This window comes from Streptomyces sp. S3(2020) (assembly GCF_013044505.1).
GTDB lineage: Bacteria > Actinomycetota > Actinomycetes > Streptomycetales > Streptomycetaceae > Streptomyces.
In genome coordinates, this window is the sequence record NZ_JABERD010000076.1 from 1 (window position 1) to 42,990 (window position 42,990).

At 68.4% G+C, this 42,990-nt stretch carries 55 protein-coding genes; 50 read left to right on the forward strand and 5 right to left on the reverse strand.

The window, feature by feature from the left end; translation table 11 throughout:
• Positions 1-153: 153 nt before the first annotated feature.
• The 3 genes from HLK59_RS23835 to HLK59_RS23845 are packed head-to-tail and all read left to right on the forward strand — an operon-like array spanning position 154 to position 1,378.
• Entirely contained in the window at positions 154-369 is a 216-nt protein-coding gene (locus HLK59_RS23835; protein WP_171143544.1) for a hypothetical protein, read from the forward strand.
• A 23-nt stretch (positions 370-392) separates the two neighbouring features.
• Positions 393-1,049, forward strand: coding sequence for a hypothetical protein (locus tag HLK59_RS23840; RefSeq protein WP_171143545.1), 657 nt, complete (start codon positions 393-395; stop codon positions 1,047-1,049).
• A 44-nt stretch (positions 1,050-1,093) separates the two neighbouring features.
• Entirely contained in the window at positions 1,094-1,378 is a 285-nt protein-coding gene (locus tag HLK59_RS23845; protein WP_171143546.1) for a hypothetical protein, read from the forward strand.
• A gap of 37 nt (positions 1,379-1,415) precedes the next feature.
• On the opposite strand, the gene HLK59_RS23850 is transcribed toward HLK59_RS23845, so the two are convergent.
• Both HLK59_RS23850 and HLK59_RS23855 read right to left on the reverse strand, forming a co-directional pair.
• Positions 1,416-2,846, reverse strand: a complete 1,431-nt coding sequence (locus HLK59_RS23850; RefSeq protein WP_171143547.1) for a HAMP domain-containing sensor histidine kinase — start codon at positions 2,844-2,846, stop codon at positions 1,416-1,418.
• Positions 2,843-3,511 (reverse strand): response regulator transcription factor, encoded by a 669-nt coding sequence (locus HLK59_RS23855; protein ID WP_171143548.1) that lies wholly within the window; start codon positions 3,509-3,511, stop codon positions 2,843-2,845. Before HLK59_RS23855 ends, HLK59_RS23850 begins: the two co-directional genes overlap by 4 nt.
• A 120-nt stretch (positions 3,512-3,631) precedes the next feature.
• On the opposite strand from HLK59_RS23855, the gene HLK59_RS23860 reads away from it, so the two are divergent.
• The 41 genes from HLK59_RS23860 (at position 3,632) to HLK59_RS24060 (ending at position 34,361) form a co-directional block, all read left to right on the forward strand.
• Positions 3,632-4,297, forward strand: a complete 666-nt coding sequence (locus tag HLK59_RS23860) for a PepSY domain-containing protein (RefSeq protein ID WP_171143549.1) — start codon at positions 3,632-3,634, stop codon at positions 4,295-4,297.
• A 324-nt stretch (positions 4,298-4,621) separates the two neighbouring features.
• The gene (locus HLK59_RS23865; protein WP_171143550.1) at positions 4,622-5,344 is read left to right on the forward strand and encodes a Crp/Fnr family transcriptional regulator; all 723 of its coding nucleotides are present in this window, start codon (positions 4,622-4,624) and stop codon (positions 5,342-5,344) included.
• A 95-nt stretch (positions 5,345-5,439) separates the two neighbouring features.
• A complete protein-coding gene (locus HLK59_RS23870; protein WP_171143551.1) occupies positions 5,440-6,213 on the forward strand; it encodes a hypothetical protein in 774 nt (257 codons plus the stop codon).
• Positions 6,210-8,459 (forward strand): hypothetical protein, encoded by a 2,250-nt coding sequence (locus HLK59_RS23875; protein ID WP_171143552.1) that lies wholly within the window; start codon positions 6,210-6,212, stop codon positions 8,457-8,459. The genes HLK59_RS23870 and HLK59_RS23875 overlap by 4 nt, the downstream gene beginning before the upstream one ends.
• Entirely contained in the window at positions 8,456-9,703 is a 1,248-nt protein-coding gene (locus tag HLK59_RS23880; RefSeq protein ID WP_171143553.1) for a hypothetical protein, read from the forward strand. The genes HLK59_RS23875 and HLK59_RS23880 overlap by 4 nt, the downstream gene beginning before the upstream one ends.
• A 466-nt stretch (positions 9,704-10,169) precedes the next feature.
• Positions 10,170-10,478: a 30S ribosomal protein S10 gene (gene rpsJ / locus HLK59_RS23885; protein ID WP_003948644.1), complete on the forward strand. Its 309-nt coding sequence runs from the start codon at positions 10,170-10,172 to the stop codon at positions 10,476-10,478.
• Positions 10,479-10,495: 17 nt separating this feature from the next.
• A complete protein-coding gene (gene rplC / locus HLK59_RS23890) occupies positions 10,496-11,140 on the forward strand; it encodes a 50S ribosomal protein L3 (protein WP_020135811.1) in 645 nt (214 codons plus the stop codon).
• Between the two features lie 7 nt (positions 11,141-11,147).
• Entirely contained in the window at positions 11,148-11,804 is a 657-nt protein-coding gene (gene rplD, locus HLK59_RS23895; protein WP_171143554.1) for a 50S ribosomal protein L4, read from the forward strand.
• Positions 11,804-12,223, forward strand: a complete 420-nt coding sequence (gene rplW / locus HLK59_RS23900; protein ID WP_171143555.1) for a 50S ribosomal protein L23 — start codon at positions 11,804-11,806, stop codon at positions 12,221-12,223. The genes rplD and rplW overlap by 1 nt, the downstream gene beginning before the upstream one ends.
• Positions 12,224-12,261: 38 nt before the next feature.
• The gene (rplB, locus tag HLK59_RS23905) at positions 12,262-13,098 is read left to right on the forward strand and encodes a 50S ribosomal protein L2 (RefSeq protein ID WP_171143556.1); all 837 of its coding nucleotides are present in this window, start codon (positions 12,262-12,264) and stop codon (positions 13,096-13,098) included.
• Between the two features lie 12 nt (positions 13,099-13,110).
• Positions 13,111-13,392 (forward strand): 30S ribosomal protein S19, encoded by a 282-nt coding sequence (gene rpsS / locus HLK59_RS23910; RefSeq protein WP_003992359.1) that lies wholly within the window; start codon positions 13,111-13,113, stop codon positions 13,390-13,392.
• 44 nt (positions 13,393-13,436) lie between these two features.
• The gene (gene rplV / locus HLK59_RS23915; RefSeq protein ID WP_003974262.1) at positions 13,437-13,784 is read left to right on the forward strand and encodes a 50S ribosomal protein L22; all 348 of its coding nucleotides are present in this window, start codon (positions 13,437-13,439) and stop codon (positions 13,782-13,784) included.
• The gene (gene rpsC, locus HLK59_RS23920; protein WP_171143557.1) at positions 13,784-14,620 is read left to right on the forward strand and encodes a 30S ribosomal protein S3; all 837 of its coding nucleotides are present in this window, start codon (positions 13,784-13,786) and stop codon (positions 14,618-14,620) included. Before rplV ends, rpsC begins: the two co-directional genes overlap by 1 nt.
• 5 nt (positions 14,621-14,625) lie before the next feature.
• Complete coding sequence (gene rplP / locus HLK59_RS23925) at positions 14,626-15,045, forward strand: 50S ribosomal protein L16 (RefSeq protein WP_004927269.1); 420 nt, start codon at positions 14,626-14,628, stop codon at positions 15,043-15,045.
• Positions 15,045-15,269: a 50S ribosomal protein L29 gene (gene rpmC / locus HLK59_RS23930; protein ID WP_003998824.1), complete on the forward strand. Its 225-nt coding sequence runs from the start codon at positions 15,045-15,047 to the stop codon at positions 15,267-15,269. The genes rplP and rpmC overlap by 1 nt, the downstream gene beginning before the upstream one ends.
• Positions 15,269-15,556 (forward strand): 30S ribosomal protein S17, encoded by a 288-nt coding sequence (gene rpsQ / locus HLK59_RS23935; RefSeq protein ID WP_007384073.1) that lies wholly within the window; start codon positions 15,269-15,271, stop codon positions 15,554-15,556. Before rpmC ends, rpsQ begins: the two co-directional genes overlap by 1 nt.
• A 98-nt stretch (positions 15,557-15,654) precedes the next feature.
• Positions 15,655-16,023, forward strand: a complete 369-nt coding sequence (gene rplN / locus HLK59_RS23940) for a 50S ribosomal protein L14 (protein ID WP_003992364.1) — start codon at positions 15,655-15,657, stop codon at positions 16,021-16,023.
• Between the two features lie 2 nt (positions 16,024-16,025).
• Positions 16,026-16,349 carry a 50S ribosomal protein L24 gene (gene rplX / locus HLK59_RS23945; RefSeq protein WP_107904101.1) on the forward strand — a complete coding sequence of 108 codons (324 nt, stop codon included), beginning with the start codon at positions 16,026-16,028 and terminating at the stop codon, positions 16,347-16,349.
• Positions 16,349-16,906 (forward strand): 50S ribosomal protein L5, encoded by a 558-nt coding sequence (gene rplE, locus HLK59_RS23950; RefSeq protein ID WP_030619154.1) that lies wholly within the window; start codon positions 16,349-16,351, stop codon positions 16,904-16,906. The genes rplX and rplE overlap by 1 nt, the downstream gene beginning before the upstream one ends.
• Positions 16,907-16,911: 5 nt before the next feature.
• Positions 16,912-17,097 (forward strand): type Z 30S ribosomal protein S14, encoded by a 186-nt coding sequence (locus tag HLK59_RS23955; protein ID WP_003956452.1) that lies wholly within the window; start codon positions 16,912-16,914, stop codon positions 17,095-17,097.
• A gap of 214 nt (positions 17,098-17,311) precedes the next feature.
• Positions 17,312-17,710 (forward strand): 30S ribosomal protein S8, encoded by a 399-nt coding sequence (gene rpsH / locus HLK59_RS23960; protein WP_013001411.1) that lies wholly within the window; start codon positions 17,312-17,314, stop codon positions 17,708-17,710.
• Positions 17,711-17,734: 24 nt separating this feature from the next.
• Entirely contained in the window at positions 17,735-18,274 is a 540-nt protein-coding gene (gene rplF / locus HLK59_RS23965; protein WP_171143558.1) for a 50S ribosomal protein L6, read from the forward strand.
• 3 nt (positions 18,275-18,277) lie between these two features.
• Positions 18,278-18,661, forward strand: coding sequence for a 50S ribosomal protein L18 (rplR, locus tag HLK59_RS23970; protein WP_046263520.1), 384 nt, complete (start codon positions 18,278-18,280; stop codon positions 18,659-18,661).
• Positions 18,662-18,701: 40 nt separating this feature from the next.
• Positions 18,702-19,310, forward strand: coding sequence for a 30S ribosomal protein S5 (gene rpsE, locus HLK59_RS23975; protein WP_010354225.1), 609 nt, complete (start codon positions 18,702-18,704; stop codon positions 19,308-19,310).
• On the forward strand, positions 19,310-19,492 hold the full coding sequence (gene rpmD / locus HLK59_RS23980; protein ID WP_005481207.1) for a 50S ribosomal protein L30: 183 nt from the start codon (positions 19,310-19,312) through the stop codon (positions 19,490-19,492). Before rpsE ends, rpmD begins: the two co-directional genes overlap by 1 nt.
• A gap of 2 nt (positions 19,493-19,494) precedes the next feature.
• Positions 19,495-19,950: a 50S ribosomal protein L15 gene (gene rplO, locus HLK59_RS23985; RefSeq protein WP_003974249.1), complete on the forward strand. Its 456-nt coding sequence runs from the start codon at positions 19,495-19,497 to the stop codon at positions 19,948-19,950.
• Positions 19,951-20,194: 244 nt separating this feature from the next.
• Positions 20,195-21,508 carry a preprotein translocase subunit SecY gene (gene secY / locus HLK59_RS23990; protein WP_171143559.1) on the forward strand — a complete coding sequence of 438 codons (1,314 nt, stop codon included), beginning with the start codon at positions 20,195-20,197 and terminating at the stop codon, positions 21,506-21,508.
• Complete coding sequence (locus HLK59_RS23995) at positions 21,508-22,170, forward strand: adenylate kinase (protein ID WP_171143560.1); 663 nt, start codon at positions 21,508-21,510, stop codon at positions 22,168-22,170. The genes secY and HLK59_RS23995 overlap by 1 nt, the downstream gene beginning before the upstream one ends.
• A 97-nt stretch (positions 22,171-22,267) precedes the next feature.
• Positions 22,268-23,104, forward strand: a complete 837-nt coding sequence (map, locus tag HLK59_RS24000; protein WP_171143561.1) for a type I methionyl aminopeptidase — start codon at positions 22,268-22,270, stop codon at positions 23,102-23,104.
• Between the two features lie 200 nt (positions 23,105-23,304).
• Positions 23,305-23,526: a translation initiation factor IF-1 gene (gene infA, locus HLK59_RS24005; protein WP_003948620.1), complete on the forward strand. Its 222-nt coding sequence runs from the start codon at positions 23,305-23,307 to the stop codon at positions 23,524-23,526.
• A gap of 59 nt (positions 23,527-23,585) precedes the next feature.
• Entirely contained in the window at positions 23,586-23,699 is a 114-nt protein-coding gene (gene rpmJ / locus HLK59_RS24010; RefSeq protein WP_003998809.1) for a 50S ribosomal protein L36, read from the forward strand.
• Between the two features lie 192 nt (positions 23,700-23,891).
• The gene (gene rpsM, locus HLK59_RS24015) at positions 23,892-24,272 is read left to right on the forward strand and encodes a 30S ribosomal protein S13 (protein WP_171143562.1); all 381 of its coding nucleotides are present in this window, start codon (positions 23,892-23,894) and stop codon (positions 24,270-24,272) included.
• Between the two features lie 70 nt (positions 24,273-24,342).
• Complete coding sequence (gene rpsK, locus HLK59_RS24020) at positions 24,343-24,747, forward strand: 30S ribosomal protein S11 (protein WP_003956432.1); 405 nt, start codon at positions 24,343-24,345, stop codon at positions 24,745-24,747.
• A gap of 172 nt (positions 24,748-24,919) precedes the next feature.
• Positions 24,920-25,942 (forward strand): DNA-directed RNA polymerase subunit alpha, encoded by a 1,023-nt coding sequence (locus HLK59_RS24025; protein WP_171143563.1) that lies wholly within the window; start codon positions 24,920-24,922, stop codon positions 25,940-25,942.
• A 117-nt stretch (positions 25,943-26,059) separates the two neighbouring features.
• Positions 26,060-26,572 (forward strand): 50S ribosomal protein L17, encoded by a 513-nt coding sequence (gene rplQ / locus HLK59_RS24030; RefSeq protein ID WP_171143564.1) that lies wholly within the window; start codon positions 26,060-26,062, stop codon positions 26,570-26,572.
• A gap of 124 nt (positions 26,573-26,696) precedes the next feature.
• Positions 26,697-27,560: a tRNA pseudouridine(38-40) synthase TruA gene (gene truA / locus HLK59_RS24035; RefSeq protein WP_171143565.1), complete on the forward strand. Its 864-nt coding sequence runs from the start codon at positions 26,697-26,699 to the stop codon at positions 27,558-27,560.
• A 383-nt stretch (positions 27,561-27,943) separates the two neighbouring features.
• Positions 27,944-29,359 (forward strand): glycosyltransferase family 2 protein, encoded by a 1,416-nt coding sequence (locus HLK59_RS24040; RefSeq protein WP_171143577.1) that lies wholly within the window; start codon positions 27,944-27,946, stop codon positions 29,357-29,359.
• On the forward strand, positions 29,359-30,372 hold the full coding sequence (locus tag HLK59_RS24045; protein WP_171143566.1) for a glycosyl hydrolase: 1,014 nt from the start codon (positions 29,359-29,361) through the stop codon (positions 30,370-30,372). Before HLK59_RS24040 ends, HLK59_RS24045 begins: the two co-directional genes overlap by 1 nt.
• Complete coding sequence (locus HLK59_RS24050) at positions 30,372-32,198, forward strand: glycosyltransferase family 39 protein (protein WP_171143567.1); 1,827 nt, start codon at positions 30,372-30,374, stop codon at positions 32,196-32,198. Before HLK59_RS24045 ends, HLK59_RS24050 begins: the two co-directional genes overlap by 1 nt.
• Positions 32,199-32,254: 56 nt before the next feature.
• On the forward strand, positions 32,255-33,571 hold the full coding sequence (locus HLK59_RS24055) for a UDP-glucose/GDP-mannose dehydrogenase family protein (RefSeq protein ID WP_171143568.1): 1,317 nt from the start codon (positions 32,255-32,257) through the stop codon (positions 33,569-33,571).
• A gap of 19 nt (positions 33,572-33,590) precedes the next feature.
• Positions 33,591-34,361, forward strand: coding sequence for a polyprenol monophosphomannose synthase (locus tag HLK59_RS24060; protein WP_171143569.1), 771 nt, complete (start codon positions 33,591-33,593; stop codon positions 34,359-34,361).
• A 49-nt stretch (positions 34,362-34,410) separates the two neighbouring features.
• Here the strand turns inward: HLK59_RS24060 and HLK59_RS24065 are convergent, their stop codons facing one another.
• Positions 34,411-35,289 (reverse strand): hypothetical protein, encoded by an 879-nt coding sequence (locus tag HLK59_RS24065; RefSeq protein ID WP_171143570.1) that lies wholly within the window; start codon positions 35,287-35,289, stop codon positions 34,411-34,413.
• A 261-nt stretch (positions 35,290-35,550) separates the two neighbouring features.
• Between HLK59_RS24065 and rplM the strand changes: the two genes are divergently transcribed.
• The 3 genes from rplM to glmM all read left to right on the forward strand — a co-directional run bounded on the left by rplM (position 35,551) and on the right by glmM (position 38,102).
• Positions 35,551-35,994, forward strand: coding sequence for a 50S ribosomal protein L13 (rplM, locus tag HLK59_RS24070; protein ID WP_045559465.1), 444 nt, complete (start codon positions 35,551-35,553; stop codon positions 35,992-35,994).
• Positions 35,995-36,035: 41 nt separating this feature from the next.
• Positions 36,036-36,563 carry a 30S ribosomal protein S9 gene (gene rpsI / locus HLK59_RS24075; RefSeq protein ID WP_171143571.1) on the forward strand — a complete coding sequence of 176 codons (528 nt, stop codon included), beginning with the start codon at positions 36,036-36,038 and terminating at the stop codon, positions 36,561-36,563.
• A 180-nt stretch (positions 36,564-36,743) separates the two neighbouring features.
• Positions 36,744-38,102, forward strand: coding sequence for a phosphoglucosamine mutase (gene glmM, locus HLK59_RS24080; protein ID WP_171143572.1), 1,359 nt, complete (start codon positions 36,744-36,746; stop codon positions 38,100-38,102).
• 106 nt (positions 38,103-38,208) lie between these two features.
• Here the strand turns inward: glmM and HLK59_RS24085 are convergent, their stop codons facing one another.
• Positions 38,209-39,129: a DUF389 domain-containing protein gene (locus HLK59_RS24085; RefSeq protein ID WP_171143573.1), complete on the reverse strand. Its 921-nt coding sequence runs from the start codon at positions 39,127-39,129 to the stop codon at positions 38,209-38,211.
• A 26-nt stretch (positions 39,130-39,155) separates the two neighbouring features.
• On the reverse strand, positions 39,156-40,124 hold the full coding sequence (gene coaA / locus HLK59_RS24090) for a type I pantothenate kinase (RefSeq protein ID WP_171143574.1): 969 nt from the start codon (positions 40,122-40,124) through the stop codon (positions 39,156-39,158).
• A 189-nt stretch (positions 40,125-40,313) separates the two neighbouring features.
• Here coaA and glmS point away from each other — a divergent pair, with 189 nt between their 5' ends.
• The 3 genes from glmS to HLK59_RS24105 all read left to right on the forward strand — a co-directional run.
• Positions 40,314-42,161: a glutamine--fructose-6-phosphate transaminase (isomerizing) gene (glmS, locus tag HLK59_RS24095; protein ID WP_171143575.1), complete on the forward strand. Its 1,848-nt coding sequence runs from the start codon at positions 40,314-40,316 to the stop codon at positions 42,159-42,161.
• Between the two features lie 38 nt (positions 42,162-42,199).
• Complete coding sequence (locus tag HLK59_RS24100; protein WP_171143576.1) at positions 42,200-42,571, forward strand: holo-ACP synthase; 372 nt, start codon at positions 42,200-42,202, stop codon at positions 42,569-42,571.
• Between the two features lie 102 nt (positions 42,572-42,673).
• Positions 42,674-42,990 (forward strand): NAD(P)H-hydrate epimerase (locus HLK59_RS24105; protein ID WP_277349522.1); only part of this gene is annotated, 317 nt, incomplete at its 3' end.

Consider the following 42,990-nt stretch of genomic DNA (forward strand, 5'->3'; position numbering starts at 1 on the left):
AGATGGGTATAAGAGCCAGGTTCGTGGCGGGGCGGTGCCTGGTGGTGGGGGAGTTGGCGGTCGAGTCGGACCCGAGGTGGGGTGCGTACCGTACGAGTCGCTCACCGTTGTGGATCCGGGCTGGCCCGGAGGGGAGAGGGAAGGACTCGCTCGATGATCCTGACGATCAACGTGGCGGTTCTGCTGGCCGTCGTCATCGTCCTGCGGCTGCGTCGGCGCACCGAGGCCCGGAGCCGGGCCGACGAGAGACTGACCGTGGCGCTCGTGCTGGTATTCGGGGTGCTCGTCGCCCCGACGGCGTTCGGCCGGGGGATCCTGGACGTCGTGGGGCAGGTGGTGGACGGGGCCTCGGGGGTGGGGGAGCCGTGAGCCGGTCCGCCTAGGGTGGCCGCATGGAACGCGCGCGATGGATCTTCGGACCGCTCGGCGGAGTCGTGCTGGCCGGGGCCGTGAACGCCACCGGAACATGGGAGCTCGCCGAGGTCTCGATGGGGGAGTTCCTGGCGCGGCGGCGCGACGATGTCCAGCGGCTCATGGACGGGATCCGGTCGGTCTGCCGGTTCGACGACGAGGCCATGGCCATCGCCGACGAGCTGGGCTGGTTCCGGGACTACGAGGTCGCCGCGGCGTATCTGGCGCTGTACTCCGGGAACCTCGCGGCCGACCCGGAGTTCCTGGACCGGCTCGACGAGCCGCCCGTCGTCCGGCGGATGTGCCGGATGGCGGTGGATCTCCAGCTGACGGAGTTCCTGGGCGCCCTGATCGGCGTCGCCGCCCGGGTGGAGGCAGAGGAAGAGGCCGGCCCGGGCGCGGAACGGATCGTCGACGTACTCGCGCTCGCGTGCGACCTCGCGGACGCGACGGGCACCACCACCCCGGCGCAGGTCTTCCGGATGTGGCGGGTCGCGCAGCTGCCGGGGATCCTCGACCGGCGGTCACCCACGCCGGCGTACCTGAAGGCCGGGTTCCGGGCGTACGACGAGGCGCTGGAGGCGTTGCTCGTCGGGGACGCGTGGCGCGACACCGTGCGGCGGACCGCCGGGGCCTGAACTTCCGACCTCTACGAAGTGCGAGGCGTTGTGCGCACCGGGGGATGGGGCTGGTCTACCGGGTGCGCCACCTGGGGTGGGACGTCGGACTGGCGCTGAAGGTGCCGCGTACGGAGTTCGTGGCGTCACTTGAGACGGTGGGTGACTTCGCGGCCGGGGGGCGAGGGAAGACCTGGGTCGGCCTCGGGCTGTACCCGCACACCGTGCGCTGCGGCTATCACCGACGGGACATGGCGCTGGTCGTACGGCGGCAACGACACGACCGGCGCGACGAAGAGCGGCGGGGACCACGTCGACGTCCGCTGACGGAGGCTTCTGGCCGTGCCTGATCGACTACGTCGTCTTCGGCGCGTCGGTCGACCGGATCTAGAGGCCCTGTCGGGGTAGCCGGAGTTCGAAGAGGGCACCCTCTCCAGGGGCGTCGCCGACCGTCAGGGTGCCTCCGTGGCGGGTCGCGATGTCCCTGGCGATCGCCAGACCCAGGCCCGCACCGCCGTCGTCCCTCGCGCGGGACTCGTCGAGGCGGACGAAGCGTTCGAAGATGCGTTCGCGGTCGGCGGGCGGAACGCCGGCGCCGTCGTCGGTGACCTGGAGGACCGCCCAGTCGGGGGTCGTGCGCAGGGTGACCGCGACGCGGTCGTCGGCGTGGCGGGCGGCGTTGTCCAGAAGGTTGCCGAGGACACGGTGGATCTGGTTGCGCGAGCCGCGCAGTTCCACCGAGCCGACGCTCTCCAGCACCACCCCCTCCCGGGAGGCCACCTCGTCCCGGACGACCGTCGCCAGGTCGAAGCGGGCGTCCGGCGGCGGGCGCTCCCCCGCGTCCAGCCGGGCCAGCAGCAGCAGGTCGGCGGCGAGGCTCTGCAACCGTACGGTGTCCTCGACCGCGCCCTCCAGATCCAGCAACTCGGGGTGCGCGGCGGCCACTTCGAGCTGGGTGCGCAGGGAGGCGATCGGGCTGCGCAGCTCGTGCGAGGCGTCCGCGACGAACGCGCGCTGCCGCTCCACCGAGGTCTCCAGCGCGGCCAGGGTCTCGTTCGTGGTCCGCGCCAACCGGGCGATCTCGTCGTGCGTGTCCGGCTCGGGTACGCGCCGGGAGAGGTCCTCGGAGGCGGTGATGGCGGCCATCTCGGAGCGGATGCCCTCGACGGGACGCAGGGCGCGCCCGGTGACGACGTACGTCACCCCGCTGACGGTCAGCAGCAGCAGCGGCAGCCCGATGAGCATCGTCGTCAGCGCGGTGCCGACGGCGTCCTCCTCGGTGGCGAGCGGGGCGCCCGCGTAGACGGTGAGCGGCACACCGCCCGGGGTGACCACGTCGACCCCGGCGAACCGGTAGTCCGCCGTCTCCCCCTCGACGGTCGCGCTGCCCTCGCCGTACCAGGTCTCGTCGGCGACCTGACCGGCGCGGAGCTTCCCCTCGTCCTCCGCCTCGCGGTCGCCCTCCGCCGAGTCGTCGGCGTCGTCGTTGGTCTCGGAGTTCAGCCGGTCCGAGGCGACGGAGGTGATGTCCATGCCCTCCACGTCCTCGCCGACCGCGACGGGCTTCTCCTGCCGGTCCAGGACCTCCACCGGGTTCTCGTCGCCGTCCGGCAGCACGAGCTTGTCGTACGCGAACCCGTTCGCCAGCGCCGAGGCCGCGTTGCGGGCCACCGAGTCGGCCTCCGCGTCCGCCTTGTCGATGAGGGAGAACCGCAGCGAGAGCAGCACGGCGGCGCCCGCGGCCACCAGGGCGACGGCCACGACGACGGTCGCGGCGAGGGTCGCGCGGGCCCGCACCGAGCCGAGTCGGCGCCTCACGGGCGGACCTCCAGCCGGTAACCGGCCCCGCGCACGGTCTTGATGAGCGTGGGGCCGAGCTTGCGGCGCAGGGTGCTGATGTAGACCTCGACGATGTTCGGGTCGCCGTCGTAGGCGAAGTCCCAGACGTGCTCCAGGATGTCGGCCTTCGAGACGACCTCACCGGCCCGCTGGACGAGCTGTTCCAGGACGGAGAACTCCTTGGTGGTGAGGGTGATCTCGTCCTCGGCGAGGAAGACCCGCCGGGCGGCGGTGTCGACCTTCAGCTCGCCGACCTCGTGCACGGGCGAGGCACCGCCGGCCGGGCCGCGCCGCCGCAGCAGCGCCTTCACCCGGGCGACCAGGACGACATAGCTGAACGGCTTGGTCAGATAGTCGTCGGCGCCCGTGTCGAGGCCCTCGGCCTCGTCGTACTCGCCGTCCTTGGCGGTCAGCATCAGGATCGGCACGTCGTGGCCCGCGGCGCGCAGGGCGGCGCAGACGCGGTAGCCGTTCATGCCGGGCAGCATGATGTCCAGGATCACGAGGTCGTACGACCCCTCGCTCGCCCGGTGCAGTCCCTCGGTGCCGTCGTGGACGACGTCCACGGCATAGCCCTCGGCGGTCAGCCCCTTGGCCAGCGACACCGCGAGCCGCTTCTCATCTTCCACGATCAACAGACGCATGCGTCGAGCTTGGCAAACCGAACCTGAAGCGGTCTTCAGGGGGCTTCAGGTCGGCTTCAGCGTCGCTCGGCCAGATTGGTCCACGTCGAAAGCGACAGCATCCGTCACTGGAGGAACCCCATGAAGCGCAACATCGTCATCGCCACCATCGCGGCCGTCGCCCTGATCGGCGGCGGCACCGTGACCGCCATCGCGGTCTCGGGTGATGACGAGGCGCCGGCGAAGAAGAGCGTGTCGGTGTCGAACGACGCCGATGACACGGCCCAGGACACGGCGGAGGACCAGGCCGCCCGTGACACCGACCAGGACGCCCAGGACAAGGCCGAGAACGCGGCCGAGGCGAAGGCCGGCCAGGTCACGGCCGCCGAGGCGATCACCACCGCGCTGAAGGCCAAGTCCGGTACGGCCGTCTCCGCCGACCTCGACGACGAGGGCACGAACCTGGTGTGGGACGTCGACGTGCTGACCGCCGGCGACAAGTGGTTCAGCGTCCAGGTCGACCCCGCCACCGGCAAGGTCCTCGGCACCTACGCCGACCGGGACGACGACGGTGACGACGCCGCCGAGACCGCGCAGATCCGGGCCGCTCTCCAGGGCAGCTCCGTGACCGCCGTGGAGGCCGCGGAGGCCGCCGCCGCCAAGGGCACGGTGACCTCGGTCGACCTCGACGAGGAGAGCGCGGACAAGGCCTGGGAGGTCGACACCACCGCCGCCGACGGCACCGGCAGCGACTGGAGGGTGAACCCGATCTCCGGCAAGCTCACGGCCGACCGCTCGAACGACTGACCCCCTCCCCGAGACCACCTCTCCCCCCACACGCACAGGTAGGGGCACCCGGCACCGGGTGCCCCTACCTGTGCGTGTGGGACAACCGGACGCTGACGTTGTCCGGTGCTGTTTGGTGCTGTGCGGGAGGTCCGGAACATCGGTTCATCTCGGCACGGGTGGCCCGTAAGGCCGTGTTCGTGGAGCCGACAGGCAGACGGACGCCCGCTTGTTCCTGCTCGTTCGCGGGGTCGCGGAATGCCCGGCCGCGATAGGGCCAGACGGCTGAAAAAACGGTGATGCAGGAGCTACGCTGTGTGACGTGCGGAGCTGGTGGGGGGCCACATGGGGCTGTTCGGAGAACGCCAGGCGTTTCTGGAGAAGCTGGGCGAAGCCGATCGCCAGTCACTGCTGAGCCTGGGCCTCCCGCGCGTCTACCAGCCCCAGGAGGAACTCCTCGGTGAAGGCGCGTCCAACACGTTCGTCCTCGTCATCCTGAGCGGCTGGTGCACGGTGTGGCGGGCGACGGAACGCGGGCGTCACATTCTCGCCCTGCGCCAGGCCGGAGAGCTGGTCGGTGAGATGTCGGCTCTGGACGGACGTCCCCGCAGCGCCACCGTGAGCGCGCTGGACACAGTGCGGGCGCTCGCCGTGCCGGGCGGCCGATTCCGGCACTTCATGGCGGCCCGCCCCTTCGTGACCGGCCTGGTGATGACGCAGCTCAGCGAACGGCTGCGCAGCGCGGACGGCCAGCGCAGCTCCCTGGCCTCGGCCACCGTCCTCGAACGGCTCGCCGCCTGTCTCGTGGAGCTGGCAGACCGCACGGGCCGTGAGGAGAGCGGCGCCGTGGTCATCCGGCTTCCCCTGTCCCAGCACGAGATCGCCGCCGCGATCGGCGCGACCCGCGAGGCGGTGGCCAAAGCGCTGCGGCTGCTCCGTGAGCAGGGACTGGTCCACACCGCACCGAAGGTCATCTCCGTCGCCGACCTGGAGCCCCTGCGGCTGCTCGGCGGCACCCGCGCCGCTCCCGGCGCGGGGAACACCGCCGCACGGCGGCCGGGTGTGTAAACGGCTACAGCGCGGCTCGTGGTCCGACGGGAGAGTGACGGCAGACGGCCGGTACCGGATGTGAAGACGCCCGGCGAGAGACAGGGGAGCGGAGCATGCACGGCGGGACACAGTACGGATTCATCATCAACCTGGACACCCAGGGTTCGGGTACGACCCCCGACCCGGATCGCCCGGCCCTGCGGGAGCGGATCTACCAGGTGGTCGAGGACGCCTTCGGCAAGGCGGACGTCGCCGACGCCCGGCTTGCCCAGGAGGACCGCGGTGACGGCATCCTCGCCGTGGTGGAGCCGCGCCGCCCCGGATCGATCGTCGGCGAGTGGGCCGAGTACCTCCACCAGAACCTGCGCCAGGTCAACCGGGAGCTGGGCCGGCCACTGCGGCTGCGCGCCGGGCTCGACGTGGGCCCGTTCACCCCCGACGGTCACGGCTTCTCCGGCGCCGCGGTCGATCTGGCCTGCCGGATCGGCAACTGCGAGGAGGCCAAGTCCGTGCTCGCCGCCGTGCCGGACGCACCGCTGCTGGTGGCCGTCACCGACCGGCTCTACCAGGACGTCGTCAAGCACGGCGGGCGGTGGATCGATCCGACGCACTACCGCCAGTACCGGGTACGGCTGAAGGAAGGGGAGCAGCAGCCGTGGTTCACGGTTCCGGGCCTCGGGGCGCCGCCGCCCGCCGCCGGGCGCGCCGGGGCGGCTCCGGCGAAGGAGGACCCCGGGCCGCCGGCGGCCCGAAGAGGGGACGAGTCCGCCGGCTTCCACTTCGGGGACGTCACCGCCAGTGACTCCGCACAGGTGCTCCAGGGCCGGTTCGGGGACATCACCTTCGATCACAGCCGTGGCGGTAACGGCTCCGGAGGAAGGTCATGAGCAGCGTCGACACGGACGCCTCGCAGGCCCAGGCGGACCACGGACAAGGGCACGCGCAGGACGGGGACCCGGAGGGTGGCCAGGGGCGGCCCGGCAGGCCGCAGGGGCAACGCGACGACGGCAGCCCGGCGGCGGCAGGCCCGGCGGAGGACGAGATCCTGGGCGGCTCCGACACGGACCCGTCGGCCAAGGAGGGCGGACGGGCCACCGCGGGGCCGGGCGCCGCGCACTTCGCCCGGGAGACCCGGTCGGTCTTCCTTCGGGACGCCAGCACATACGTCGGCGGCACCATCAACTCGGTCAACTTCCGGTTCGGTGACACCACCCGTGCGTCGCTGCTCGCGGGACCGCTGCCCGACGACGAACTGCGGCGGTTACGGCGGCGGTTCACCCCTCCGCCGAACTACGACGACTGCAAGCTGCAGCTGAGCGAGGACCGTCTGCTGGTGCTCTGCGGGCAGCCCGGCAGCGGGCGGATGTACGCCGCCCTGTCGTTGCTCGACGACCTGAGCCGGGGCCGGGTGTCCCGTCTCGACCCCGGAACGGACCTCACCGGCCTGGACTCCGACGACGAGGGCGGCCGCATCGCCGAGGGCCACGGCTACGCGCTGGAACCGGCCGAAGGCCGGCTCCCCGAACTGCACCTGGACCGGCTCTGCCGCCTGCTGGCCGATCGTGGCGCCTACGCGGTCCTGCTGTCCGTGCCCGAACCGGGCGCCCGCGGAGCGGGACAGGCCCGCTACCACCGCACGCATACGTCGGCCGCCGAGGACGCCGTGCTCGACGGCCATCTGGCCGGGGAACTCGACGGCGGGCCGTCCGGTGCCCGGGAGGCGGCCCGGCGGCTGGCGCGCAGCGGCCGGGTGCGGGACGCGCTGGGCCTGGAGGTGCTGCTGCCCGCCGAGGCGGCCCGGCTCGCCGGCCTCGTCGCACGGTGTGTCACCGGAGAGCTGACCGAGGAGGAGTTGCTGGCGGAGTGCCGCGGTTTCGCCGCCGAGCAGGTGCGCGAGTGGTTCGCCGGCAGTCCTGCCGCCGAGACGCTGCCCGCGCTGCGGGACGCGGCGTTCCGGGTCTCGCTCGCGGTGTTCGGCGGCAGTTCGTTCAACGTCGCCGCCGAAGCCGCGGAACTGCTGGCCTGGGAACTGGCGGTGACCGTCGACCCCGAGCAGGTGCCCGGGAGGCCCGTGCTCAGCGACGGACTGGAAGCCCGGCTCGCCCTGGGCCGCGCCACGACGAAACTGCGCAGGCAGCCGGTGGTGGCGGGCGCGGACATCCCGGTGCGCACCGTGAACTTCCTCGGCACCGCCCTGGCGCCGGCCGTGCTCGCGCATCTGTGGGAGCACCACCACAACATGCGTGGCCCGGTGCTGCGCTGGCTGGACTCGCTCGGCCAGGACCGGCGCGAGGACGTGTGGACCAGGGCCGCGGTGGCGGCGGGCGAACTGTGCCGGCTGGACTGCGCCCACACCCTCCAGGAGCTGCTCGTCCCGATGGCCGAGGCCGACCACGCCCGCCGGGGCCTGTTCGTCGCCACCGCCCTGCAGGGCGTGTTGGAGGACCCGGAGGTCGGAGCGGCCCTGCGCTCCCTGGTCAAGAAGTGGAGCACCAGTGACCAGGCGAATCTTCGGTGGACGGCCGCCGCCGTGCTCAGCCGGGGAACCGCGACCAGGACCGTGGGGGAGGCGCTGAACAGGCTCGGCCGGATCGGCACCTGGAAGGACGGGCGACTGCGGACCGTCGCCGCGGAGAGCGTCGCCCACCTGGCGGGATTCACCACCGACCGTGAGCCGCTGGCCAGGATCAGGGCCTGGCTCGGCGACAGCAGGCGCCCCCACCAGAACCTCGGCCTTGCCAGCACCCTGCTCCTGGCCGAACTGGTCGTGGAGGACGTCTGGAACCCCGCCGGGGAACTCGGCGGACGCGAACAGTGGCCGCTGGCCCTGGCGGTCTGCGCGACGCGTCCGCAGCTGGCCGCCGAGGTCGCCGGGCTGCTGTGGACCGCACTCAACACCGATCGCTCCTACCGGATCGCGCTCGCCATCCTGGCCAGGTGGCTGCGCAAGTGCCAGGGCAAGGACTGGGAGGCCGACGTCATGCGCTTCCTGCCGTTGCTGGTGCTGACCGAGGACGATCGACAGCGGATGCTCTCGCTGATCAAGGAACTGTCCCAGGACCCCGACGAACCGTTGGAACCGGAGCACGCTCACCGCCTGCTGCAGGCGGCCCAGGCAGGAGGAGCCCGATGAGCCAGAACGCCCACCAGGGGCCGGGCAACGAGCCCGGTTCGGCCGCCATGGAACTGCCGGACGACCTGCGAGGCCCGTTCCTGCGCGAATTCGTCCCGGACGGTCCGTACCAGCACGTCGGACTGCAGCGTGCCGCCGTGGTGCACTACCGCAACGGCGGCCACAGCATCATCACCGCGCAGCGCGCCGAGCACACGGACAGACCCCGGTTCGGCAAGCAGCCCGTGTCGGTCTGCCTGATCGCCCGCGGACGCCACCAGGCGTCCTTCGAGATGCAGTTGCCCAGCCGCGGTGATCAGGGCAGCTTCACCTGCTCGGTGGACGTCCACTGGGAGGTCGAGGACTTCTTCCTGGCGGCGGAGAAGCGGGTGGTGGACGTCGAGAAGATGCTGCGGGCCCCGCTGCTGGCACGGTTGCGGGTGCTGACCCGGCGCTACGGCCTCGACGCCGCCCAGCACTGCGACGAGGCGATCCAGGCGGAGCTGGCGAGCGGGAGCTGGGCGCCCTTCGGCGCCGACCTCGGTCTGAGCACCGTGGTCTATGTGCGCATCGACCTGGGCCGGGCCGCCACGGACCACCGCAAGGCCCTGCTGGACGTGCAGCACACCGCGATCGTGCAGTCGGCGAAGGACCAGGCGGACGCGGCACGCGTGCAGGCCAACCTGTCGACGGCGCGTGAGCTCATCGCCGCCGGGGAGGCCGGTCAGTACGCGTATCTGCTCGCGCAGGATCCGACCCGGGCCGAGGAGGTCCTGCGGGAGCTCCAGGGCCAGGCGCGGGAGCAGCGGCAGGGGGCGCTGGAGTACCTGTCGCGGCTGATCGACCAGGGCGTGGTGCAGCGCCATCAGGTCGAGGGGCAGGTGCAACGGCTCATCGACTACGCCAGAGCGACCAGCGGGACACTGTTCGACAGCGGCCTGCCGCAGCCCCCGACGGCGCTTCCGACGTCGCCCGGTGTCGGCGATCCGGCTCCGGGGCAGCAGACCGACACGACCTGGTACCCGACGGCGTCGGTCCTGCCGCCGCAGCCTCCGGTGCCGCCCTACCAGCCGCCGCAGGACGTGCCACCGGTTCCTCCCGCGCGGTCCGCGCCCCCGGTGCCGCCCGCCCCGCCCGCGGCGGCGGGCACGCCGGCGCAGGACGACCCGCAGCCGGCCGCTGTCGACGGGAAGGTCAACTACGTCCGGCAGGGGCGGCGCCGGTCGCGGCCGGGATCCGACGGCACTGCCGGGGGCAACGGCTGACCTGGACGCAGCCAGGTCACGCTCGGGAGGCGGCTGTCCACGGACGTCTTCGCGTGTACCCGTTGGTGACCTGGGGTACAGTCATCCGCTTCGATTGGCCAGCCCCATGCCCCATATGGCAGACTGTCCGAGTTGCTCGGTCGAGTGTTGATGCTGCGCGCCTCCCGCCGGGAGGACCGAAAGCGAGTCCCACAGTACTCGTCGCCCTAACTGCCGTAAGGCAGCGCTGGGGCGGACGTACGGGAATCTTTCGGGAAGCAAGGTACGGCACAGACCAGGCACCCGGTGGGCCTTCCGCCCCCGGCTTGCGGTTCCGGAAGGGCCGTGCTCCCAGACAAGGGATGCTCGAACAAGGGGCATCTGTGTCAGTCAGAGCGCGACACACCCGACCGCGTGGGTCGGAGAGCGGAAGACAGGAACACCGGGTTCCAGAGCGTTAAACGAGACAAAGGACTACTGAGTAGCCATGGCGGGACAGAAGATCCGCATCCGGCTCAAGGCCTACGACCACGAGGTCATCGACTCCTCGGCGAAGAAGATCGTCGAGACGGTGACTCGCACTGGTGCGTCGGTCGCGGGCCCGGTGCCGCTGCCCACTGAGAAGAACGTGTACTGCGTCATCAAGTCGCCGCACAAGTACAAGGACTCGCGCGAGCACTTCGAGATGCGCACGCACAAGCGCCTGATCGACATTCTCGACCCGACGCCCAAGACCGTTGACTCTCTGATGCGACTCGACCTTCCGGCCGGTGTCGACATCGAGATCAAGCTCTAGGGATCGGTGATCTGAGAATGGCTAAGCAGATCAAGGGCATCCTGGGCGAGAAGCTCGGCATGACGCAGGTGTGGGACGAGAACAACCGCGTTGTTCCGGTCACCGTCGTCAAGGCCGGCCCCAACGTCGTCACCCAGGTCCGCACGAACGACGTCGACGGCTACGAGTCCGTCCAGATCGCGTTCGGCGAGATCGACCCGCGCAAGGTGAACAAGCCCCTCAAGGGCCACTTCGCCAAGGCCGACGTCACTCCCCGCCGCCACCTCGTCGAGATCCGTACCGCTGACGCCAGCGAGTACACCCTCGGCCAGGAGATCACCGCTGAGGTGTTCGAGGCCGGCATCAAGGTCGACGTGACCGGCAAGAGCAAGGGCAAGGGCTTCGCCGGTGTCATGAAGCGTCACAACTTCAAGGGCCTCGGCGCCGGACACGGCACCCAGCGCAAGCACCGCTCTCCCGGTTCCATCGGTGGCTGCGCCACCCCGGGCCGCGTGTTCAAGGGCCTCCGCATGGCGGGTCGTATGGGCAACGAGCGGGTCACCACCCAGAACCTGACCGTCCACGCCGTTGACGCGGAGAAGGGTCTGCTGCTCATCAAGGGCGCTGTCCCCGGTCCGAACGGCGGCCTCGTCCTGGTCCGCACCGCGGCCAAGGGGGCCTGAGGTACCGATGAGCACTGTTGACATCCTTTCGCCTGCCGGCGAGAAGACCGGAAGCGTCGAACTCCCCGCGGAGATCTTCGGCGTGGAGAAGGTCAGCATCCCGCTGATCCACCAGGTCGTCGTTGCGCAGAACGCGGCTGCCCGTCAGGGCACGCACAAGACCAAGACCCGCGGCGAGGTTCGCGGTGGCGGTAAGAAGCCTTACCGTCAGAAGGGCACCGGCCGCGCACGCCAGGGCTCGACCCGCGCGCCGCAGTTCGCCGGCGGTGGCGTCGTCCACGGCCCGCAGCCGCGTGACTACTCGCAGCGGACCCCGAAGAAGATGAAGGCTGCCGCTCTGCGTCACGCCCTCACCGACCGGGCCCGCAACAACCGCATCCACGTCGTCACCGGCGTGATCGAGGGCGAGGCTCCTTCCACGAAGGCCGCTCGAACGCTGTTCGGCAAGATCTCGGAGCGCAAGAACCTGCTCCTGGTCGTCGACCGCGCCGACGAGGCCGCGTGGCTGTCCGCCCGCAACCTGCCCCAGGTCCACATCCTGGAGCCGGGCCAGCTGAACACGTACGACGTGATCGTCTCGGACGACGTGGTCTTCACCCAGGCCGCTCTCGAGTCCTTCGTCGCCGGCCCGAAGGCCAACGACACCGAAGGGAGCGAGGCCTGATGGCTACGCGTCACCCGAGCATTGCCCCCAAGGCTGCCAAGGCCGCCAAGGCCGCGCGCGTCGCCAAGGCGCGTCGCCACGAGGCCGAGGGCAAGAACACCGTCATCACCGCGCCCAGCAAGGCGTTCACGGACCCCCGTGACGTGCTGCTGAAGCCGGTCGTGTCGGAGAAGAGCTACGCGCTCCTCGACGAGAACAAGTACACGTTCATCGTCGCGCCCGGCGCCAACAAGACCCAGATCAAGCAGGCCGTCCAGGCGGTCTTCTCGGTCAAGGTCACCGGGGTCAACACGATCAACCGCATCGGCAAGCGCAAGCGCACCAAGACCGGTTTCGGTCAGCGTGCCGGCACGAAGCGCGCGATCGTGACCCTTGCCGAGGGCGACCGTATCGACATCTTCGGCGGTCCGACCGCGTAAGCGGGTCGGATCGTCCGATATCGGACGAGGACTGAAAAATGGGAATCCGCAAGTACAAGCCGACTACGCCGGGCCGTCGTGGCTCCAGCGTCGCCGACTTCGTCGAGGTCACGCGGTCCACGCCGGAGAAGTCGCTGGTCCGCCCGCTGCACAGCAAGGGCGGCCGTAACAACGCCGGTCGTGTGACCGTTCGCCACCAGGGTGGCGGACACAAGCGCGCCTACCGTGTCATCGACTTCCGTCGCCATGACAAGGACGGCGTGCCGGCGAAGGTCGCGCACATCGAGTACGACCCCAACCGCACCGCGCGCATCGCGCTGCTGCACTACGCGGACGGCGAGAAGCGCTACATCCTCGCCCCGCGCAACCTGCAGCAGGGTGACCGCGTCGAGAACGGTCCCGGGGCCGACATCAAGCCGGGCAACAACCTGGCGCTCCGCAACATCCCGGTCGGTACCACGATCCACGCGATCGAGCTCCGTCCCGGTGGCGGCGCCAAGTTCGCCCGCTCCGCCGGTACCTCCGTGCAGCTGCTCGCGAAGGAGGGCTCGATGGCCCACCTCCGCATGCCTTCCGGTGAGATCCGTCTGGTCGACCAGCGCTGCCGCGCCACGGTCGGCGAGGTCGGCAACGCCGAGCAGAGCAACATCAACTGGGGTAAGGCCGGCCGTAAGCGCTGGCTGGGCGTTCGCCCGACCGTCCGCGGTGTGGCGATGAACCCGGTCGACCACCCGCACGGTGGTGGTGAGGGCAAGACCTCCGGTGGTCGCCACCCGGTCTCCCCGTGGGGTCAGAAGGAGGGTCGTACTCGTTCGCCGAAGAAGGCTTCGAACAAGTACATCGTCCGCCGCCGCAAGACGAACAAGAAGCGCTAGGAGCGGGTTTAGATGCCGCGCAGTCTCAAGAAGGGGCCCTTCGTCGACGACCACCTGATCAAGAAGGTGGACGCCCAGAACGAAGCAGGCACCAAGAACGTCATCAAGACCTGGTCCCGTCGCTCCATGATCGTGCCGGCCATGCTCGGCCACACGCTCGCGGTGCACAACGGCAAGACCCACATCCCGGTGTTCGTCACCGAGTCGATGGTCGGTCACAAGCTCGGCGAGTTCTCGCCGACTCGTACCTTCCGGGGTCACGTCAAGGACGACCGGAAGTCGAAGCGCCGCTAGTAGCGGATCGCATTCAGACACGTAAGTAACTGAGAGGGACAACCATGGAAGCCAGGGCCCAGGCGCGGTACATCCGCGTTACGCCCATGAAGGCCCGCCGCGTGGTGGACCTTATCCGTGGCATGGATGCCACGGAGGCTCAGGCTGTTCTGCGATTCGCTCCGCAGGCAGCCTCCGTGCCGGTCGGCAAGGTGCTCGACAGCGCCATTGCCAACGCCGCGCACAACTACGACCACACCGACGCCGACAGCCTCTTCATCTCCGAGGCGTACGTCGACGAGGGCCCGACCCTGAAGCGGTTCCGTCCGCGCGCCCAGGGCCGTGCCTACCGGATCCGCAAGCGGACCAGCCACATCACCGTGGTCGTCAGCAGCAAGGAAGGAACCCGGTAATGGGCCAGAAGGTTAACCCGCATGGGTTCCGGCTCGGTGTCACCACGGACTTCAAGTCCCGGTGGTACGCCGACAAGCTGTACAAGGACTACGTCAAGGAAGACGTCGCCATCCGTCGGATGATGACGTCCGGTATGGAGCGCGCCGGCATCTCGAAGGTGGAGATCGAGCGCACCCGTGACCGTGTCCGCGTGGACATCCACACCGCGCGTCCGGGCATCGTCATCGGCCGCCGTGGCGCCGAGGCCGACCGCATCCGCGGTGACCTCGAGAAGCTCACGGGCAAGCAGGTCCAGCTGAACATCCTCGAGGTCAAGAACCCCGAGACGGACGCTCAGCTGGTTGCTCAGGCCGTCGCCGAGCAGCTCTCCTCCCGCGTCTCCTTCCGTCGGGCCATGCGTAAGAGCATGCAGTCCGCCATGAAGGCCGGCGCCAAGGGCATCAAGATCCAGTGCGGTGGCCGCCTCGGCGGCGCCGAGATGTCCCGCTCGGAGTTCTACCGCGAGGGCCGTGTGCCCCTGCACACGCTCCGCGCGAACGTGGACTACGGCTTCTTCGAGGCCAAGACGACCTTCGGCCGCATCGGTGTGAAGGTCTGGATCTACAAGGGCGATGTCAAGAACATCGCCGAGGTCCGCGCCGAGAACGCCGCAGCCCGCGCCGGCAACCGCCCGGCCCGTGGTGGCGGCGGCGCCGACCGCCCGGCCCGTGGTGGCCGTGGTGGCGAGCGTGGCGGTCGCGGTCGTAAGCCGCAGCAGGCTCCCGCCGCCGAGGCCCCCAAGGCCGAGGCTCCGGCGGCTGCCGCTCCGGCTGAGAGCACCGGAACGGAGGCCTGACCGACATGCTGATCCCCCGTAGGGTCAAGCACCGCAAGCAGCACCACCCGAAGCGCCGTGGTCAGGCCAAGGGCGGTACGACGGTCGCGTTCGGCGAGTACGGCATTCAGGCCCTCACGCCGGCGTACGTGACCAACCGCCAGATCGAGGCGGCCCGTATCGCGATGACCCGCCACATCAAGCGTGGCGGCAAGGTCTGGATCAACATCTACCCGGACCGCCCGCTCACGAAGAAGCCTGCCGAGACCCGCATGGGTTCCGGTAAGGGTTCTCCGGAGTGGTGGATCGCGAACGTGCACCCGGGCCGGGTCATGTTCGAGCTGTCCTACCCCAACGAGAAGATCGCCCGTGAGGCCCTGACTCGCGCAGCCCACAAGCTGCCGATGAAGTGCCGGATCGTCAAGCGCGAGGCAGGTGAAGCGTGATGTCGGCCGGTACCAAGGCGTCCGAGCTGCGCGAACTGGGTGACGAGGAGCTTCTGGCGAAGCTTCGCGAAGCCAAGGAAGAGCTGTTCAACCTCCGCTTCCAGGCGGCGACGGGTCAGCTCGAGAACCACGGTCGGCTCAAGGCCGTCCGTAAGGACATCGCGCGGATCTACACCCTGATGCGTGAGCGCGAGCTGGGCATCGAGACGGTGGAGAGCGCCTGATGAGTGAGAGCAACGTGACTGAGCAGACTGCAGAGGCCCGCGGCTTCCGCAAGACCCGTGAGGGTCTCGTCGTCAGCGACAAGATGGACAAGACCGTCGTCGTCGCCGTCGAGGACCGCGTCAAGCACGCGCTGTACGGCAAGGTCATCCGCCGTACGAACAAGCTCAAGGCGCACGACGAGCAGAACGCCGCGGGTGTCGGCGACCGTGTCCTCCTCGCGGAGACCCGGCCGCTGTCCGCCACGAAGCGGTGGCGCGTCGTCGAGATCCTCGAGAAGGCCAAGTAATTTCCTGCGGGGATCATCCCGCAGGACAGTTCCGCCAGGCTCCGGGAGCCGCTCGCTGAGCGGCTCCCGGGGAACCGGCAGACAAACAGGAGATAGACGTGATCCAGCAGGAGTCGCGACTGCGTGTCGCCGACAACACTGGTGCGAAGGAAATCCTTTGCATCCGTGTGCTCGGTGGCTCCGGTCGCCGCTACGCGGGCATCGGTGACGTCATCGTCGCCACCGTCAAGGACGCGATCCCCGGCGGCAACGTGAAGAAGGGTGACGTCATCAAGGCGGTCATCGTTCGCACCGTCAAGGAGCGCCGCCGTCCCGACGGCTCGTACATCCGCTTCGACGAGAACGCCGCTGTCATTCTCAAGAACGACGGCGACCCTCGTGGCACCCGTATCTTCGGCCCGGTGGGCCGGGAGCTGCGCGAGAAGAAGTTCATGAAGATCATCTCGCTCGCGCCGGAGGTGCTGTAAGCATGAAGATCAAGAAGGGCGACCTGGTTCAGGTCATCACCGGTAAGGACAAGGGCAAGCAGGGCAAGGTCATCGCGGCCTACCCCCGCGAGGACCGCGTCCTGGTCGAGGGTGTCAACCGGGTCAAGAAGCACACCAAGGCCGGCCCCACCGCCAAGGGTTCGCAGGCCGGTGGCATCGTCACGACCGAGGCGCCCGTCCACGTCTCCAACGTCCAGCTGGTCGTTGAGAAGGACGGCAACAAGGTCGTCACGCGTGTCGGTTACCGCTTCGACGACGAGGGCAACAAGATCCGCGTTGCCAAGCGGACGGGTGAGGACATCTGATGGCTACCACCACCACTCCGCGTCTCAAGACGAAGTACCGCGAGGAGATCGCGGGCAAGCTGCGTGAGGAGTTCTCCTACGAGAACGTCATGCAGATCCCCGGCCTCGTCAAGATCGTGGTCAACATGGGTGTGGGCGACGCCGCCCGCGACTCCAAGCTGATCGACGGCGCGATTCGCGACCTCACCACGATCACCGGTCAGAAGCCGGCCGTCACCAAGGCCCGCAAGTCCATCGCGCAGTTCAAGCTGCGTGAGGGTCAGCCGATCGGTGCCCACGTCACGCTCCGTGGCGACCGCATGTGGGAGTTCCTGGACCGCACCCTGTCGCTCGCGCTGCCGCGCATCCGCGACTTCCGTGGTCTGTCCCCCAAGCAGTTCGACGGCCGTGGCAACTACACCTTCGGTCTCACGGAGCAGGTCATGTTCCACGAGATCGACCAGGACAAGATCGACCGTACCCGGGGTATGGACATCACCGTGGTGACCACGGCGACCAACGACGCTGAGGGCCGCGCCCTCCTTCGTCACCTCGGCTTCCCCTTCAAGGAGGCGTGAGCGAGATGGCGAAGAAGGCTCTGATTGCCAAGGCTGCTCGCAAGCCCAAGTTCGGTGTGCGCGCGTACACCCGCTGCCAGCGCTGCGGCCGTCCGCACTCCGTGTACCGCAAGTTCGGCCTGTGCCGCGTGTGCCTTCGTGAGATGGCTCACCGTGGCGAGCTGCCGGGCGTGACCAAGAGCTCCTGGTAGTCCCCGCTTTTAGGGACTCCAAGGGCTCTCGGTAAGCACTGGGCGTGTCAGGCGCCCTCCTCTCCATGGCTTAGGCTAGGAGGGTTGGGCGCCTGACAGTCGCCTTTACGACTTACTACGCCGTAGGTCCACCGCACCGCACCCGCCTCGTCTCGGATCGAGGAGAGGGATGGCGCACCAGGAAACCCCGGCGAGAGAGGCCGAAGGCCAATTCATGACCATGACTGATCCGATCGCAGACATGCTTACGCGTCTGCGGAACGCGAACTCGGCATACCACGACTCCGTGACGATGCCGGCGTCCAAGATCAAGTCTCACATCGCGGAGATCCTCCAGCAGGAGGGCTTCATCACGGGCTGGAAGGTCGAGGACGCCGAGGTCGGCAAGAACCTCGTCCTCGAGCTGAAGTTCGGCCCGAACCGTGAGCGCTCCATCGCGGGCATCAAGCGGATCTCCAAGCCCGGTCTCCGGGTTTACGCGAAGTCCACCTCCCTGCCCAAGGTGCTGGGTGGCCTCGGCGTGGCGATCATCTCCACGTCGCACGGGCTCCTCACCGACAAGCAGGCCGGCAAGAAGGGCGTAGGCGGAGAAGTCCTCGCCTACGTCTGGTAGCGGAAGGGAACGGAGGAAACAGCTATGTCGCGTATTGGCAAGCTCCCCATCACGGTTCCCGCCGGCGTGGACGTCACCATCGACGGCCGCACGGTCTCGGTCAAGGGCCCCAAGGGCACGCTGACCCACACCGTCGCATCGCCGATCGACATCGCCAAGGGTGAGGACGGCGTTCTGAACGTCACCCGCCCCAACGACGAGCGTCAGAACAAGGCCCTGCACGGCCTGTCCCGCACGCTGGTGGCGAACATGATCACCGGCGTGACCACGGGTTACGTGAAGAAGCTCGAAATCAGCGGTGTCGGTTACCGCGTCGCGGCCAAGGGCTCGAACCTCGAGTTCGCGCTCGGCTACAGCCACTCGATCACTGTCGAGGCCCCCGAGGGCATCACCTTCAAGGTGGAGAACCCGACCCGTTTCTCGGTCGAGGGCATCGACAAGCAGAAGGTCGGCGAGGTTGCGGCCAACATCCGCAAGCTGCGCAAGCCCGACCCGTACAAGGCCAAGGGCGTCAAGTACGAGGGCGAAGTCATTCGCCGCAAGGTCGGAAAGGCGGGTAAGTAAGCCATGGCATACGGACAGAAGATCCTCAAGGGCGATGCTTACAAGCGCGCCGCGATCAAGCGTCGCCACATCCGGATCCGTAAGCACATCTCGGGTACGGCTGAGCGTCCGCGTCTCGTTGTGACGCGCTCGAACCGCCACATCGTGGCCCAGGTCATCGACGACATCAAGGGTCACACCCTGGCGTCGGCGTCGACCCTGGACACCTCGATCCGCGGTGCCGAGGGCGACAAGTCCGCGCAGGCCAAGTCGGTCGGCGCCCTGGTCGCCGAGCGCGCCAAGGCCGCCGGTGTCGAGGCTGTCGTATTCGACCGTGGTGGCAACCAGTACGCCGGGCGCATCGCCGCCCTGGCGGACGCCGCCCGCGAAGCCGGACTCAAGTTCTGAGCCGCTTCCGTAGCTAGCGGAAACAGAGAGAGGTAATCCAATGGCTGGACCCCAGCGCCGTGGAAGCGGTGCCGGTGGCGGCGAGCGGCGGGACCGGAAGGGCCGTGACGGCGGCGCTGCTGCCGCCGAGAAGACCGCGTACGTTGAGCGCGTAGTCGCGATCAACCGCGTCGCCAAGGTTGTCAAGGGTGGTCGTCGCTTCAGCTTCACCGCGCTGGTCGTGGTGGGCGACGGTGACGGCACCGTGGGTGTCGGTTACGGCAAGGCCAAGGAGGTGCCGGCCGCGATCGCCAAGGGTGTTGAAGAGGCCAAGAAGCACTTCTTCAAGGTCCCCCGTATCCAGGGCACCATCCCGCACCCGATCACGGGCGAGAAGGCCGCGGGCGTCGTCCTGCTCAAGCCTGCTTCCCCCGGTACCGGCGTTATCGCCGGTGGCCCGGTGCGTGCAGTGCTCGAGTGCGCCGGCGTTCACGACATCCTGTCGAAGTCGCTCGGTTCGTCGAACGCGATCAACATCGTGCACGCGACCGTGGAGGCCCTCAAGGGCCTGCAGCGTCCCGAGGAGATCGCGGCTCGCCGTGGTCTGCCCCTTGAGGACGTCGCTCCCGCGGCTCTGCTGCGTGCGCGTGCCGGGGCCGGTGCTGCGTAATGGCACAGCTCAAGATCACGCAGACGAAGTCGTACATCGGCAGCAAGCAGAACCACCGTGACACCCTGCGCTCCCTTGGTCTCAAGGGCATCAACACGCAGGTCGTCAAGGAGGATCGTCCCGAGTTCCGCGGCATGGTGCACACCGTCCGCCACCTCGTGACGGTCGAGGAGGTCGACTGATCATGGCGGAGAACAACCCGCTCAAGATCCACAACCTCCGTCCCGCCCCGGGCGCCAAGACCGCCAAGACCCGTGTGGGTCGTGGTGAGGCGTCGAAGGGTAAGACGGCCGGTCGTGGTACCAAGGGCACGAAGGCCCGTTACCAGGTTCCGGAGCGCTTCGAGGGTGGGCAGATGCCCCTCCACATGCGTCTTCCGAAGCTGAAGGGCTTCAAGAACCCGTTCAAGACCGAGTTCCAGGTCGTGAACCTCGACAAGCTGGCCGCGCTCTACCCCGAGGGTGGCGAGGTCACGGTCGAGGGTCTGGTGGCCAAGGGTGCCGTTCGCAAGAACAGCCTCGTCAAGGTCCTCGGCCAGGGTGAGATCTCCGTGGCGCTGCAGGTGACGGTCGACGCCGTCTCCGGCTCCGCCAAGGAGAAGATCACCGCGGCCGGCGGCACCGTCACCGAGCTCGTCTGAACACCTCAGGCGTCTCGATGACTTGAGCGATCCCGACCGGGGATACCCCACAAATGGGGTATCCCCGGTTGGTCGTTCCTAGGGTGGCAGTCTCGCCGGTAAGGTGGCCTGCACTGCCAACTTTCACAGGGTGCTGCACCTGGGGCACCCTGAGCGGCAGTTGGCCGTTACGTATTCGTCTGTATCCGTCGAACCTCAAGACCGTCACCCTTGACGCAGTAGCGCGGGGGTCGCAGGAGGCACCGTGCTCACCGCGTTCGCCCGGGCGTTCAAGACGCCCGACCTGCGCAAGAAGCTGCTCTTCACGCTGGCCATCATCGTGGTGTACCGAGTCGGTACGCATATCCCGATCCCCGGCGTCGACTACAAGTCCGTTCAGCAGTGCGTCGACGAGGCGTCCGCGAACCAGGGCCTCTTCGGTCTGGTCAACATGTTCAGTGGTGGCGCGCTGCTGCAGATCACCATCTTCGCGCTCGGGATCATGCCGTACATCACGGCGAGCATCATCCTTCAGCTGCTGACCGTGGTCATCCCGCGCCTGGAAGCCCTCAAGAAGGAGGGTCAGGCCGGTACCGCGAAGATCACGCAGTACACCCGGTACCTGACCGTGGCGCTCGCCATCCTTCAGGGCACCGGCCTCGTCGCCACCGCCCGCAGCGGCGCCCTGTTCTCCGGCTGCACCGCCGCGTCGTCCATCGTCCCGGACCGCTCGATCTTCACCACGATCGTCATGGTCATCACCATGACCGCCGGTACGGCCGTCGTGATGTGGCTCGGTGAGCTCATCACCGACCGCGGCATCGGCAACGGCATGTCGATCCTGATGTTCATCTCGATCGCCGCCACCTTCCCGTCGGCCCTGTGGGCCATCAAGAAGCAGGGCACCCTGGCGGACGGCTGGATCGAGTTCGGCACCGTCGTCGCGGTCGGCCTGGTCATGGTCGGTCTGGTGGTCTTCGTCGAGCAGGCTCAGCGCCGAATCCCCGTTCAGTACGCGAAGCGGATGATCGGCCGCCGCGCCTACGGCGGTACGTCCACGTACATCCCGCTGAAGGTGAACCAGGCGGGTGTGATTCCCGTCATCTTCGCGTCGTCGCTGCTGTACATCCCGGCTCTCATCGCGCAGTTCTCGAGCAGCAACTCCGGCTGGAAAACCTGGGTCGAGCAGAATCTGACCAAGGGCGACCACCCGATTTACATCACCATGTACTTCCTGCTGATCGTTTTCTTCGCCTTCTTCTACGTCGCGATCTCCTTCAACCCCGAGGAAGTCGCCGACAACATGAAGAAGTATGGTGGCTTCATCCCGGGCATCCGGGCTGGCCGACCGACCGCTGAGTACCTCTCCTACGTACTCAACCGGATCACCTGGCCGGGTTCGCTGTACTTGGGTCTGATCGCTCTCGTCCCGACGATGGCGTTGGTTGGTTTCGGGGCAAACCAGAACTTCCCGTTCGGCGGGACCAGCATCCTGATCATCGTGGGTGTGGGTCTTGAGACGGTGAAGCAGATCGAGAGCCAGCTCCAGCAGCGCAATTACGAAGGGTTCCTCCGCTGATGCGAATCGTCCTCGTCGGGCCGCCTGGCGCCGGAAAGGGAACGCAGGCCACCCGCCTCGCCGAGAAACTGCGTGTCCCGCACATCTCCACGGGCGACCTGTTCCGCGCCAACATCAGCCAGCAGACGGACCTTGGCAAACTCGCGAAGTCCTACATGGACGCCGGCAACCTCGTCCCCGACGAGGTCACCATCGCGATGGCGAAGGACCGCATGGAACAGCCGGACGCCGTGAACGGCTTCCTGCTGGACGGCTTCCCGCGGAACGTCTCGCAGGCCGAGGCGCTGGACGAGCTGCTCACCACCGAGGGCATCAAGCTGGACGCGGTGCTGGACCTGGAGGCCCCCGAGGAGGAGGTCGTCAAGCGGATCGCCGGTCGGCGCATCTGCCGTAACGACTCCTCGCACGTCTTCCACGTGACGTACAAGAAGCCGGCCAAGGAAGACGTCTGTGACGTCTGCGGCGGCGAGCTGTACCAGCGGGACGACGACTCCGAGGCCACCGTCCGCACCCGGCTCGAGGTCTACCACACGCAGACCGAGCCGATCATCGACTACTACAAGTCGCAGGGCCTGGTCGTCACGATCGAGGCCATGGGTCCGGTGGACGAGGTCACCACTCGTGCGCTGGCCGGACTGAAGCGTGAGGGCGACGACCAGTAGTCGTCGACCTGGTACGGCCGTGGAGTCCCGAGGGACTGCACGGCCGTACTGTTGTGTAGGTAACCGAACCAGCGAGTGACGGAGAGCGCAGGCCCCCATGGTGCAGATCAAGACCCCCGAGCAGATCGCCAAGATGCGTGAGGCGGGGCTGGTCGTCGCCGCCATCCACGCGGCCACGCGGGAAGCGGCCGTGCCCGGGGCGTCCACGAAGGACCTGGACGAGGTCGCGCGCAAGGTGCTCGCCGAGCACGGGGCGAAGTCGAACTTCCTGGGGTACGGCGGCTTCCCGGCGACGATCTGCACCTCCGTGAACGAGGTCGTGGTCCACGGCATCCCGTCCGACGACGTGGTCCTCGCGGACGGCGACATCATCTCCATCGACTGCGGCGCGATCGTCGACGGCTGGCACGGTGACGCGGCCTACACGGCCTTCGTGGGCTCCGGTCACGCTCCGGAGCTGCTTGAGCTGTCGCGGGTGACGGAAGAGTCCATGTGGGCCGGTATCGCCGCGATGAAGCCGGGCAACCGGCTGGTGGACGTGTCCAAGGCCATCGAGACGTACATCCGCCGGCAGCCGAAGGCCGGCGGCGGACGGTACGGGATCATCGAGGACTACGGCGGCCATGGCATCGGTACCGAGATGCACATGGACCCGCATCTGCTGAACTACGTCGACCGGCGTCGGGGCAAGGGGCCGAAGCTGGTGCCCGGGTTCTGCCTCGCGATCGAGCCGATGGTGTCGCTGGGGACGCCGCGGACGGAGGTCCTGTCGGACGACTGGACCGTCATCACGACGGACGGTACGTGGTCCTCTCACTGGGAGCACTCCGTCGCGTTGACCGTGGACGGTCCGCTGGTGCTGACGGCTCCCGACGGGGGTAAGGCGAAGCTGGCGGAGTACGGCGTGACCGCCGCTCCTGATCCGCTCGCCTAGGTCATGTCGTATGTCGTGTGCGGCCGTGTGGGGGCGCGTCTCTGCCCCGGCGTGCTTAAAGATCTCTCTCTTCGGGCATTCTTCCTCGATTCGTCTTTCCGGGTGCACTGACGTAGACTGACTCGTCGGCTCTCGTGCACCCGCATGCCTGCATGCGCTCGTACAGAGTCGATCAAGGTAGTCGATTCGAAGGGCGAAGCGTGGCCAAGAAGCAAGGTGCCATCGAGATCGAGGGCACTGTCGTCGAGTCTCTGCCGAACGCCATGTTCAAGGTCGAGCTCCAGAACGGCCACCAGGTCCTGGCACACATCAGCGGCAAGATGCGTATGCACTACATCCGTATCCTCCCTGACGACCGGGTCGTGGTGGAGTTGTCTCCTTACGACCTGACGCGTGGCCGGATCGTCTACCGCTACAAGTAGATCTTGCCCGCATCCCGTCTCCGGACGGGGTGGTGGCACTGACCCGGAGAACCTCACCAATGAAGGTCAAGCCGAGCGTCAAGAAGATCTGCGACAAGTGCAGGGTGATCCGCCGTCACGGTCGGGTCATGGTCATCTGCGAGAACCCGCGCCACAAGCAGCGCCAGGGCTGACGCACGACCTATCCCTCTGCATCGACATCGCAGAGATTCGCGCGACGCGAGCTGAATTTGTTCATACGCGGAACCCAGGCACCACGGTGCCTGACACCCCCGGTTCGGAGGCCGGGGACCCAGTTCGTACCTGGTACGGCGGCTGGGAACCGGTTCTGTGGAAGACCTCCGAAGATCACCAGGAGCCATTGAATGGCACGCGTTTCCGGTGTTGACATCCCGCGCGAAAAGCGCGTGGAGGTCGCCCTGACCTACGTGTTCGGTATCGGCCGCACGCTCTCCCAGCTGACGCTGGCCGAGACCGGCGTCGACCCGAACACCCGCGTTCGCGACCTCTCCGAGGAGCAGCTCGTCGCGATTCGTGAGTACGTCGACAACAACATCAAGACCGAGGGTGACCTCCGTCGCGAGATCCAGGCCGACATCCGCCGCAAGGTCGAGATCGGTTGCTACCAGGGTCTCCGTCACCGTCGTGGTCTGCCCGTCCGCGGTCAGCGCACCAGCACGAACGCTCGTACCCGCAAGGGCCCGCGTCGCGCCATCGCCGGCAAGAAGAAGCCGGGCAAGAAGTAGTCCACAGCGGACAACGCTTCATCAGCGGTCTTCGCTGTAGGACCGACCACCTCCCCGTAGGAGTTACTAGATGCCCCCCAAGGGTCGTCAGGGCGCTGCCAAGAAGGTGCGCCGCAAGGAAAAGAAGAACGTCGCTCACGGGCACGCCCACATCAAGAGCACGTTCAACAACACGATCGTCTCGATCACGGACCCGTCGGGCAACGTGATCTCCTGGGCCTCCGCCGGCCACGTCGGCTTCAAGGGCTCGCGCAAGTCCACCCCCTTCGCCGCGCAGATGGCCGCCGAGTCGGCCGCCCGCCGCGCGCAGGAGCACGGCATGCGCAAGGTTGACGTGTTCGTCAAGGGCCCGGGTTCGGGTCGTGAGACGGCCATCCGTTCGCTTCAGGCGACCGGTCTTGAGGTCGGCTCCATCCAGGACGTCACGCCCACCCCGCACAACGGCTGCCGTCCGCCGAAGCGTCGCCGCGTCTGACGTCGGTGCCTTAAGGGCTTGCTGTGCTTCCGGGCTTGTTGGCCGGGGGCGTGGGGGTTGTCCCCCACATGTAAACAGCCGGGCGGTACGACCTCTTCGGTCGTATCGCCCGTACCCTTGTTCCACATCAGGGCGTCAAATAGCGGGCGCCCCTGACAGAAGGATCCGCAACATGCTGATCGCTCAGCGTCCGTCTCTGACCGAAGAGGTCGTGGACGAGTTCCGTTCCCGGTTCGTGATCGAGCCGCTGGAGCCGGGCTTCGGCTACACCCTCGGTAACTCTCTTCGCCGTACCCTCCTGTCGTCGATCCCCGGCGCTGCTGTCACCAGCATCCGTATCGACGGCGTCCTGCACGAGTTCACCACCGTGCCGGGCGTCAAGGAGGACGTCACCGACCTGATCCTCAACATCAAGCAGCTGGTCGTCTCCTCGGAGCACGACGAGCCGGTCGTGATGTACCTGCGCAAGCAGGGTCCGGGTCTGGTCACCGCAGCCGACATCGCGCCCCCGGCCGGTGTCGAGGTGCACAACCCCGACCTGGTCCTGGCCACGCTGAACGGCAAGGGCAAGCTGGAGATGGAGCTGACCGTCGAGCGCGGTCGCGGCTATGTCTCCGCGTCGCAGAACAAGCAGGTGGGTCAGGAGATCGGGCGTATTCCGGTCGACTCGATCTACTCGCCGGTTCTGAAGGTCACGTACAAGGTCGAGGCGACCCGTGTCGAGCAGCGGACCGACTTCGACAAGCTGATCGTCGACGTCGAGACGAAGCAGGCCATGCGTCCCCGTGACGCCATGGCGTCGGCCGGTAAGACGCTGGTCGAGCTGTTCGGTCTCGCCCGTGAGCTGAACATCGACGCCGAGGGCATCGACATGGGCCCGTCCCCCACGGACGCCGCCCTTGCCGCTGACCTGGCGCTGCCGATCGAGGAGCTGGAGCTCACCGTTCGGTCCTACAACTGCCTCAAGCGTGAGGGCATCCACTCCGTGGGTGAGCTCGTCGCCCGCTCCGAGGCCGACCTCCTGGACATCCGTAACTTCGGTGCGAAGTCCATCGACGAGGTCAAGGCGAAGCTGGCCGGCATGGGCCTGGCCCTCAAGGACAGCCCGCCCGGATTTGACCCCACGGCCGCTGCGGACGCGTTCGGCGCGGACGACGACGCGGACGCGGGCTTCGTGGAGACCGAGCAGTACTGATCTCCACCACCTCCGGGGTTCGCGTCAGCGGGCCCCGGATCTCCGACAGGTAACCGCCTGCTCGGATACTGACCTCGGTACCTGATACGGCCGGGGCAGACACCTAGGAGAAACACCATGCCGAAGCCCACCAAGGGTGCCCGTCTGGGCGGCAGCGCCGCGCACGAGAAGCTCCTCCTCGCGAACCTCGCGAAGGCGCTGTTCGAGCACGGCCGTATCACCACCACCGAGGCGAAGGCGCGCAAGCTGCGTCCGTACGCCGAGCGTCTGGTCACCAAGGCGAAGAAGGGCGACCTTCACAACCGCCGCCAGGTGCTCCAGGTCATCACGGACAAGGGCATCGTCCACACGCTCTTCACCGAGATCGGCCCGCGGTACGAGAACCGTCCCGGTGGCTACACCCGTATCACCAAGATCGGTAACCGTCGTGGCGACAACGCGCCCATGGCTGTCATCGAGCTGGTCGAGGCGCTGACGGTTGCGCAGGCTGCGACGGGTGAGGCCGAGGCCGCCACCAAGCGTGCGGTCAAGGAAGATGCCCTCAAGAAGGACGAGGCTGTCGAGGCCAAGTCCGACGAGGTCGTCGAGGACGCCGCGGAGGCTTCCGCCGAGGAGTCCAAGGACGCGTAAGCGTCTGCCGAGGGCTGTGCGTTCGCGGCTTGTCGCGCAGTTCCCCGTGCCCCTTACGGGGCGCTCAGCGGACCCGTTCCTTTCTGGAGCGGGTCCGCTTTTGTGTTCCTGAGAGGATCTCCTTGTGAGCGATGAAGTAGCTGCCGGGCATGTTCGTGTGCGTCTTGATCTGTCCTACGACGGGACCGAGTTCTCCGGGTGGGCCAAGCAGGCCGGGGGGCGGCGGACCGTGCAGGGGGAGGTCGAGGACGCGCTGCGTACGGTGACCCGGTCCCGGGAGACGTACGAGCTGACGGTGGCCGGGCGGACCGATGCCGGGGTGCATGCGCGGGGGCAGGTCGTGCATGTCGATCTGCCTCGGGAGGTCTGGGGCGAGCATCACGAGAAGTTGCTCAAGCGGCTGGCCGGGCGGCTGTCGAAGGACGTACGGGTGTGGGCCCTTCGTGAGGCGCCGAGCGGTTTCAACGCACGGTTCTCGGCCATCTGGCGGCGGTACGCCTATCGCGTCACCGACAACCCCGGGGGTGTGGACCCGCTGCTGCGGAGCCATGTCCTGTGGCACGACTGGCCGCTCGACGTCGACGCGATGAACGAGGCCGCCGGGCGGCTCCTCGGGGAGCACGACTTCGCCGCCTACTGCAAGAAGCGGGAAGGCGCGACCACCATCCGTACCCTCCAGGAGCTGAGCCTGGTGCGCGGGGACGACGGGATCATCACCGCCACGGTCCGGGCCGACGCCTTCTGCCACAACATGGTGCGCTCGCTGATCGGGGCGCTGCTGTTCGTGGGGGACGGGCACCGGGGGCCGGAGTGGCCGGGGAAGGTGCTGGCCGCGGGGGTCAGGGACTCCGCCGTGCATGTCGTACGGCCGCATGGGCTGACCCTCGAAGAGGTCGGTTATCCGGCCGACGAACTGCTGGCCGCGCGGAACAAGGAAGCGCGGAATCGGCGCTCGTTGCCCGGGTCGTCCCGTTGTGAAACCTGTTAGTTACCGCTCATTTCGCCGCAGATAGCGGACATGTCGCACCTTACCCGGCGTAAGTCTCTATCTGACCCTTACGTCATTCACATAACTCGGTTAATCTTTCGCAGCTCGGCCAAAAGTTCGACTGGGGTGGCCGAGAACGGGTGGGGGTCGACGGGCCGGTAGGGCCCATAGGCGGTTTCTTTTTCATGAGTTCAGTAGGTCCGGTACGGACCGGGGGGCGTCGCAACGCGCGTCAGAACAGCGGTCGGCGCAGGGCCGGGCGAAGTGGGGGCGCTCCGCTGGGGCTGCTGCCGCTGCCGCCGACGGACAAGGAGAAGTACTCCTACGCCCGACGGAACCTGTGGATCCTGACGATCAGTTCGCTGATCAGCTTCTGCTGCCTGGTGGTGAGCCAGTTCGAACTGGCCAAGTCCACGCCGGTGCTGTGGATCTACACCCCGCTGCTGGTCTTCACGGTCATCTACTACCTGATATCGCTCCGGGTGAATGGTTTCACCAGGGACTTCGACATCGCGTACCACAAGCGGCTGGTCCACAACTGGCGGCCCGAGGTCTATCCCACGGTGGACGTGTTCCTGCCGGTGTGCGGTGAGCCCATCGAGGTGCTCCACAACACCTGGCGGCACGTGCGGGACATGGCCGACCACTACCCGGGCGTCTGCGTCCCGTTCGTCCTCGACGACGGCGCCGACCCGCAGCTGGAGGCGATGGCCCGCGACTTCGGGTTCCGCTACGGCACCCGCGAGAACCGCGGCTGGTTCAAGAAGGCCGGCAACCTGCACTTCGGGTTCGGGCAGTCCGACGGCAAGTACATCCTCATCCTGGACGCCGACTTCACCCCGCGCGCCGACCTGCTCCAGGAACTGCTGCCGTACATGGAGTCCGACCCGGGCATCGGCATCGTCCAGTCCCCGCAGTACTTCCGGGTGCTGGACTCGCAGAACTGGATCGAGCGTGGCGCGGGCGCCGTGCAGGAGCTCTTCTACCGGTCCGTGCAGGTCTCCCGGCAGGGCAGCGACGGCGCGATCTGCGTCGGCTCCTGTGCCGTGTACCGGCGGGCCGCGCTGGAGACCAACGGCGGCACGACGCTGATCGAGCACTCCGAGGACGTGCACACCGGCTTCGACCTGCGGGGCCTGGGCTGGGACCTGCGCTATGTGCCGGTCGCCGTCTCCACGGGCGTCTGCCCGGACACCGCCGGCGCCTTCTTCAACCAGCAGTACCGCTGGTGCTCCGGATCGATGAGCCTGCTCGGCAGCAAGAAGTTCTGGGAGCGCAAGATCAAGCTCTCCAGCCGGCTCTGCTACATGTCCGGGTTCTTCTACTACATCCACACGGCGCTGTTCACCTTCGCGGCGCCGGTCATCCCCATCGTGCTGCTGGTGATGATGCCGGACAAGCTCCAGGTCGAGCATCTGCTCATGGTGGCGCCCAGCATCATCTACACCACGATCGTCTTCCCGATGTGGCACAAGGCGCCCTACCGCCTGGAGGCCTGGGCCGCCCGCATGATGTACGGCTGGGCGCACGTCTTCGCCATCTGGGACATCCTGCGCAAGAACCGTATGGGCTGGCAGCCCACCGGCTCCTCCGGCGCCAAGAAGAACAAGACCCGCCGCTTCTGGATCGGCATGTGGGTCTGGAGCGGCGGCACCGCCCTGGTCTGGGTGGTCGGCGCCGTGTACCGGACGTTCACCATGGACGCCCCGAACTTCGCCCTGATCCTGTCCTCCGGACTCTTCTACGCCCTCGTCGTGGGCCGTGTGCTGGTCCAGCCGCGCGAGAAGGAGGCCGTCTGATGCAGCTCCGCACCCGCACGCGCACCGCACTGACCGCCGTCCTGCTCACCGCGCTGGCCCTCAGCGGCTGCTCTGTGCTCGACAGCTCGAACAACGACTCACCGGCCGGACAGGCCGAGGGGGGCGCCGATCCGTCGCAGAGCGCGCAGTCGGACGTTCCCTACGACGTCGTTCCGCTGATCAAGCCGGAGAAGAAGTACTACGGGGCCGCCGTGGCGGGCGCGCCGACCTCCATGAAGGGCGTCGACGCGTACACCGAGATGACCGGCAAGCAGCCGAACCTCATCGAGTACTACGCCGCCTGGGGCGACGGCTTCGACGCCAGCGGTGTGCGCAAGGCCTGGAAGGAGGGCGCCATGACCTTGATGTCCTGGGAGCCCTTCGACACCAGCGTCGCCGACATCGCGGCCGGCAAGTCGGACGCGTACATCAAGGAGTACGCGACCGCGGTCCGCAAACTGAACCTCCCCGTCGTCATCGACTTCGCCGACGAGTTCAACGGCCACTGGGAGAAGTGGGGGACCAAGTACACGACCCCCAAGCAGTACGTGGCCGCCTGGCGGCACATCCACGAGACCTTCATCGACGCAGGTGCCTCGAACGTCATCTGGGCCTGGTCGCCCAACATCATCAACCCGGTCAAGAGCGTCAAGCTGGAGCCGTACTACCCGGGCGACGCCTACGTCGACTGGGTCGGTCTGATCGGCTACTGGACGATGGACCAGGACAACGCCTTCGACAGCGTCTTCGGTCCCACCATCGACCAGATCCGCACCTTCACCAAGAAGCCGATGCTGCTCCTGGAGACCGCGGCCATGGCGGGTGAGCGGCGACGGGCCGACATCGCCAACCTGTTCGCGGGCGTGGAGGCCGACGACAACATGCTCGGCTTCATCTGGTTCAACCACAAGAAGCGTGCCGACTGGCGGTTGGAGGCGAGCCCGCTGGCCCTCAAGGAGTTCAGAAAGCTGGCCGCGGACGACCGTTTCGGCTTCGACGTACGGAAGCCGTGATGACCTCCCGACACGATCACTACACGCCGCAGCCCTACGATCCCTACGCCGAGGACGACGGCAGCTGGTTCAACTCCGACGGCCGGGCCTCGCAGCAGCAGTACCAGCAGCAGACGTACGGCTACGACAACCCGCAGTACCCGCAGCAGGAGCAGCAGCACCCGCAGCACCCCCAGCAGCCGTACCAGGCCGGTATCCCCGAGCAGCCGCGGAGCGGCTACGACGACCAGCCGACGTACGCCCTGCGCACGGTCGAGTACCAGCAGGTGCCCGACGACGAGCCCGAGTACCACATCCCCGAGACCCCGGACGCGGGCTGGGACGACACCCCCAGCAAGCGGCGGGCGTGGGTGAGCCGCGGGGTCCTGGCGGTCGTGCTGCTGATCCAGGCCGTGCTGTCGCTGATGCAGTCCAACACGGCGTTCCAGGACGAGGCCCTGTACCTCGCGGCGGGCCACAACATCATCGACCACTGGATGAACGGCACCCCGCTGCACAGCGGGTACGAGTCGTACTTCTCCGGGTCGCCGGTCCTCTATCCGGTCGCCGCGGCCGTCGTCGACGGCTGGTTCGGGCTCTCCGGCGCCCGGGCGCTGAGCCTGCTGTGCATGCTGGGCGCGACCGCGCTGCTGTACTCCTTCAGCCGGCGCATGTTCAACGAGCGGGTGGCGCTGGTCGCCGCCGCGCTGTTCGCGGTCACGCAGCCGAGCATCGTGCTCGGCTGGTTCGCCACCTACGACGCTCCGGCGATCTTCCTGCTGGCCCTGGCCACCTGGATCGTCGTCCGCACCAACCGGGTCTCCGCGGCCGCCGTGCTGCTCGCGGCCCCGGTGATCGTGCTGGCGGTCGCGGTGAAGTACGCGTCCGCGCTGTACCTGCCCACCCTCGTCGTGCTCGCCGCGCTAACGGCCTGGCACCACAAGGGCTGGCGCTGTCTGCTACGCGCGTTGCTGCTCGGCCTCGGTACCGCCGCGCTGGTCGGTGTCGGCCTGATGTACACCGATGTGCTCGCCGGTGTGAAGGCGACCACCACCAACCGTGCCCACGGCACCGACACCGCGATGTCCCTGGTGGAGAAGTCCGTGGAGTGGGGCGGGCTGATGTTCGCCGCCGCCGTCGCGGGCGCCGTCGCCTACGCGCTGCGCGGCCGGATGAACGAGTCCCCGCGCTCGCACGGACTGGGCGGCCCGGGCTGGCGCTGGCGGGCCCTGCTGGGCCTGGTGCTGGCCGGCACCGCGCTGCTGGCTCCCGCGTACCAGATCCACCTCAGCACCTCGGTCTCGCTCTACAAGCACCTCGGCTTCGGTCTGCTCTTCGCCGCCCCGATGGCCGGCGTCGGTGTGATCCGGCTGGTCGGCAAGCACTTCCGCTATCCGCAGCTGGGCATCCTGATCTGGGTCACCGCGCTGTGCCTCGGCGTCTCGCAGTCCGAGTGGCGGTTCGGGCTGTGGCCCGACTCCACGCCGCTCGTCAAGGCCATCGAGCCGTACATGAAGCCCAAGGCCAAGTACCTCGGCGCCACCTACGAGGTGCCCGTCTACTACCTGCGGGACAAGACCAACCACGACCAGTGGACGTCGACGTACGGCATCGGCTACTCGGACAAGAAGGGCAAGATCCACCACGGCAGGGAGGGGTACCGGCTCGCCATCGAGGCCGGCTACTTCGATCTGATCGTGCTGGACGGCGTCGCGACGCCGGACCTCGACAAGTACCTGGAGCAGCAGGTGACCAAGAGCGGGCACTACCGCCTGGTCGGCAAGATCCCGTTCAACCTCAGCTCGGGCGGCACCGGCCACTACGAGATCTGGACGAAGACGTCCTGAGCCGGTCACTCACCTCTGTTCTTCTTCACCCCTGTATTCACGAAAGGCCGTAAACCATGCGGCTCACCGTCATCGGCACCGGCTACCTCGGTGCCACCCACGCCGCCTGCATGGCGGAGCTCGGTCACGAGGTGCTCGGCGTCGACGTCGACCCCGACAAGATCGCCGCGCTGCGGGCCGGCCAGGTGCCGTTCCACGAGCCCGGGCTGCCCGAGCTGATCCGGAAGCACACGGCGACCGGGCGGCTCAGGTTCACCACCGACTACACGGAGGCCGGGGCCTTCGGCGAGGTGCACTTCGTGTGCGTCGGCACCCCGCAGCGCAAGGGCTCCGAGGGCGCCGACCTCACCTACGTCGACGCGGCTTTCGCGGCGATCGCCGAGCACGCGGCCGAGGGCTCGCTGCTGGTCGGCAAGTCGACCGTGCCGGTGGGCACGGCGGGGCGGCTCGCGGACGCACTCGACGCCGAGGTCGCCTGGAACCCGGAGTTCCTGCGGGAGGGCTTCGCCATCGAGGACACGCTGCGGCCCGACCGGCTGGTCATCGGTGTCCGATCCGCACATGCGGAAACGATCCTCCGCAAGGTGTACAAGCCCGTACTGGAGGCCGGCACCCCGCTGGTCACCGCGGACTTCCCGACCGCCGAGCTGGTGAAGACGGCCGCCAACGCCTTCCTCGCCACCAAGATCTCCTTCATCAACGCGATGGCCGAGCTCTGCGAGGCGACGGGCGGCGACGTCGGCGTCCTCGCCGAGGCGATCGGCCACGACGACCGGATCGGCAAGAAGTTCCTGCGGGCCGGCATCGGCTTCGGCGGCGGCTGTCTGCCCAAGGACATCCGCGCCTTCGCGCACCGCGCCGACGAGCTGGGGGTCTCGCTGGCGTTCCTGCGCGAGGTGGACGCGATCAACATGCGCCGCCGCGACAAGGTTGTCGAGCTGGCGCGGGAGCTGTGCGGAGGTGCGGTGCTGGGGGCCCGTATCGCCGTACTGGGCGCGGCGTTCAAGCCCGACTCGGACGACATCCGGGACTCGCCCGCGCTCAACGTGGCCGCCCGTCTGCGCCTGGACGGCGCCGACGTCACGGTCTACGACCCCGAGGCGCTGGACAACGCCCGCAAGGCGTTCCCGCTCCTCGGATACGCGATGTCGGCCGAGGAGGCGCTCAGGGGAGCCGACCTCGTGCTGCATCTGACCGAGTGGCCGCAGTTCCGGGAGATCGACCCGGAACGGGCCGCGTCGCTGGTGGCCCGTCCGCTGATCGTGGACGGCCGGGGGGCGCTCGACGGGGACCGCTGGTCCGCGGCGGGCTGGCACTTCCGTGCGCTGGGCAGACCCGCGCCGGTTGAGGAGAGGCCTGTTCAGGGCCTCTAGGGGAGGGAAACGGAAAGACATGACGGCCTACGACAGACATCCCGGCGTACCGGTCACCATCGTGATGCCGACGTACAACGAGGCGGCGAACCTGCCCAGGATGGCCGAGCTGGTCCTCGGTCTGCCGATCGAGGGGCTGCATCTGAAGATCGTCGACGACTCCAGCCCGGACGGGACGGGGCGGATCGCCGAGGAACTCGCGGAGAAGTACAACGCCGACCAGCCCGCCGGGCGGCGCCGGATGAGCGTGCTGCACCGCACCGAGAAGGACGGCCTCGGGCGCGCGTACGTGGCGGGCATGAGCGCCGCGCTCGCCGAGGGCGCCGAGTACGTGATCCAGATGGACGCCGACGGCAGCCACCCCGTGGAAGCGGTCCCACGCATGCTCGGCACGGCCGTGGCCTCCGGCGTCGGCCTCGTCGTCGGCAGCCGGTACGTCGAGGGCGGCTCGCTGGACGAGGAGTGGGGCAGGCACCGCGTCCTGCTGTCCCGCTTCGCCAACCGCTACGCCCGGACCGTGCTCGGCACGAAGATCCGGGACATCACGGCCGGCTTCAACCTGTGGTCGGCCGCCACACTGCGTGACGTGGATCTCGCGACCCTGGACAGCGCCGGCTACAGCTTCCAGGTCGAGCTGAAGTTCAAGGCGGTCCGGGCCGGGCACAGCGCCGTCGAGATCCCGATCCGTTTCGAGGAGCGCACCGAAGGCGTCTCCAAGATGAACCTCTCGACGCAGATCGAGTCGGCCCTGGTGCCGCTGCGGCTGCGCATGCGCAACCGGCGGAGCTGAACCGGACCGGGATCCGCCGGCCCCGAGGGCCGGCGGACCGGTGCGCTCGCTACTCGTTGGCGGCGGCCGAGGCCTGGGACTCGCCGCGGCGGCGGATCTGGCGGAAGGTGAACTCGGCCAGGTCGTCGCCGGTGGAGAAGACCTGGGTGCTCTTCTCCGTGACGTTCTTGCCGTTGGTGAAGCCGGCGGTGGTGAAGTAGGCGTAGCGGCCGTAGGAGTTGGTCGTCGTACGGCAGATCGCGGAGTCGCAGAAGGACTTCACGCCGCTGCCCGCCAGGGACCGCACGACGCTCTTGTCGTCGGCCTGGGTCTTGACCTTGGTCGCCTGTGCCTCGGTGTCGAAGACGGCCACGCCGACCGTCACCGCGACGCCGTCCTTGACGTACGTCACCCGCATCAGGCGGGTGCAGTCGTTGGCCTTGAGGACCTTCGGCAGGGTGCCCTGGGCGACCGAGGCGCAGTTCTTGGTGTCGGCCGTCGGGCCCTTCTTGTAGACCGTCTCGCCCATGGTCAGCTGCGTGCCAGGGAAGAGGATGTCCGCGCCGATCGGGGCGGTGTCCTTGGTCTTGCTGGAGACGAAGTCCTTCGGGTCCAGCGGTGGCGGGGCGCTGGTCGGCGCGAAGGACGGGGCCGTGGCGGACTGGCTCGGGATGTCCGCGGTGGCGGGCAGCGAGGAGGTGGTGGACGCCTCGTTGTCCCCGTTCGCCGACACCACGGCCACGGCCACGGCGGTGCCTATCGCCACGGTGGCGAGGGCGCCACCGCCGATGAACAGCAGCCTGCGGCGTTTGTTACGGGTCTCCGATGCCTCGGCGAGCGCGGCCCAGTCCGGGGTCGGCCCGTCGCTGCTGCCGTCCCACGGCTGCTGGGAATTCGGTTTCCAGGGATCCCACTGGGACGGGGGTCCCCCCTGCTGCCCAAAGCTCATGGGGCGCATCTTAGACGGGGGACGGGAGAGGCCGGTGCGCGTACTCGTTTTGACCCGTCCGGGGCAGCCCGAGTAGTCTTGCCGATTGTTATGCGTATTGGCTTGGTCGCTCTCAGGCGAGAGGCCCTTACGTAGGTTCCCTGGAGCAGTTACCAGTGGGCGGCATACGGGCCTCGTTCCCGGCGCTGTCGTCCCCAGCTGCACGATCGCTTCAGTGATGCCATGTGTCAGCACCCATCCACTGAAGAAGAAGGCTGCGAAGTGCGTACGTACAGCCCCAAGCCCGGCGATGTGACTCGCCAGTGGCACGTCATCGACGCACAGGACATCGTCCTGGGCCGTCTGGCTACCACTGCCGCGAACCTCCTCCGCGGCAAGCACAAGCCGACCTATGCCCCTCACATGGACATGGGCGACTTCGTCATCATCATCAACGCCGACAAGGTTCACCTGTCCGGCAACAAGAAGACCCAGAAGCTGGCGTACCGCCACTCCGGCTACCCGGGTGGTCTGCGCTCCGTCCGTTACGACGAGCTGCTGGCGAAGAACCCCGAGAAGGCCGTCGAGAAGGCCATCAAGGGCATGATCCCCAAGAACACCCTGGGCCGTCAGATGCTCTCGAAGCTGAAGGTCTACTCGGGCGACCAGCACCCCCACGCTGCCCAGCAGCCGGTGCCGTTCGAGATCACCCAGGTCGCGCAGTAGTTCCGGCCACACCCCTAAACAGAAAAGATCTGAGGAGAACCGTGGCCGAGACCACCGTTGAGCAGCCGGTCGAAGAGACCGAGACCGAGCTCGTCGACATCGAGAGCTACACCACCGAGTCCGAGGTCCCCGTCGAGGGCGAGTACACCTCGGAGTCGCTCGCCGGCCGCTTCGGCGACCCGCAGCCGGCCGCCGGCCTGGGCCGTCGCAAGAACGCCATCGCCCGCGTCCGGATCGTCCCGGGCACCGGCAAGTGGAAGATCAACGGTCGCACCCTTGAGGACTACTTCCCCAACAAGGTGCACCAGCAGGAAGTCAACGAGCCCTTCAAGGTGCTCGAGCTCGAGGGCCGCTACGACGTCATCGCCCGCATCTCGGGTGGCGGCGTCTCCGGCCAGGCCGGCGCCCTGCGCCTCGGCGTGGCCCGCGCGCTGAACGAGGCCGACGTGGACAACAACCGCGGCGCCCTCAAGAAGGCCGGCTTCCTCCGTCGCGACGACCGTGCGGTCGAGCGCAAGAAGGCCGGTCTCAAGAAGGCCCGCAAGGCCCCGCAGTACAGCAAGCGTTAAGCTTCGCTGCCTGCAAGCTCGTACTCGCACGTCAGCAGTACGTCCGAACGCCCCGGCGGCACGCCACAGTGCCGCCGGGGCGTTCGTTTATCACAGCCTTAGGCGTATAACGGCACAAGACGTTCTAAGGCTTGTGCGATCGGATGATCTCCGAGTAGCAGCGCTCTATCAGGAGGACAAGTGGGACGACTCTTCGGCACGGACGGCGTGCGCGGCGTCGCCAACGCGGACCTGACGGCCGAGATGGCCCTGGGTCTGTCGGTAGCGGCGGCCCACGTACTGGCCGAGGCGGGTACCTTCGAGGGCCACCGGGCGACGGCGGTGGTCGGACGGGATCCGCGTGCGTCCGGGGAGTTCCTGGAGGCCGCGGTGGTCGCGGGCCTCGCGAGCGCGGGTGTCGACGTCCTGCGGGTCGGCGTACTGCCGACACCGGCCGTGGCCTATCTCACGGGTGCGCTCGGCGCCGACCTCGGCGTCATGCTGTCCGCCAGCCACAACGCCATGCCCGACAACGGCATCAAGTTCCTCGCCCGCGGCGGGCACAAGCTCGACGACGAGCTGGAGGAGCGGATCGAGTCGGTCTACGAGTCCCACCGGCACGGCGAGCCCTGGGACCGGCCGACGGGTTCGGGCGTGGGACGCGTACGTGAGTACCTGGAGGGCTTCGACCAGTACGTCGCCCATCTCATCGCGGTCCTCCCGAACCGGCTCGAAGGCCTGAAGATCGTCCTCGACGAGGCGCACGGTGCCGCCGCGCGGGTCTCCCCGGAGGCGTTCACCCGCGCCGGAGCCGAAGTGATCACGATCGGTGCCTCGCCGGACGGGCTCAACATCAACGACGGGTGCGGATCGACCCACCTCGGCCTGCTGAAGGCCGCCGTCGTGGAGCACGGCGCCGACTTCGGCATCGCGCACGACGGGGACGCCGACCGCTGCCTCGCCGTGGACCACACCGGTGACGAGGTGGACGGCGACCAGATCATGGCCGTGATCGCGCTGGCGATGCGGGAACGCTCCGCGCTGCGGTCGGACACCGTCGTCGCGACCGTCATGTCGAACCTCGGGTTCAAGCTGGCCATGGACCGTGCGGGCATCCAGCTGGTGCAGACCGCGGTCGGGGACCGGTATGTGCTGGAGGCGATGAAGGAGCACGGATACGCCCTCGGCGGCGAGCAGTCCGGGCACGTCATCATCCTGGATCACGCCACCACCGGTGACGGGACGCTGACCGGGCTGATGCTCGCGGCTCGGGTCGCGGAGACCGGGCGGTCGCTGCGGGAGCTGGCGTCCGTGATGGAGCGGCTGCCTCAGGTGCTCATCAATGTGCCGGATGTGGACCGTACGCGGGTGGGGACGTCGGGGGAGCTGGCTTCGGCGGTTGCCGAGGCGGAGCGGGAACTCGGTTCCACCGGGCGGGTGTTGTTGCGACCTTCTGGGACTGAGCCGCTTGTGCGGGTCATGGTCGAGGCGGCGGATATTGATCAGGCTCGGTCTGTGGCCGGGCGGTTGGCGGATGTGGTGAAGTCGGCGCTCGGTTAGGGCGCCGGGTTCGGGGTGGGGGGTCTGTGCTCTGCGGGCTGCGGGTTCGTTGTGGCTTGTCGCGCCCGCGCGGCGGTAGCCGCAAATTCAGCACAGCCCCGCGCCCCTAGGCCTGCTTTCGCCAGAGCCATTTCTGGGCGAGCAGCGTGAGTGTGCCCGCCAGGATGATGCCCAGCATGTTCAGCAGGAGTTGTTCCGTTGAACCCCAGGCCTGCTTGTACTCGTTGAAGCTGAAGGCGACCGCGGCGTTCGCGGCGGCGGGGACCGTGGTGACCGAGATGGCGACGCCGACCAGGGCACCCGACTTCGCCGAGGTCAGGGAGAGGGTGCCCGCGCAGCCGGCGAGGACGGCCACGACGAAGGAGAACCAGTCGGGCCGGTAGATGAAGTTGGTGTTGGGGCGTTCGGCGTCCAACTGCTCGGCGCTGAACAGGTTCACCCAGTCCATGAAGTGGCTGAAGCCCACCGTCACCACCATCGCCACCGCGAAGCCCACGAGCAGCGCGATCAGGGAGCGCAGCGCCAGACGGGGCCGGCGTCGGACGATCGCCGTGCTGAAGGCGGCCAGCGGGCCGAACTCCGGGCCCACCGCCATCGCGCCCACGATCAGGATCGCGTTGTCGAGGACGACACCACAGGCGGCGATCATCGTGGCCAGCGTGATGAACGCGAGGTACGTGATGGAGAGCGTCGACTCCTCGTGGGTGGCGTCCGTGAGGTGCTCCCACAGGACCGCGTCGGCGCCCTCGCCCGGGGCCTCGTCCTCGGCCTTGTCGGCCCGCTCGGAGAGCGACAGGTCGATGTTCTCGACGGCGATGGAACCGGTCTTGTCGAGGTCCAACCCGCGCAGCGCGCCGATGAGTTCGTCACCGGCCTCGCGGGCGACGTCGCACATCACGACGTCCCCCGCGGGGTTGCGGGCGGCGCCCGGCAGCACGACCAGGTGGGTGGTGCCGACCGTCGACTCGATCAGGCGGACCACGGCGTCGGTCCTGTCGGCCGGGGTGATCAGGCGCAGATGCAGCATGACGCCTTTCTAACAGGCCCGGTCCTTCAGAGCTTGCGCAGGCGCAGGCGCTGGACCTTGTGGTCGGGGCCCTTGCGGACGACCAGGGTGGCGCGGCCGCGGGTGGGGGCGATGTTCTCGATCAGGTTGGGCTTGTTGATGGTGCGCCACTGGGTGCGGGCGTAGTCGAGGGCCTCCTCCTCCGACACCTGGGTCCACTTGCGGAAGTAGGAGTCGGGGTTCTGGAAGGCTGTCCGGCGCAGCTTCTTGAAGCGGTTGAGGTACCAGCGCTCGACGTCCTCGGGGCCTGCGTCGATGTACACGCTGAAGTCGAAGTAGTCGGCGAGGCCGACGCGGGTGCGGCCGTCCTTGCCGGGAAGGGCGGGCTGAAGGACGTTGAGGCCCTCGACGATCAGGATGTCCGGGCGGCGCACGACGAGCTTCTCGCCGGGGACGATGTCGTAGATGAGGTGGGAGTAGACGGGGGCCGTCACCTCGTCCTTGCCGGCCTTGATGTCGGCGACGAAACGGGTCAGCGCCCGGCGGTCGTACGACTCGGGGAAGCCTTTGCGGGACATCAGGCCGCGGGCCTGGAGTTCCTTGGTGGGGAGCAGGAAGCCGTCCGTCGTCACGCGCTCGACGCGCGGGTGCTCGGGCCAGCGGGAGAGCAGGGCCTGGAGGAGCCGGGCGACCGTGGACTTGCCGCCGGCCACCGAGCCCGCGACCCCTATGACGAAGGGGGTGCCGGACTGGGCGCCCTGTTCGCCGAGGAAGGTGTTCAGCGCCCCTCTGAGGCCGTCCGTGGCACCGATGTAGAGATTGAGGAGCCGTGACAGCGGCAGATAGATGTCGCGCACCTCGTCGAGGTCGATGACATCGCCCAGACCACGCAGCTTCTCGACCTCCTCCGCGGTGAGCGGCAGCGGCGTCTTGTCGCGCAGCGCGCTCCACTCGGCACGGGTGAGGTCGACGTAGGGAGTCGCCTCCGGCTTGTGCCGGTGGGCGCTCCGGGGCATCGAGGAGACCGGAGAGATCACAGTCCATTGTTAACGGAGTTTGAACGGGATGGCGGGTGGGGTCCGTCACGCGGTGACCCCTCGGAGAGCGCCGGGGGGTTCGTACGGCGGTGGGAATTTCCGATTTCGGGCACGCGGCGGCCGGTTCGGGCGCTGTTCGGGCGGGGCGGCGCCTCTAGGCTGCCGCGCATGTGCGGAATCGTGGGTTACGTGGGGTCGCAGTCGGCGCTCGAAGTCGTGATGGCCGGACTGAAGCGGCTGGAGTACCGGGGGTACGACTCGGCGGGCGTCGCCGTGCTGGCGGACGGTGGGCTGGCGGCCGCGAAGAAGGCGGGCAAGCTCGTCAACCTGGAGAAGGAACTGGTGGACCGGCCCCTGCCGACGGGCGGGACGGGCATCGGCCACACCCGGTGGGCCACCCACGGTGGACCGACGGACGCCAACGCGCATCCCCATCTGGACAACGCGGGCCGGGTCTCGGTCGTCCACAACGGGATCATCGAGAACTTCGCCGCCCTGCGGGCCGAACTGGCCGAGCGGGGGCATGTGCTGTCCTCCGAGACGGACACGGAGGTCGTCGCGCACCTGCTGGCGGAGGAGTTCTCCGGGACGGCCGACCTCGCGGAGGCGATGCGGCTGGTGTGCCGGCGCCTCGACGGCGCGTTCACGCTGGTCGCGGTGCACGCCGACGAGCCGGACGTGGTGGTGGGGGCGCGGCGCAACTCGCCGCTGGTGGTGGGCGTCGGGGAGGGCGAGGCGTTCCTGGCCTCCGATGTCGCCGCCTTCATCGCCCACACGCGCTCCGCGATCGAGCTGGGTCAGAACCAGGTGGTGGAGCTGCGCCGGGACGGGGTGACGGTGACGGGCTTCGACGGCCGCCCCGCCGAGGTCCGGTCGTACCACGTGGACTGGGACGCGTCCGCGGCGGAGAAGGGCGGCTACGACTACTTCATGCTCAAGGAGATCGCCGAGCAGCCGAAGGCGGTCGCGGACACCTTGCTCGGACGCATCGACGCGGCCGGCTCGCTGGCGCTGGACGAGGTGCGTATCTCCGCCGCCGAACTGCGCGAGGTGGACAAGGTCGTGATCGTGGCGTGCGGTACGGCCTTCCACGCGGGGCTGATCGCCAAGTACGCCATCGAGCACTGGACCCGGATCCCCTGCGAGGTGGAGCTGGCGAGCGAGTTCCGCTACCGGGACCCGATCCTGGGGGCGCGGTCCCTGGTGATCGCCATCTCGCAGTCCGGGGAGACCATGGACACGCTGATGGCGCTGCGGCATGCGCGGGAGCAGGGTTCGAAGGTCCTGGCGATCTGCAACACCAACGGCTCCACGATCCCCCGTGAGTCGGACGCGGTGCTGTACACGCACGCGGGGCCCGAGGTCGCGGTCGCGTCGACGAAGGCGTTCCTGACGCAGCTGGTGGCGTGTTACCTGGTGGCCCTGTACCTGGGCCAGGTGCGGGGCACCAAGTGGGGCGACGAGATCTCCGCCGTCATCCGGGACCTGGCGCAGATCTCCGGGGAGGTGGAGCGGGTACTGGAGACCATGGAGCCGGTACGCGCCCTGGCCAGGTCGCTGGCCTCGAAGAACACGGTCCTCTTCCTCGGGCGGCACGTGGGGTATCCGGTGGCGCTGGAGGGGGCGCTGAAGCTGAAGGAACTCGCGTACATGCACGCCGAGGGCTTCGCGGCGGGCGAGCTGAAGCACGGCCCGATCGCACTGATCGAGGAGGATCTGCCCGTGGTGGTCGTCGTGCCGTCGCCGCGGGGCCGGTCCGTGCTGCACGACAAGATCGTGTCCAACATCCAGGAGATCAGGGCCCGGGGCGCGCGCACGATCGTGATCGCTGAGGAGGGCGACGAGACGGTGGTCCCGTACGCCGACCACCTGATCCGCATCCCGGCCACCCCCACGCTGCTCCAGCCGCTGGTGGCCACGGTGCCGCTCCAGGTCTTCGCGTGCGAGCTGGCCACGGCCCGGGGGAACGAGGTGGACCAGCCTCGGAACCTGGCCAAGTCGGTGACGGTGGAGTAGGTGACCGGGCCGCGGAGCGTGGTCATAGGGTGCTCCGCATGAGCATCATCGGCGTCGGGATCGACGTGGCGGAGATCGAGCGGTTCGCGGCTTCGCTGGAGCGCACCCCCGGGTTGGCGCGACGGCTGTTCCTCGACAGCGAGTTGCTGCTGCCCAGCGGGGAGCGCCGGGGGGTCGCCTCGCTGGCGGCGCGGTTCGCCGCGAAGGAGGCGCTCGCCAAGGCCCTGGGCGCGCCCGCCGGGCTGCACTGGACCGATGCCGAGGTGTACGTCGAGGACAGCGGGCAGCCCCGGCTCCGGGTCACCGGAACGGTCGCGGCGCGGGCGGCCGCGCTGGGTGTGCGGTCCTGGCATGTGTCGCTCAGTCATGACGCCGGTGTGGCCTCGGCCGTCGTCGTCGCGGAGGGGTAGCGGCGCCGCCGGGTCCCGCTGGGCGGGGGCAGCGGCTGGGCCGTGCCGTGTCGACGCGCGTGAGGTCGCGTCGTACGGGCACGCTCGGGGAGACTCGGACCCATGCGTACTGCGTACAGCGTGGAGACGGTCAGGGCGGCCGAGCGGGAGCTCATGGCACGGCTGCCGGAGGGGGCGTTGATGCAGCGGGCGGTCGCCGGACTCACCGCCGCCTGCGCGGACTTGATGGGCAGGGTGTACGGCAGCCGGGTCGTCCTGCTGGTGGGCAGCGGCGACAACGGCGGGGACACCCTGTACGCCGGGGCCCGGCTCGCGCGCCGGGGCGCCGGGGTCGCCGCGTTGCTGCTCACGCCGGAGCGGGCCCATGCCGGAGGGCTCACGGGCGGCCCTTTTACCCATCTGGCCCTGCCCCGGAAGGG

Excerpts from the sequence above, each read along its gene's own strand:
- rplF (WP_171143558.1), top strand. The coding sequence starts at position 17,735 with ATGTCGCGTATTGGCAAGCTCCCCATCACGGTTCCCGCCGGCGTGGAC.
- HLK59_RS23870 (WP_171143551.1), top strand. The coding sequence starts at position 5,440 with ATGCACGGCGGGACACAGTACGGATTCATCATCAACCTGGACACCCAG.
- HLK59_RS23880 (WP_171143553.1), top strand. The coding sequence starts at position 8,456 with ATGAGCCAGAACGCCCACCAGGGGCCGGGCAACGAGCCCGGTTCGGCC.
- rpsM (WP_171143562.1), top strand. The coding sequence starts at position 23,892 with ATGGCACGCGTTTCCGGTGTTGACATCCCGCGCGAAAAGCGCGTGGAG.
- HLK59_RS23865 (WP_171143550.1), top strand. The coding sequence starts at position 4,622 with ATGGGGCTGTTCGGAGAACGCCAGGCGTTTCTGGAGAAGCTGGGCGAA.
- map (WP_171143561.1), top strand. The coding sequence starts at position 22,268 with ATGGTGCAGATCAAGACCCCCGAGCAGATCGCCAAGATGCGTGAGGCG.
- rpsK (WP_003956432.1), top strand. The coding sequence starts at position 24,343 with ATGCCCCCCAAGGGTCGTCAGGGCGCTGCCAAGAAGGTGCGCCGCAAG.
- HLK59_RS24055 (WP_171143568.1), top strand. The coding sequence starts at position 32,255 with ATGCGGCTCACCGTCATCGGCACCGGCTACCTCGGTGCCACCCACGCC.
- HLK59_RS24045 (WP_171143566.1), top strand. The coding sequence starts at position 29,359 with ATGCAGCTCCGCACCCGCACGCGCACCGCACTGACCGCCGTCCTGCTC.
- HLK59_RS24060 (WP_171143569.1), top strand. The coding sequence starts at position 33,591 with ATGACGGCCTACGACAGACATCCCGGCGTACCGGTCACCATCGTGATG.
- rplX (WP_107904101.1), top strand. The coding sequence starts at position 16,026 with ATGAAGATCAAGAAGGGCGACCTGGTTCAGGTCATCACCGGTAAGGAC.
- HLK59_RS23835 (WP_171143544.1), top strand. The coding sequence starts at position 154 with ATGATCCTGACGATCAACGTGGCGGTTCTGCTGGCCGTCGTCATCGTC.
- rpmJ (WP_003998809.1), top strand. The coding sequence starts at position 23,586 with ATGAAGGTCAAGCCGAGCGTCAAGAAGATCTGCGACAAGTGCAGGGTG.
- rplV (WP_003974262.1), top strand. The coding sequence starts at position 13,437 with ATGGAAGCCAGGGCCCAGGCGCGGTACATCCGCGTTACGCCCATGAAG.
- rplP (WP_004927269.1), top strand. The coding sequence starts at position 14,626 with ATGCTGATCCCCCGTAGGGTCAAGCACCGCAAGCAGCACCACCCGAAG.
- rpsQ (WP_007384073.1), top strand. The coding sequence starts at position 15,269 with ATGAGTGAGAGCAACGTGACTGAGCAGACTGCAGAGGCCCGCGGCTTC.
- coaA (WP_171143574.1), bottom strand. The coding sequence starts at position 40,124 with ATGCCCCGGAGCGCCCACCGGCACAAGCCGGAGGCGACTCCCTACGTC.
- HLK59_RS24050 (WP_171143567.1), top strand. The coding sequence starts at position 30,372 with ATGACCTCCCGACACGATCACTACACGCCGCAGCCCTACGATCCCTAC.
- rpsS (WP_003992359.1), top strand. The coding sequence starts at position 13,111 with ATGCCGCGCAGTCTCAAGAAGGGGCCCTTCGTCGACGACCACCTGATC.
- rplB (WP_171143556.1), top strand. The coding sequence starts at position 12,262 with ATGGGAATCCGCAAGTACAAGCCGACTACGCCGGGCCGTCGTGGCTCC.
- HLK59_RS23995 (WP_171143560.1), top strand. The coding sequence starts at position 21,508 with ATGCGAATCGTCCTCGTCGGGCCGCCTGGCGCCGGAAAGGGAACGCAG.
- rplR (WP_046263520.1), top strand. The coding sequence starts at position 18,278 with ATGGCATACGGACAGAAGATCCTCAAGGGCGATGCTTACAAGCGCGCC.
- HLK59_RS23855 (WP_171143548.1), bottom strand. The coding sequence starts at position 3,511 with ATGCGTCTGTTGATCGTGGAAGATGAGAAGCGGCTCGCGGTGTCGCTG.
- rpsJ (WP_003948644.1), top strand. The coding sequence starts at position 10,170 with ATGGCGGGACAGAAGATCCGCATCCGGCTCAAGGCCTACGACCACGAG.
- HLK59_RS23955 (WP_003956452.1), top strand. The coding sequence starts at position 16,912 with ATGGCGAAGAAGGCTCTGATTGCCAAGGCTGCTCGCAAGCCCAAGTTC.
- HLK59_RS24085 (WP_171143573.1), bottom strand. The coding sequence starts at position 39,129 with ATGCTGCATCTGCGCCTGATCACCCCGGCCGACAGGACCGACGCCGTG.
- rpsC (WP_171143557.1), top strand. The coding sequence starts at position 13,784 with ATGGGCCAGAAGGTTAACCCGCATGGGTTCCGGCTCGGTGTCACCACG.
- rplC (WP_020135811.1), top strand. The coding sequence starts at position 10,496 with ATGGCTAAGCAGATCAAGGGCATCCTGGGCGAGAAGCTCGGCATGACG.
- rpsE (WP_010354225.1), top strand. The coding sequence starts at position 18,702 with ATGGCTGGACCCCAGCGCCGTGGAAGCGGTGCCGGTGGCGGCGAGCGG.
- HLK59_RS23845 (WP_171143546.1), top strand. The coding sequence starts at position 1,094 with ATGGGGCTGGTCTACCGGGTGCGCCACCTGGGGTGGGACGTCGGACTG.
- rplQ (WP_171143564.1), top strand. The coding sequence starts at position 26,060 with ATGCCGAAGCCCACCAAGGGTGCCCGTCTGGGCGGCAGCGCCGCGCAC.
- HLK59_RS23875 (WP_171143552.1), top strand. The coding sequence starts at position 6,210 with ATGAGCAGCGTCGACACGGACGCCTCGCAGGCCCAGGCGGACCACGGA.
- HLK59_RS24025 (WP_171143563.1), top strand. The coding sequence starts at position 24,920 with ATGCTGATCGCTCAGCGTCCGTCTCTGACCGAAGAGGTCGTGGACGAG.
- HLK59_RS23840 (WP_171143545.1), top strand. The coding sequence starts at position 393 with ATGGAACGCGCGCGATGGATCTTCGGACCGCTCGGCGGAGTCGTGCTG.
- rpmC (WP_003998824.1), top strand. The coding sequence starts at position 15,045 with ATGTCGGCCGGTACCAAGGCGTCCGAGCTGCGCGAACTGGGTGACGAG.
- HLK59_RS24100 (WP_171143576.1), top strand. The coding sequence starts at position 42,200 with ATGAGCATCATCGGCGTCGGGATCGACGTGGCGGAGATCGAGCGGTTC.
- glmS (WP_171143575.1), top strand. The coding sequence starts at position 40,314 with ATGTGCGGAATCGTGGGTTACGTGGGGTCGCAGTCGGCGCTCGAAGTC.
- HLK59_RS23860 (WP_171143549.1), top strand. The coding sequence starts at position 3,632 with ATGAAGCGCAACATCGTCATCGCCACCATCGCGGCCGTCGCCCTGATC.
- rplW (WP_171143555.1), top strand. The coding sequence starts at position 11,804 with ATGGCTACGCGTCACCCGAGCATTGCCCCCAAGGCTGCCAAGGCCGCC.
- rplE (WP_030619154.1), top strand. The coding sequence starts at position 16,349 with ATGGCTACCACCACCACTCCGCGTCTCAAGACGAAGTACCGCGAGGAG.
- rplO (WP_003974249.1), top strand. The coding sequence starts at position 19,495 with ATGGCGGAGAACAACCCGCTCAAGATCCACAACCTCCGTCCCGCCCCG.
- HLK59_RS24065 (WP_171143570.1), bottom strand. The coding sequence starts at position 35,289 with ATGAGCTTTGGGCAGCAGGGGGGACCCCCGTCCCAGTGGGATCCCTGG.
- rpmD (WP_005481207.1), top strand. The coding sequence starts at position 19,310 with ATGGCACAGCTCAAGATCACGCAGACGAAGTCGTACATCGGCAGCAAG.
- rplD (WP_171143554.1), top strand. The coding sequence starts at position 11,148 with ATGAGCACTGTTGACATCCTTTCGCCTGCCGGCGAGAAGACCGGAAGC.
- rpsH (WP_013001411.1), top strand. The coding sequence starts at position 17,312 with ATGACCATGACTGATCCGATCGCAGACATGCTTACGCGTCTGCGGAAC.